Source organism: Martinezella paranaensis (assembly GCF_014200235.1).
Classification (GTDB): domain Bacteria; phylum Pseudomonadota; class Alphaproteobacteria; order Rhizobiales; family Rhizobiaceae; genus Rhizobium; species Rhizobium paranaense.
On the sequence record NZ_JACHBI010000011.1, the window covers coordinates 57,027 to 114,697 of the forward strand.

Annotated in this window: 46 protein-coding genes and 4 pseudogenes (2 of these 50 cut by a window edge); 18 read left to right on the plus strand and 32 right to left on the minus strand. The window is 58.8% G+C overall.

Annotation, left to right across the window (positions count from 1 at the left end):
• The 4 genes and pseudogenes from repA to GGD50_RS32830 form a co-directional block, all read left to right on the plus strand.
• On the plus strand, positions 1 to 221 hold the end of the coding sequence (gene repA / locus GGD50_RS23525) for a plasmid partitioning protein RepA (protein WP_028755142.1). Its footprint begins 1,000 nt before the window's first position; 221 of the gene's 1,221 nt are visible here — the last part of the coding sequence; its start codon lies off the left edge, out of view; its stop codon occupies positions 219 to 221.
• Between the two features lie 59 nt (positions 222 to 280).
• Entirely contained in the window at positions 281 to 1,255 is a 975-nt protein-coding gene (gene repB, locus GGD50_RS23530; protein WP_004119861.1) for a plasmid partitioning protein RepB, read from the plus strand.
• Positions 1,256 to 1,416: 161 nt separating this feature from the next.
• Positions 1,417 to 2,631, plus strand: coding sequence for a plasmid replication protein RepC (repC, locus tag GGD50_RS23535; RefSeq protein ID WP_004119862.1), 1,215 nt, complete (start codon positions 1,417 to 1,419; stop codon positions 2,629 to 2,631).
• A 114-nt stretch (positions 2,632 to 2,745) separates the two neighbouring features.
• Positions 2,746 to 3,331, plus strand: a pseudogene (locus GGD50_RS32830) (GNAT family N-acetyltransferase).
• Here the strand turns inward: GGD50_RS32830 and GGD50_RS23540 are convergent.
• From GGD50_RS23540 to GGD50_RS23550, 3 genes and pseudogenes are all read right to left on the minus strand, one after another.
• A complete protein-coding gene (locus GGD50_RS23540) occupies positions 3,280 to 3,483 on the minus strand; it encodes a cold-shock protein (RefSeq protein ID WP_004119863.1) in 204 nt (67 codons plus the stop codon). The pseudogene GGD50_RS32830 and the gene GGD50_RS23540 sit on opposite strands and share 52 nt — an antisense overlap.
• Positions 3,484 to 3,623: 140 nt before the next feature.
• Positions 3,624 to 4,076 (minus strand): annotated as a pseudogene (locus GGD50_RS23545) (Fic family protein); the annotation flags it as partial.
• Positions 4,077 to 4,361: 285 nt separating this feature from the next.
• Positions 4,362 to 5,234, minus strand: a complete 873-nt coding sequence (locus tag GGD50_RS23550) for a recombinase family protein (protein ID WP_246451469.1) — start codon at positions 5,232 to 5,234, stop codon at positions 4,362 to 4,364.
• Here GGD50_RS23550 and GGD50_RS32835 point away from each other — a divergent pair.
• From GGD50_RS32835 to GGD50_RS23580, 7 genes are all read left to right on the plus strand, one after another.
• Positions 5,145 to 5,378, plus strand: coding sequence for a hypothetical protein (locus GGD50_RS32835; RefSeq protein WP_246451475.1), 234 nt, complete (start codon positions 5,145 to 5,147; stop codon positions 5,376 to 5,378). The genes GGD50_RS23550 and GGD50_RS32835 overlap by 90 nt on opposite strands.
• Before the next feature lie 432 nt (positions 5,379 to 5,810).
• On the plus strand, positions 5,811 to 6,965 hold the full coding sequence (locus GGD50_RS23555) for an RHE_PE00001 family protein (RefSeq protein WP_004129902.1): 1,155 nt from the start codon (positions 5,811 to 5,813) through the stop codon (positions 6,963 to 6,965).
• 329 nt (positions 6,966 to 7,294) lie between these two features.
• Positions 7,295 to 9,232: an HAD hydrolase family protein gene (locus tag GGD50_RS23560; protein WP_004129899.1), complete on the plus strand. Its 1,938-nt coding sequence runs from the start codon at positions 7,295 to 7,297 to the stop codon at positions 9,230 to 9,232.
• Complete coding sequence (locus GGD50_RS23565; RefSeq protein ID WP_004129896.1) at positions 9,229 to 10,356, plus strand: phosphoribosyltransferase-like protein; 1,128 nt, start codon at positions 9,229 to 9,231, stop codon at positions 10,354 to 10,356. Before GGD50_RS23560 ends, GGD50_RS23565 begins: the two co-directional genes overlap by 4 nt.
• Entirely contained in the window at positions 10,298 to 12,277 is a 1,980-nt protein-coding gene (locus tag GGD50_RS23570; RefSeq protein ID WP_343070011.1) for an ORC-CDC6 family AAA ATPase, read from the plus strand. The genes GGD50_RS23565 and GGD50_RS23570 overlap by 59 nt, the downstream gene beginning before the upstream one ends.
• Positions 12,278 to 13,375: a hypothetical protein gene (locus GGD50_RS23575; protein ID WP_004129891.1), complete on the plus strand. Its 1,098-nt coding sequence runs from the start codon at positions 12,278 to 12,280 to the stop codon at positions 13,373 to 13,375.
• Between the two features lie 18 nt (positions 13,376 to 13,393).
• Entirely contained in the window at positions 13,394 to 14,470 is a 1,077-nt protein-coding gene (locus GGD50_RS23580) for a carbohydrate kinase family protein (protein WP_004129889.1), read from the plus strand.
• Positions 14,471 to 14,480: 10 nt separating this feature from the next.
• Here the strand turns inward: GGD50_RS23580 and GGD50_RS23585 are convergent, their stop codons facing one another.
• The 11 genes from GGD50_RS23585 to GGD50_RS32850 all read right to left on the minus strand — a co-directional run bounded on the left by GGD50_RS23585 (position 14,481) and on the right by GGD50_RS32850 (position 26,826).
• Entirely contained in the window at positions 14,481 to 14,720 is a 240-nt protein-coding gene (locus GGD50_RS23585) for a hypothetical protein (protein WP_004129887.1), read from the minus strand.
• Positions 14,710 to 16,323, minus strand: coding sequence for a patatin-like phospholipase family protein (locus GGD50_RS23590; protein WP_004129886.1), 1,614 nt, complete (start codon positions 16,321 to 16,323; stop codon positions 14,710 to 14,712). The genes GGD50_RS23585 and GGD50_RS23590 overlap by 11 nt, the downstream gene beginning before the upstream one ends.
• A 402-nt stretch (positions 16,324 to 16,725) precedes the next feature.
• Complete coding sequence (locus tag GGD50_RS23595) at positions 16,726 to 18,432, minus strand: UvrD-helicase domain-containing protein (RefSeq protein WP_004129884.1); 1,707 nt, start codon at positions 18,430 to 18,432, stop codon at positions 16,726 to 16,728.
• A gap of 5 nt (positions 18,433 to 18,437) precedes the next feature.
• Positions 18,438 to 20,216 (minus strand): ATP-dependent nuclease, encoded by a 1,779-nt coding sequence (locus GGD50_RS33370; protein WP_004129881.1) that lies wholly within the window; start codon positions 20,214 to 20,216, stop codon positions 18,438 to 18,440.
• A 163-nt stretch (positions 20,217 to 20,379) separates the two neighbouring features.
• Complete coding sequence (locus GGD50_RS23605) at positions 20,380 to 21,264, minus strand: hypothetical protein (RefSeq protein ID WP_004129878.1); 885 nt, start codon at positions 21,262 to 21,264, stop codon at positions 20,380 to 20,382.
• A gap of 297 nt (positions 21,265 to 21,561) precedes the next feature.
• Positions 21,562 to 22,170: a hypothetical protein gene (locus tag GGD50_RS23610; RefSeq protein ID WP_004129870.1), complete on the minus strand. Its 609-nt coding sequence runs from the start codon at positions 22,168 to 22,170 to the stop codon at positions 21,562 to 21,564.
• The gene (locus GGD50_RS23615) at positions 22,167 to 22,499 is read right to left on the minus strand and encodes a hypothetical protein (protein WP_004129867.1); all 333 of its coding nucleotides are present in this window, start codon (positions 22,497 to 22,499) and stop codon (positions 22,167 to 22,169) included. The genes GGD50_RS23610 and GGD50_RS23615 overlap by 4 nt, the downstream gene beginning before the upstream one ends.
• 345 nt (positions 22,500 to 22,844) lie before the next feature.
• Complete coding sequence (locus GGD50_RS23620) at positions 22,845 to 24,461, minus strand: amidohydrolase family protein (protein WP_240535562.1); 1,617 nt, start codon at positions 24,459 to 24,461, stop codon at positions 22,845 to 22,847.
• 179 nt (positions 24,462 to 24,640) lie between these two features.
• Complete coding sequence (locus GGD50_RS23625) at positions 24,641 to 25,807, minus strand: endonuclease/exonuclease/phosphatase family protein (RefSeq protein ID WP_240535561.1); 1,167 nt, start codon at positions 25,805 to 25,807, stop codon at positions 24,641 to 24,643.
• A 259-nt stretch (positions 25,808 to 26,066) separates the two neighbouring features.
• The gene (locus GGD50_RS23630; protein WP_343070013.1) at positions 26,067 to 26,426 is read right to left on the minus strand and encodes an SOS response-associated peptidase family protein; all 360 of its coding nucleotides are present in this window, start codon (positions 26,424 to 26,426) and stop codon (positions 26,067 to 26,069) included.
• Positions 26,427 to 26,523: 97 nt separating this feature from the next.
• Positions 26,524 to 26,826 carry a hypothetical protein gene (locus GGD50_RS32850; protein WP_246451478.1) on the minus strand — a complete coding sequence of 101 codons (303 nt, stop codon included), beginning with the start codon at positions 26,824 to 26,826 and terminating at the stop codon, positions 26,524 to 26,526.
• A gap of 122 nt (positions 26,827 to 26,948) precedes the next feature.
• Here GGD50_RS32850 and GGD50_RS23640 point away from each other — a divergent pair.
• Positions 26,949 to 27,257, plus strand: a pseudogene (locus GGD50_RS23640) (hypothetical protein); the annotation flags it as partial.
• Between the two features lie 312 nt (positions 27,258 to 27,569).
• Here the strand turns inward: GGD50_RS23640 and GGD50_RS23645 are convergent.
• Together GGD50_RS23645 and ligD are read right to left on the minus strand one after the other, a co-directional pair.
• Positions 27,570 to 28,343 carry an SOS response-associated peptidase gene (locus GGD50_RS23645; protein ID WP_004129855.1) on the minus strand — a complete coding sequence of 258 codons (774 nt, stop codon included), beginning with the start codon at positions 28,341 to 28,343 and terminating at the stop codon, positions 27,570 to 27,572.
• Positions 28,344 to 28,404: 61 nt separating this feature from the next.
• Positions 28,405 to 29,457: a non-homologous end-joining DNA ligase gene (gene ligD / locus GGD50_RS23650; RefSeq protein ID WP_004129850.1), complete on the minus strand. Its 1,053-nt coding sequence runs from the start codon at positions 29,455 to 29,457 to the stop codon at positions 28,405 to 28,407.
• On the opposite strand from ligD, the gene GGD50_RS23655 reads away from it, so the two are divergent.
• From GGD50_RS23655 to GGD50_RS23670, 4 genes are all read left to right on the plus strand, one after another.
• Positions 29,456 to 29,641 (plus strand): hypothetical protein, encoded by a 186-nt coding sequence (locus GGD50_RS23655; RefSeq protein WP_037155997.1) that lies wholly within the window; start codon positions 29,456 to 29,458, stop codon positions 29,639 to 29,641. The genes ligD and GGD50_RS23655 overlap by 2 nt on opposite strands.
• Before the next feature lie 92 nt (positions 29,642 to 29,733).
• Positions 29,734 to 30,486: an ImuA family protein gene (locus GGD50_RS23660; protein WP_004129847.1), complete on the plus strand. Its 753-nt coding sequence runs from the start codon at positions 29,734 to 29,736 to the stop codon at positions 30,484 to 30,486.
• Complete coding sequence (locus GGD50_RS23665) at positions 30,407 to 31,918, plus strand: Y-family DNA polymerase (protein WP_037155994.1); 1,512 nt, start codon at positions 30,407 to 30,409, stop codon at positions 31,916 to 31,918. Before GGD50_RS23660 ends, GGD50_RS23665 begins: the two co-directional genes overlap by 80 nt.
• Complete coding sequence (locus tag GGD50_RS23670; protein WP_183939826.1) at positions 31,915 to 35,172, plus strand: error-prone DNA polymerase; 3,258 nt, start codon at positions 31,915 to 31,917, stop codon at positions 35,170 to 35,172. The genes GGD50_RS23665 and GGD50_RS23670 overlap by 4 nt, the downstream gene beginning before the upstream one ends.
• A 187-nt stretch (positions 35,173 to 35,359) precedes the next feature.
• Here GGD50_RS23670 and GGD50_RS23675 read toward each other — a convergent pair whose 3' ends face one another.
• The 16 genes and pseudogenes from GGD50_RS23675 to GGD50_RS23755 form a co-directional block, all read right to left on the minus strand.
• Positions 35,360 to 36,382: a TRAP transporter substrate-binding protein gene (locus GGD50_RS23675; RefSeq protein ID WP_004129841.1), complete on the minus strand. Its 1,023-nt coding sequence runs from the start codon at positions 36,380 to 36,382 to the stop codon at positions 35,360 to 35,362.
• 49 nt (positions 36,383 to 36,431) lie between these two features.
• On the minus strand, positions 36,432 to 38,303 hold the full coding sequence (locus GGD50_RS23680) for a TRAP transporter large permease (RefSeq protein ID WP_004129840.1): 1,872 nt from the start codon (positions 38,301 to 38,303) through the stop codon (positions 36,432 to 36,434).
• Positions 38,304 to 39,078: 775 nt separating this feature from the next.
• Positions 39,079 to 40,920: a methyl-accepting chemotaxis protein gene (locus GGD50_RS23685; protein ID WP_240535560.1), complete on the minus strand. Its 1,842-nt coding sequence runs from the start codon at positions 40,918 to 40,920 to the stop codon at positions 39,079 to 39,081.
• A gap of 441 nt (positions 40,921 to 41,361) precedes the next feature.
• Positions 41,362 to 42,639 carry a DUF3422 domain-containing protein gene (locus GGD50_RS23690; protein WP_004129836.1) on the minus strand — a complete coding sequence of 426 codons (1,278 nt, stop codon included), beginning with the start codon at positions 42,637 to 42,639 and terminating at the stop codon, positions 41,362 to 41,364.
• Between the two features lie 164 nt (positions 42,640 to 42,803).
• Positions 42,804 to 43,637 (minus strand): annotated as a pseudogene (locus GGD50_RS23695) (NAD-dependent epimerase/dehydratase family protein).
• A 98-nt stretch (positions 43,638 to 43,735) separates the two neighbouring features.
• Positions 43,736 to 44,383 (minus strand): 3-oxo-tetronate 4-phosphate decarboxylase, encoded by a 648-nt coding sequence (gene otnC, locus GGD50_RS23705; RefSeq protein ID WP_004129830.1) that lies wholly within the window; start codon positions 44,381 to 44,383, stop codon positions 43,736 to 43,738.
• On the minus strand, positions 44,380 to 45,654 hold the full coding sequence (gene otnK, locus GGD50_RS23710) for a 3-oxo-tetronate kinase (protein WP_004129826.1): 1,275 nt from the start codon (positions 45,652 to 45,654) through the stop codon (positions 44,380 to 44,382). The genes otnC and otnK overlap by 4 nt, the downstream gene beginning before the upstream one ends.
• A 3-nt stretch (positions 45,655 to 45,657) precedes the next feature.
• Complete coding sequence (locus GGD50_RS23715) at positions 45,658 to 47,136, minus strand: aldehyde dehydrogenase (protein WP_028753517.1); 1,479 nt, start codon at positions 47,134 to 47,136, stop codon at positions 45,658 to 45,660.
• A 14-nt stretch (positions 47,137 to 47,150) separates the two neighbouring features.
• Positions 47,151 to 47,861 carry a haloacid dehalogenase type II gene (locus tag GGD50_RS23720; protein WP_004129810.1) on the minus strand — a complete coding sequence of 237 codons (711 nt, stop codon included), beginning with the start codon at positions 47,859 to 47,861 and terminating at the stop codon, positions 47,151 to 47,153.
• On the minus strand, positions 47,858 to 48,187 hold the full coding sequence (locus GGD50_RS23725; protein ID WP_004129808.1) for a putative quinol monooxygenase: 330 nt from the start codon (positions 48,185 to 48,187) through the stop codon (positions 47,858 to 47,860). The genes GGD50_RS23720 and GGD50_RS23725 overlap by 4 nt, the downstream gene beginning before the upstream one ends.
• The gene (locus GGD50_RS23730; protein WP_004129804.1) at positions 48,184 to 49,299 is read right to left on the minus strand and encodes an isocitrate/isopropylmalate dehydrogenase family protein; all 1,116 of its coding nucleotides are present in this window, start codon (positions 49,297 to 49,299) and stop codon (positions 48,184 to 48,186) included. The genes GGD50_RS23725 and GGD50_RS23730 overlap by 4 nt, the downstream gene beginning before the upstream one ends.
• Positions 49,300 to 49,311: 12 nt before the next feature.
• A complete protein-coding gene (locus tag GGD50_RS23735) occupies positions 49,312 to 50,022 on the minus strand; it encodes a GntR family transcriptional regulator (protein ID WP_004129802.1) in 711 nt (236 codons plus the stop codon).
• A 28-nt stretch (positions 50,023 to 50,050) separates the two neighbouring features.
• On the minus strand, positions 50,051 to 50,911 hold the full coding sequence (locus GGD50_RS23740) for an NAD-dependent epimerase/dehydratase family protein (protein ID WP_004129798.1): 861 nt from the start codon (positions 50,909 to 50,911) through the stop codon (positions 50,051 to 50,053).
• Positions 50,912 to 50,940: 29 nt separating this feature from the next.
• Positions 50,941 to 51,918, minus strand: a complete 978-nt coding sequence (locus GGD50_RS23745; RefSeq protein ID WP_004129795.1) for an ABC transporter permease — start codon at positions 51,916 to 51,918, stop codon at positions 50,941 to 50,943.
• On the minus strand, positions 51,908 to 53,491 hold the full coding sequence (locus GGD50_RS23750; RefSeq protein WP_183939830.1) for a sugar ABC transporter ATP-binding protein: 1,584 nt from the start codon (positions 53,489 to 53,491) through the stop codon (positions 51,908 to 51,910). Before GGD50_RS23750 ends, GGD50_RS23745 begins: the two co-directional genes overlap by 11 nt.
• A 54-nt stretch (positions 53,492 to 53,545) precedes the next feature.
• The gene (locus GGD50_RS23755) at positions 53,546 to 54,676 is read right to left on the minus strand and encodes a substrate-binding domain-containing protein (RefSeq protein WP_004129791.1); all 1,131 of its coding nucleotides are present in this window, start codon (positions 54,674 to 54,676) and stop codon (positions 53,546 to 53,548) included.
• Positions 54,677 to 55,119: 443 nt separating this feature from the next.
• Between GGD50_RS23755 and tkt the strand changes: the two genes are divergently transcribed.
• Complete coding sequence (tkt, locus tag GGD50_RS23760; RefSeq protein WP_004129789.1) at positions 55,120 to 57,129, plus strand: transketolase; 2,010 nt, start codon at positions 55,120 to 55,122, stop codon at positions 57,127 to 57,129.
• Positions 57,126 to 57,671, plus strand: partial view of a class 1 fructose-bisphosphatase gene (locus tag GGD50_RS23765; RefSeq protein WP_004129787.1) — the 5' portion only. The gene runs 477 nt beyond the window's last position; the window shows 546 of its 1,023 coding nt (coding positions 1-546); it begins with the start codon at positions 57,126 to 57,128; its stop codon lies beyond the right edge, outside the window. Before tkt ends, GGD50_RS23765 begins: the two co-directional genes overlap by 4 nt.

Genomic DNA, 57,671 nt, shown 5'->3' on the forward strand with positions numbered 1-57,671 from the left:
GCTTTATGTCCACGATGTTCAACGAGTTCATACTAAAGAACCAGATGGTGAAGTCGACGGCGGTTTCAGATGCCGGAATTACCAAGCAAACTCTGTACGAAGTCGATCGGGCATCCATGAATAGAGGCACGTATGACCGTGCGATGGAATCGTTGGATGCAGTGAATGCTGAAATTGCCGGCCTCGTTCACGAGTCATGGGGACGTCGATTTGTCAGCTGACAAAAACGAACGTTTTATGCGGAAAAACAAGCAGCTAACGGCTGCTCGGAGCAAATGAGATGGCACGGAAAAATCTGCTCGAGGGACTTGCTGACCTGCATGAAGATAGCGGCACGGCACCTGCATATCCAATGCGAGGCGCAGGCAAATCTCTCGTGCGTTCGCTGGACGAGCTGGCAAAGCAGGCTGACAAATATCTCGAAGGCGAGGCAATTATCGAACTTGATCCGGCACAAATTGAAGGCTCCTTCGTAAAGGATCGGATATCAGACGACGACGGCGAGTATCAAGATCTGCTAGAGGCAATTAGGGTACGTGGGCAGGATACGCCTATTCTCGTGCGGCCCCATACAAAGGTCGATGGTCTTTATCAGGTTGTCTTCGGCCACAGACGGGTAAGGGCAGCAAGGGACCTCGGCAGAAAAGTCCGGGCTATTGTCAAGGCAATCGACGACCGTTCCCATGTCATTGCTCAAGGGCAGGAAAATTCCGCGCGCGCGAATCTCTCTTTTATCGAAAGGGCGTTATTTGCCAAGCGCCTGGATGATCTTGGTTACGGCCGAGAGGTGATTTCCTTGGCATTGTCCGCGAATGCGGCTTCGGTCTCGAAGATGATGACGGTGGCAGAGCGCATCTCGGCTAACGTCATAGAAAAAATCGGGTCGGCTCCCGGTGTGGGCCGAGAGCGCTGGATAGAGCTTTCACTTCTAGTCGGAAAATTCGCCAATAGCGGCAAAGTGTCAGAAGTTTTGAGCACGGACGGCTTCGACGCATTGCCGTCCGATGAACGCTTTTCATCTCTGTACAAGGCGCTCAACAGAACAGCGCGGCCCGTGAGGAAGGCGGAGGTTTCGACTCAAAAGGCGAAGTGGCAGCCCCGGGACAAGGCAGTGCAGGCCGAAATCAAGAATACGGGCAAAGCTTTCTCGCTCTCGATGAAGGCGAAGAATGCTGGCCGTTTCGGAGAATATCTTTCCCGCAATTTGGATGCGCTCTACGAGCAATTCCTGAAGGAGGGAAGCAAAGGAGACTGAAGCCGCAAAAGAAAAAGGCCCCCAAACGACCAAGTCGTGGAAGCCCTTCTCGTATTCCCTAAGCAAGATTGAGAATCGCATTTCCACGAATCCCTGTCAAGAGTCGTAACCGTCGATTTGGCGGGCGGATCTCTTTTGCCTCAATTAAGGTGAGAGAAAAAATGCAGATTGGAAGTGTGACGACGCCCTTCGGGCGGCGGCCGATATCGCTTGCCCAGGTAAGAGGGCAAATGAAAACGGCTGAGATGCGGCCAGGTAAGACGGCCGACAAATGGAAGATCTTTCGCGATGCCTCGGAGGCGAGGGCAGTGCTCGGCATTCAGGACCGCGCCCTTGCCGTTCTTGATGCGCTCTTGACCTTCTATCCCGACAATGAGCTTTCGGAAGAGCGCGGCCTGGTGGTGTTCCCATCAAATGAACAGCTTTCCGTTCGAGCGCATGGTATTGCTGGCACGACATTGCGCCGCCACCTTGCTGCACTCGTCGATGCTGGACTGATCCAGCGCAAAGACAGTGCTAATGGCAAACGATACGCCCGAAAGGACAATGGCGGCCAGATCGAAGATGCGTTCGGCTTCAGCCTCGCGCCGCTGCTTGCTCGCGCCGAAGAGCTTGCGCAGCTCGCACAGCAGATAGCAGCCGAGCGCCGGCACTTCCGCAGCGCCAAGGAAGCACTGACGATCTGCCGTCGTGACGTTCGTAAGCTGCTGACGGCTGCGATAGAAGAGGGCGCTTCTGGCGATTGGGAAAAGCTGGAGGGCTACTACGTGCAGCTGCTCGCAGGCATCCCCCGCTCCCCAACCCTCAAAGATATTGAATCCGTCCTCGACGAAATGCGAATGTTGCGTGAAGAGATCATCAACCAACTGGAATTTCAGGAAGATTCTCAAAAAACAGATACCAATGATGTCCAAATTGGACGTCACATACAGAATTCAAAACCCGAATCCAGCAATGAATTTGAACCTCGCTCTGAAACAGAGCAGGGGGCGAAATCGAACCCAGACATTGGGCGAATGCGAGAGCCGATAAAGGCTTTTCCACTGGGAATGGTCTTGCAGGCCTGCCCTGAGATTTCGAATTACGGGCCGGGCGGGGCGGTCGGGAGTTGGCGCGATCTCATGTCAGCCGCGGTGGTCGTGCGATCGATGCTGGCCGTCAGTCCGAGTGCCTACCAGAATGCCTGTGAGGCACTCGGTGCCGAGAATGCTGCGGCCGTGATGGCCTGCATCCTCGAAAGGGCAGGGCACATCAACAATGCGGGCGGTTATTTGCGTGACCTCACCCGCAAGGCAGAACGCGGAGAGTTTTCACTTGGGCCGATGTTGATGGCGCTGATGCGAACGAATGGTTCGCCAGGCCGGAGAGCATCATGAGCTGCAAAAAGCTGATGCTGTTTGGAGACCGCAGCAAGGTGAGATCCTGGCTTGTGGTCTCCCGAGTATCGCCGATAAGCTATCAATCTAAAGTGGGGTCGCTGAAAACAGCATATTCGAAGGGCCGTAACCTCGGATGCAAAGAGCTGTGTAGCCTTCTGAACGAAATCATCCGGACATCCGCGCCGGCGGAACAACGGCGCTGGAGACGCTGCTTTCGGCCGCGGGGTTCGCGGAGTGGTTTATTGATCGCAAGTTACGATCGGCTGCTTGTCGGCTGTCAGTTGTTAAGCCTGTACGGCGATCCACCGTTTTGTCGACATCCCTACATTTGCACGCGCGAACCCAAAGATATCCAGCGTCGACAGCTCTTTTTACCGCAACTCGGACAACAGCCGAAGAACTCGTGTTCGAAATTCATCAATGCGACCGTACGTGCCGATAACATCATGAGTCTTGCTATTGCACCAAGATGGGGTTTGAGGGCTATGCTAGTCTCATAGACGTTCCGCTTCTGGATGTGACACCCTTCGACCGGGCCAAGAAGTTGGGCGCTGCGCCTTTGGCACAGGCCGAGATCTCGCAATTTAAGAGCAGGTGGCCCCGAGGCGCTTTTGAGCCCGTTGCCGCCGCTCCGGTCAATTGGCCTCAGAGCGGTCTGACGTTTTCCGCCTTTAACTTGCCGGTCTTCCGATCCTGACCGAGATCGTAGGAAACGGACTGTCCCTCTCTGAGATAATCGCCATATTGCAGGGCGGTGACATGCACGAAAACGTCGCCTCCTCCGCTTTCCGGCGTGATGAAACCAAAGCCTTTATCGGCGTTGAAGAACTTAACCTTGCCAGTTGGCATAACAATCCTCGTGTCTTCGCAGTTTAGGCAGCAAACTAACGACCAGCCACAGCAAGAATCAAGCCAGTCTGCTTCCGCCGAGTGATGTCGCGCTCTTTGGATAGAGTGGACGAAAGGCCGTGCCCCAGCCGTTGTTTCTATCACTCTGGCTCCGGCAGGTTTAAGGTGTAACGCGTATGTCGGCGTTCACCGCTGCGGTTCATTGCCCCCTTCTCCACCATATCATGAAGGTCTCGAGTCGCCGTTGCCCGGGAAGCCCCTGTGATCGAGATGTAATTTTCCGCGCTCAGGCCACCTTTGAAGCCTTCAATCCCTTCGCGGAACATGCGGGAGATCGCCTTGGCGATTGTTGAACTGGTCGCGGAACCGTTCATAGAACTTTGCCTTGCGGATATAAAACGCAACGCGCGTGAGAGTCGTCTGCTGCGCATCGAGAATGGTTTGCAAGAAGTAGAGTAGATGAGCCTTTCGATTATATCGAGCTTACGCTGATTTGTTTCGAGCTCTCCGTAATAAGCCTTGCGGCTCCTTTTGATCGTATATGCAAGCGAGATCAGGCTCGGTTGCCCGATGTTTTGCGCGAGCGACTTTTGAGGGCCGAACAAGCAGCCCAGCAGGTCGCCGCGCTGAAGAAAGATCGTGACGAGCCGGCATACCATCATGCGGGTTCGAGACGAGAAACCACCTCGGTCGTTGGCAGAAGGAACAATGATGACCGGCTACACCATTGAACCGGACGGGCGTCAGGTGGAGGAGGAAATCCACCTTGGCGGGGTTGGCCGAACAGGTCGTGGCAAGCACGGATTGGAAGGAGATCTCCGCCGGGAAAGGAAGCTCGCGGGGCAAAAAGCGCGGGCGCTCCCTTATGAATCAGCTAGTCAAGGACGAACTAACCCGAAGCGATGTGCCTCGTCCAACAGCGCCCTAACGGAAGAGGGCTGCCACCTCCTGCCACCACGCGCCGGCCGTTCCCCCATCTGATCCAGTTGCGCGGCAATGTCGCGCAGCGACAAACTGGGGTCGGCGATGGTGATCGCGGCGACCAACTTCATCAAATGATCTTCGGGCGCGCGGCGCGGTGAGCGGGCCAGCAGCTCTGGCTCTGCAAGCTTCTCACGAACCATCCGATGCACCGCGCGGCGTAATCGTTGGACCGTCCAGTGATGACCGCGACGGTTAAGGACGCGCACGACGTTGTCCCAACTATGCTGTGGCCTGAGCTGCCTCACGGTCGGCAGCCAGGTCTGTGCCGACGAAATCAGTTCGTCGAGATAAAGTTTCTCGCGTGCTTTCGACACCGCCTTGATCGCCTCCGGTCGGCGCTCGCGCAGACCGGGATTTCCGGGAAGCTTCCCTCTGGCTTTCGCAGCCTTGATGCCAGCTTTGGTTCGTTCGGCGATCAGGGCGCGCTCAAGCTGGGCGACGGCGCCGAGCACCTGCAAGGAAAACATTCCCTGCGGCGTGGACGTATCGATCGGATCGCGCAGCGAGCGGAAATGAACTCCGCGCTTTTCGAGGTCTTCAATCACGTGAAGCAGATGGCTGACTGATCGGGCCAAGCGATCGAGACGAACGACGACTAGCACGTCGCCAGAGGTGAGATCCTTCAGCACTTTGGTGAGCACCGGTCTTGTGCGGGATAACCCGGATCCGTGCTCCTGATGAATGCGATCGCAGCCGGCGGCGCGCAACTCATCGACCTGGGCATCGTTGAGCTGATCGTCAGTCGAAACCCGGGCGTATCCGATCAGCCGGGGCCGCGGAGAGGGGGAGCTGGCGATTGCAACCTGGGGCATTCGTTCTGGCTCTTTTTTGATGGCCTTTGTACAGATAATGAATGCATGAGAAAATGGGGATTTGCAAGCGTGTTTTATGACAAAAATGGGAGGCGATAGAGAGCGTTCTATGACGTGAGGCAGGCATCGACCCATCGCCGCCCGAGAACGCACGTCAGCGGGCATCTATGGCGAAAACGCAGGGAAATCGGCTATTTCGGAAGAGGTCGCTCCGGCTCCGGCTTTTTGATGAGGTTCTGACGCCGAGAGGCGGTCGGGGAGGGGAAGAGCTCGACCGGTTCAGCACGCGTTATTTCCGCTCAATCAGGCAGAATTTCCAGCGACCCAAAATGAAAAGCCCTCAAGGGGCCCGGATTTGCGGCTTTTCCGCCAATTCTCACGGACAAATACGCTATCTCTTGCCGCCAAAAACCATCACCTATCGATACGCAGTACTTATCGGAAGTGACAAGTTGCCTCGGCAACAACATCCAGTGACGGACACTAAATCTAAGATAGCGACCGTTTAGTAAATCATTTACCATATTTTCAATGCGTTACGATTTCGCCAAATTGCCCCTCCAGACCCTATCGCGGCCGGTTTCGGACGCCGCATCGTCACTGTCACGTCTCGACGAGCGCATCGCCCGATCGACGGTCGGCTCCGGCTTCCTCGATCGCGCCCACTTTTCCGATGCCTGCGCCTCGCTGTGGCTCGACGGCGAGCTCGTCCATCTCGAGGACCTGGTGCTGCACGACGCCGGCCACGACATCCGCACGCCGACCCACGAGCTGACAATCGCCCGCGACGTGCTTCGCAGCCGCCGGCGACTCGCGGCGCAGCCACCCGGCTGGGCGCTGCGCCCGGATGGTCTGCGCGCCTTGCGCGGGCAGGGGTGGCTTGCACCATCACACGACGACGACGGAGCAGTTGATGGGATCGCCCAAAACACCGTGCCGTTGGCCGCACCCGCTGCAGACGCGATCGGCGGAGGGGAGGGGGACGATCCGGATAAGGATCCCAACGATCCCCTGGCGGAACACCTGGCCGAAATCGACGCCGTGATCGCCCGCTCGGAAGCAGCGCTAACCGAAGCCAAATTGCCCGGGCCGCGCACTACGCGGGACAAAGATCCGCTGGTCTACGATCTCGATTGGGACGAGGACGCACGGCTCGACGAATGGCGCGTCGTCCTGGGCGAAACCGAAGGCCTGCCGCCGGTGTTGCGCGCCGCGCTGTTGCTCGACGCCTGGAACGACCTGCAGGTCCTGCAACACGCGCCCTGGCTCGGCCGGCTGCTGGCTGCCGAAACGCTGCGCCATGCCGGCCTCACGACCGGCGCCCACCTCGCCGCGATCAATCTCGGCCTCAAATCCATTCCCGTCGAACGGCGTCGGCATCGCGCGCGCGACACCCGCCTGCTGGCGGTCGTTAACGGCATCATTACGGCCGCGGAGCTCGGTCTCAAGGAGCATGACCGGCTGGCGCTCGCAAAACATATGATGGAGCGGCGCCTGGTCGGCCGGCGCTCTTCCTCCAATCTGCCGGGTCTGATCGAGCTCGTCATGGCGCGGCCGCTGGTCTCGGCCGGCATGGTCGCCGAGACGCTGAAGGTGACGCCGCGAGCGGCGCTCAGGATCGTCGAGGAGCTTGGGCTCAGGGAGATGACGGGGAGGGGGAGGTTTCGGGCGTGGGGGATAATGTAAGGGTCTTTTCTTTGTGCGCCGCAGCCGCGGATCGGAGATCATCACAATCAAGTCGCATCAAACGTCAATACAACTCATGCTTTACAGGAGATCACAAAACCATACGAAAATACATACACATAAGCGAGCGAACAAAAATCGGGACCTCTTAGTGAGGGCGCTTCTTATAGTTGTTGATGACGTCGCGGTAACGACTTGGGCCCGTTGAATCTCCCGCTGTTTTCGAAGAGATTCAAGCCACAGGGAAAGACTCGACATCACAATCTGCTGTCGGAGCCAAGAGCGGTCGAATCGACAGGAGCGAGGCGATCAGCCTGTACGAGGAGATCATGGCAAAACCGTACGCGAAGGAAATCGACAGCCTAGAAGCAACATTTGCTTGGGCGAAAAGCAAGGATATTGACGATCTGCGGGCGGCGATCCGCACTGCAGGCCTTTTCCCCCTCCAGGCGATCGGTTCCGGTGGTTCACTCACCGCCGCGCATGCGCTTGTTACCCTCCATCAGACATTTACCGGTCGTCTTGCCTCGGTGTCGACACCGCTTGAAGTTTCCGCAGACCCACTCGTCGGCGTGTCCCATTGGCTATTGAGTGCGGGTGGCGGAAACGTGGACATCATCGCAGCCGCAAAAACACTCGTGACACGCGAGCCGCGCCAGCTCGCGATAATGTGCGGGAGAGAAGACAGTCCGCTTGCCGATCTGTGCCGCCGCCATCCCTATGTGGACCTTTTGATCGCACCGCCGCCGGCCGGCAAAGACGGATTTTTGGCGACCAATTCGTTGCTAGGCTTCATCTCGCTTCTCGCTCGGGCCTACGCCTTCGAGCACGATGGCGATCGAGAGTGGCATGCAGCGGTCGCGATCGTCGATCAGCTGCTTTCTGCGCAAAGTGATGCGGTCGCGTCCTGGCGAGCAAAAACCGGCAGCCTTTGGTCGCGCGGCACGACGCTGGTAGTTCATGGCCCGATGACGAAGGTTGGCGCGATCGACCTAGAATCGAAATTCACCGAAGCGGCTCTTGGGAATCTTCAACTCGCAGATTATCGAAACTTCGCGCATGGCCGCCATCATTGGCTCGCCAAGCGAGGAGACATCAGCGGAGTGCTGGCCCTGGTTTCAGATCATGACCGTGCACTGGCGGAAAAAACGCTGGACCTGATCCCTGGGGACATACCGAAAGCCGTTGTCGACCTTCCCGGTACGCCTGTCGCTACCATGATCTCTTCACTCATCGCAGCCCTGAGGATCACCGAGTGGGCAGGCCTGGCGGTGGGAATCGATCCAGGACGGCCAGGCGTGCCGGATTTCGGGCGCAAGCTCTACAATCTGCCCCTGCCGCGGTCCGGGAAGACCAAGCTTGCCCTTTCGATTGGCTCTCGCGACGAGGCCGCGATATCCCGAAAGGCAGGCAAGACTGCCGCCAGTATGGACGGAGAAGAACTTGCTGGCTGGAAGGGCGCTCTGACGGCTTATCGTAAGCAGCTTGTGAACAAGCGATTTTCCGCCGTCGTATTCGACTATGATGGCACGCTTGTTGATACGCGGCATCGTTTTCAGCTGCCACGTCAGGACATCGTCGCTGAGCTGATCCGGATCCTGAGAGCCGGTGGTCGCGTCGCGATTGCCACCGGGCGCGGTTCGTCCGTTAGGAAAGATCTGCAAAAGGTGTTGCCGGAACGATACTGGGACGACATCCTCGTCGGTTATTACAATGGAGCAGAAATTGCGCCATTGAGCGACGCGGCCGTCCCTGATGGAATGGCGGCGTGCTGCCTCGAACTCGCGTCTCTGGCGATTGCGCTACAGCGCCATCCAGAGCTCGCCAAATTCGCCGAACAGACCGACCGGCAGTTTCAGATCACGCTTCAGGCGAAGACTGACGTGGGCGAGGGGAGGCTATGGGACATTGCCCATCAGGTCATCCTGGCGACCGAAAGCGAGGGCGTGAAGGTGACGCGCTCAAGTCATTCCGTGGACATCGTTGCGGCCTCGGTTTCGAAACTCAATGTCGTCGAGAGACTGAGGGGGCAATTGGGGCCGACTCCGATCCTTGCGATCGGGGATCGCGGCCGGTGGCCGGGCAATGACTTCGAGCTTCTGCGTGGCGAAGATTCGCTCAGCGTCGACGAAACGAGTGTTGATGCTGCAAGCTGCTGGAACCTCGCCGAAGCTGGGCAACGCGGCGTGGAGGCGACACTGGATTATATCAGGCATCTCGAGGTCGTGGACGGGCATCTCGGCTTTGTGAAGGATGCGCTGACGTGAACGAAGGACTTGGGCTGCGGATATTGAGCGAGATCATGGCCTGGGACGACGACCAGGCCAGGCGCGAGTTCAGCTGGTTGCGTCTGATGTCGAAGCTGAAATACGACGGCTATCGCGATTTTCAAGCGGGTATGCGGTTTATTGAAAGCCTTGGTACTTGGCTGCAGCAGTTTGATCCCAGCGAGCGCCCCACGGCCTACGCGTTCGTGCGTCAATCCCTGATCTATGTGGGTCAGGCAGAGATGAACCGCCTCGTGGAGCAGTTCTATCCGTCCGTCGTGCGTGAGCGCATCATCAGCATGGTCGCGGCGGAAAAGGGAATTCCGCGCTACCGGGTCTGGGCCGACAGCGATGCGAGAGATGCAGCCGATCGCTTGCGGCGGCAGACGCTCTTCATGGGATTGAGTGACGGCGCCAGGATTGATGGCATCAGGCATAGTAATGTCGGCATCCTCACCAACGAGCAGTTTGTACTGGCGACCCAGCTCGACGAAGACAAATGGCAAGATCTGATCGACGATCTTCGCAAGGACCTCAAGGATCCGGACGCACAGTTCAGGCTGGTTTACTTGATCGACGATTTCGTCGGGACCGGGACGTCGTTCCATCGTTGGAACGAGAAGAAGCAGAAGTGGTCCGGAAAGCTTTCGCGCTTCAAGGAATCGCTTGAGAATGTCGTCGGTGCGCTTTCGGCCAAGGTGTTGTCCCCCGATTGGGAACTCTGCGTGCACCACTATATCGCGACGCATGCGGGCGCTGGCGAGATGGTCAGGCGGGTTGGCGACGCTAAGGACGCTTTGAAAACGGAGGGATGGACGGAGACGATCAATTTCTCGTTTGGGGCGGTTCTGCCGCAGGATCTTCCAGTAGACAAAAGCCCCGCGCCATTCGAGGGCTTCATCGCGCTCACCCAGAAATATTACGACCCGAAGATCCAGACCGAGCATACGGATGTCGGAGGGGTCGAGCACCTGGGACTCGGCTATGGCGGATGTGCCTTGCCACTGGTTCTCGAACACAATACGCCCAACAATTCCGTCGCCATACTCTGGGCAGAGACCGAGGGTGGCGAAGCAACGCCGGCAATGCGTCCGCTCTTCAGACGAAGGCAGAGGCATTCATAGGATCATCATGGTCAATCCCTTCGAGAAACGCGCAACCGAATATCTACGCGACGATGAGGCCTTCCTCGCTGTCGTTACCCCTGAGCCCTTGGCGACCTTCTTCCAGAAACACGCTGAGGAGGGAAAGCTCTATGATCGACTGACAACGATTATTGGGACGCCCGGGAGCGGAAAGACGACCCTTGCGCGGCTCTTTCAATATTCGACATTGCGCACGCTTTTGCGAAATCGCGGCCAGGATATCTATGACGATCTCATCGACACGTTGACGGCCTGTCGGGCGATCACGACCGGGATGCCGTCGGTCATCGGTGCCCGCCTGCCGCTTGAGGGTGAGTACCGCGAATTCTGGGAGTTTCCATATCCCGATGAGCTCAAGAGCGGACTGATGACGGCTCTCCTCCAGGCCCGGACGGTGTTGGCCTGGATCAGGGACGTGCAGTTGGCGGGGGCATCGATCGACGACCTCGAAATCGTGCCGAGACCCGACGCCGATGCGGCGCTCACCGCCATTGGCGGGACAGGTGCGCGGGGGGTGCTGGAGCGGGCGCGGGAAATCGAGCTTGCGATCTACAATATCTCGGCCGCGCTGGTTCCACCTGAGATTGACGAGATCGACAGGGAAGTTGCCGCGGCGGCCTACCGCCCGTTCGATGTCATCGAGACGTTCCTCCTCAAGGAGCACAACCAGTCATCGGTCCTGAAGCCGCTGGTGATCTTCGACGACGCCCACAGCCTGCATCCGGCGCAGTTCCAATCCCTTCAACGTTGGCTCAGCCGGCGCGAGTTGCGAGTCTCGCGCTGGGTGCTGACGCGCCTTGATGCCCTGACGCCGGCAGACGTGCTGGTTGAAGAAAACGAGATCGCGCACGCTGATGAGCCAGGCCTTAAAAAGTCTCGCGAGACAACCACGATATGGATGCAAAGCGGAGGAGATCGACTCAATCAGCGCCGAGCCTTTCGCAAGATGGCCAAAGGGATGGCCAATCGGTACCTCGCGCAGATGGAAATTTTCCACCGTCGCCGGCTCAACGATCTTGGAAATCTGCTTGCGACCTATATCGAGCCGATTTCGCAATCGAAGCGGGAAAGGCTTGCAAGCCACGTCGATAGTCTGCAATGGCGCTTCAAGATCACCGCGGAGCGAAGGACCGGTCTTGAACAGGACATCGCCAACTATCTGAAGGACACAGCCGAAGACTGCGAAGAGATCCGACTTTCCATGCTCGGCGTCCTTTTCCAGCGTTACGCCAAACGCGTGCCGCAGCAGGGACTTTTCGACGATGCCGGGCAGGACGTCGAACCGTCACGCCCGCTCATCGCGGACGACAAGGTCTTCGAAGGCGCGAAAATCCATCTACTTCACAAGCAAGATCGGCCCTATTTCTATGGTATCGATCCGTTATGTGACGCGGGCTCCGAAAACGCCGAACAATTCCTTCAGCTCGCCTCTCGGTTGGTTGCGCAATCCGAGACGCAGCTGATCCGTTCGAAGTCGCCAACCTTAAGCGCGAGCTCGCAGCATTCGCTCTTGCGAAATCGGGCTGCCGAAATGATCCGGGAGTGGGATTTTCCGCACCATCAGCAGGTCAAGAAGCTAGCGGATGGGATTGCGGCGGCTTGCGTCAAGAAGAGCCTTGAGGGTAACGCGTCGCTTGGAGGCGGCGCCAACGCCTTCGGCATACCGCAGGAAGAGTTCTACGAAATTCCTCGCAACCAGCCGGAGCTGGCGCGCATCCTGCAATTCGGCGTGGCATATAACGCCTTCGTCCTCGTTCCCAACCACGGCACCAAGAAGCGTCTCTGGGTTCTCGTTGAGCTGGGCGGTGTGCTTTTGCTTCACAACAGACTGACGCTCAAGCGCGGTGGTTTCCTTGAAAAGCGGACCAACGACCTGGTGCGCATCCTAAACGAGGCTTAAATGGCGCGCGACTGGCGGTGGGACCCCTGTATTTCTCATAGCGGCGACGCTGTTTCCGGATTCATTGACGATTATTTTGCTGATACGAAGCGCAAGGTCATCGTGATCGCCGGGGCAGGCTTCGATCCCCGCGCCTGCGTGATATCGCGAAAGCTGGCCGCCGGCGGGGCGCCGCTACGCGGTCTGTTCCTCCAGGAAAACCGTCCGGATCCCTCGCCCGAACTCGTATCGCGGGCTGCGAAGAATATTGCCGACTTGCAGACGATCGTGCCAAATCACGCGCTTGTTCCTGTCGATATCTTCGGCAGCGACCTCGCCGTGATTGGCGGTCGAAACGTGGCGCGAGCTCTTGCTGGCCAAAATTTTGACGGCATCACGGATGTCGTCGTCGATGTGAGCGCCCTATCGGTCGGAACCAGTTTTCCGATCATCCGGCTCCTCGTCGAGTATAGCGAGCGGGGCAAGGGGCCACAGAACCTCCATTTGCTCGTCGCGCACAATCCCGCTCTCGACGGCGCGATCAAGACGATCGCCAGCGATTCCCCCGGCTATGTTCATGGCTTTGTCGGCGGCCTTACGCTCAACAAGTTCGCCGGGGCGGCCAAGCTTTGGCTGCCGCAGCTGGCGACGGGGAAGCGCGCCGCTCTGGACCGCCTCTATGATTTCGTCTCGCCGCACGACACCTGCCCGATTCTGCCATTCCCATCCATGGACCCGCGGATCGGGGACCGCTTGGCGGAAGAATTCATGGTCGAACTCGACAGCGCCTGGTCGGTCGATACTCGTGACATCGTCTACGCCGATGAGCGAGACCCTCTCGATCTCTACCGGACGATCTTGCGCCTCGACGACCTCAGAAAACCAGTCTTTTCTGAGGTCGGCGGCTCTCGTTTGGTGCTCTCGCCGCTCGGCAGCAAGGTGATGGCACTTGGGGCGCTGATGGCTGCACTCGAGCGGAATTTACCAGTCGCTTACCTTGAGGCTCTAGGATATGATTTAGAGGCATCAGTCTCGGACGCCCCAGATTCACCGCATCTGGTTCATATTTGGCTGGAGGGAGAGGTCTATCCTCAGCCAAGGCCGCAGTTACATACATGATGAAAGGACGAAGGTGTTATGCCGATCGTCGTCGACAGACCCAAAATTTTCGGCACCGGGCTAGTGGCCCTTGATCTTGTCATCGGCCTCGATCCGAACACGCCGGTACAATCCTGGGCGGGCGGCACCTGCGGCAACGTCATGGCCATCATGTCTTATCTGGGCTGGGACGCCTACCCGATTGCCAGGATGAACGGTGATCCTGCGTCCGAACGCGTGCGTACTGACCTTTCATCGTGGGGCGTGCATCTCGATTTTGTCAACTGCGCGCCGACCGGCCACACGCCGATTATCATCCAGCAGATCCGGCGCGGACGTGATGGGACCCCGACGCATCGCTTTCTCTGGAGCTGCCCGCATTGTGGCCAGCGGCTGCCCAGCTACAGGCCGGTCACCCAGGCTTCGGTCGAAGCCATCGTTCCACACCTTCAAAATTCGTCCGTTTTTTTCCTCGACCGTTTATCGCGCGCCGCCCTGACACTTGCCGAGAGCGCAGTCTCGGCGGGCGCAGTCGTCGTCTTCGAGCCATCCGGAAAAACGGACGACAAGCTTTTCGCGGAAGCGCTGGGTTTGGCGCATGTGGTCAAATACTCGGATCAGCGCCTCGCCGACGCGGGACAGGCCATGTCTGAGGGGACAGCGACGCGTGTCGAAATTCAGACGGTAGGAGCCGACGGCCTTCGATATCGCCACCGGCTCGACGACAAGGTGTCGCCATGGATAGTTGTGCCCGCCTTTCCAGTTGCAAACCTCGTCGATAGTTGCGGATCAGGGGACTGGTGCACCGGTGGCTTCCTGATGAAAGCCGCTGGTAGCGGGCTGAGCGGTTTGATGAGCATTGGCGAAGCCGGGCTAAACGAGGCGCTGCGATTTGGCCAAGCCCTTGCCGCCTGGAATTGCGGTTTCGAGGGCGCGAGGGGAGGCATGTATCTCGTTTCGCGACCGGATTTTGATCGGCAGATACGCTCCATTCGCGAGGGACGTCCAACGCTGGCGGCGATCGACCGGACAATCAAGGTTGGTGCGTCGGTTGCTTGTCCAGCATGCCCGGACCAACCGGATAAGCTGCCTCCTGCTGCCCGGTCCGCGGCCTAAGACCCTTTCGTTATTTCAGGAATAAGCCTGTTTTGGCATTGCGGCTACGCACGACAGGCCGCGGGTCAGATTCGACGCTCGCTTCGAATTCGCGAATCTTTTTGGCAAGTTCCGATGCTTTGCGTGCATGATCTGTCGGCTCTGACGCCAGATATTCCGAATACTTGGTTTTGACGGCCGTGCGGACGGCAGCACTGGAGCCGCTTCTGGAACCGGTTTTGGCTGTTCGCGAAAGCATTTTAACGGCCATTGAGCAATTCCCTTTCCACTGTTCTCAGAAACTGGAACTCCTTCAATATAAGAGCTTCCAGCGTATCCAGCAACTCCTGCTGGACATCCTGGTCGAAGTCGAGCTCGACGTCGCTGTCGAGCGTCACAACGACTTTCGTCCGGGCATCGATCTCCAGAGGAACGCAGAGGACCCAGCTAAGATCCCGCCATATCAGTTTTCGCAACCAACGATCCTGCGGAGCCGAAAGACTTCGGTTCCAGACCTCTTCATCACTCTTCGATACGTAAAGTGTCTCATTCTGCCTCCAAGCGTCTCCGATCAATGAGCGTTCGAGAGGTAGACAAATCCTCTCGTCGGACAGGTCGGCATATCCGGAACTGAATTCAAGCCGGACGGTGCGATTCCGTGGCCCGATCGGGATTGCGATGGCGATGCGCGTTGTAAATTGCCGATCGGGGGACGCGGCTGCGGCAAATGCGGCTTCGATAAATTCGTGGCACTTCAATGAGACCGCGTCGCACGTATCGTTGATGCTTCGCGGCAATTCGATCATGCGGGCAATGAGACTTCCATCGCAGAAGGTCTCAGTCTTCTGAACAATCTCCACGGCGCGCGTTCGACCGATGTCGAAGTCGAGAAGGCCGAGATCGACGACCAGACGCTCCGAAGTTAGGCGATCGACACCGCGTTTGTTGAGAATTCCCGACCCGAAGATCATTGTTCTGATGGCGGATCCGATCGTCCATGCTAATTGGGGCGGCCTTTTCACGCCGCCGACACTGATCTCGATGGCCGCCGTTAGGGCATCGCGATCGGTAGAACGCTCGTCGTCGAATGTCCAGGCCGGGAGATTGGAAACGAGCCCTCCGTCCATAAACCAGTTTCCGTCGATCCGTCGTGGCTTGAAGACTCCTGGGATGGCGATTGATGCACAGACCGCATCCGAGACGGCCACGTCTGGGCTAGTTTCGGCGGAGAATACCGTCAGCTCTTGCCTAGTGATGTTTGCGGCCACGATCTTCAAGGGTAGACGGCCCGCCTCCGCGAGGTCCTTGAACGTCACAGGTCTGCCGCGGCGCGAGCCATGATGTTTGACCGACAGCAACTGGTCGAGGCCGGTCTTGACGTTATCGAGAGATACGACGCCTCTCATAAAAAAGATTGCTGCTCCCGTCGCTATTAACAGTGTTGCGAGGAGAAGAGCCAGTGCCGGTTGCGGAAACAGCCAGAGACCGATGACGGCGATCGCGAGGACGGTGAAGCCAACCACCTTCAGCATCCAAATTCGAGCGAGCAGAAACCGGATTAATCTCAGCCTGAACCACGCATCATCGCCAAAAAGCTTGGCAGGCGTTTTCGCGGGCTGCTTAATCTGACCTGCATCAAGATTGTCAGGATCCAGGTCAAGTCGATCGAGAATATTCGCACCCGTCTTATCGGAAAAAATCTCCTCGGCGTCGTAGCCGGCGCAGGCGAGCGCCGCAAGAATCGCGCCGGCAGACGTGCCCGCTAGTCCCGAAATCTCGATACTGTGCTTAGACAATGAACGATAGGCGCCGACATGGCCAAGGCCTCGCGCGCCTGCACCTTCAAAAACGCAATATACCCGCTGCTTTTCCAACCGAAAATCCCACCCAACACGACGAGGCCATCAGCGTCGGCAGCTACAGTGCTAGCCGACAAATCTGCTCCTACACCAGCTCATCATCGATGTCCCGTTGGCAGCGTCCGTATTCATCAGATCTTGCACGGACGACCGGATGAAAAGTTTGCCCGCGGTGGTCAAGGCAGCTGATGACAGCAAGGTGGCGGGCAACGTTTATTCGATGATTTTCCCGGGCTCGGGCATTGTAAGGCCGAGCGCCTCGAAGGAGGCTATGGCTGCTACGCGGTCGCAGGTCACGTCATGAACAAGATAATGGCCGTCAAATAGCTCCACATTTTTTATCAGAGCCGGTGAAGCGGCGTTACCAGAATTGCGGACCGAAGTGATGCTTGCGGCGTCGTGTTGGTCACGGTTTTTTTAAGGAAGGAGCTGGCATGGCTGGATTTCGGGCGTCATGATCGTCAGCGCGCGCCGAGCCCGGGTGGCGGCGACATGGAGGTTGAAGCGGGCAGACCGTTCGCCATCGGCGCCGGGTCTCTGAACGTAGCGTGAGAACAGGCCTTCGAAGACGATGACCTCGTCGAATTCCTTTCCTTTTGCCTTGTGAATGGTCATCACAGTGACACCCTGCTCGGGACGGGTGGTCGCCGCGAATTGGTCCTCAACGACGGCGGCCGCCAGCAAGGCGCGAGCGTTGTTGTAGCTGCCATGAGTGCGCCATGCCTCCGCGAGCTTCGATTCAATCCGCGCGCCGCGTGTTAGAAGCCGCAAATGGCGGGCTTCCTTCGCGAGCGCCTTGAATTCATCCCGGTCGTTCGCGTCGAGCTGCGCGCGCACCGCGCGCCAATCTGACCAAGGATCCCCCGTCAGTTGGATCGCTTCAATGTTCGCCAGGAGGCTTCGAACGCCCGGACCGATACCGCGCGCGCCGAGCCCGTTGAAACCCCGAGCACGGACGGCCCGGGCAATGTCTTTGTACCGGCCTGCCTTTCGGATTGCCGTCGCGGAAGCCTCTTCTGAGCGGCCTAGTTCGAATGCAGCCAAGCCCTCCAGTATGGCGGCGGCATGGTCTTGATCGCTTGGACGCGGCTCCATTAGGAGAGCAATCAGGTCTGCAGCAAGCATGGGGCCTTCGGCCGCGACCAGAATGTCGACCGGATAGGCAGGAAGGCCGTGGGCTGCCTCGGCCATGTAATGGAAGACGCTTGCCGCCAGGGCGTTCGCTGGCACGAGGACTGCGAGGGACCAATCGGGATTCCGGCGCAGCCGCGCGACGGTTCTGAGGATTTCCTGTTTGAGCGGGCGGAGGCTTCGGCCGCGATATCGCGAGACGGAAACGCCTGCATAGGCTGCAGCCGTATATTCACCGGCAATAATGTCATTGGCAAATTGTGCGATCGCCGTGCCGGGACTGCGATTGTTTTCGCTGGCAAAATCAAAGGGCGTTGGGTTAAACGCGGCGATGAATTCATCGAACCGGCGCGGGTGCGCGCCCTTGAAGTCATATATCCTCTGCTTTGGATCGCCCAGCGCGATAAGGCGACTATGCTGCCCGAGCTGGCTGATCATCTGCCATTCTTCGGTATTCGTGTCCTGAAACTCGTCGACGATGATCAGCGGATAGGCCCTGGCATAGGCCCTCGCGAGCATCGGGGCTGCTCGGAAGAGCTCGGTCAATAAGGTCGGAAAAAGATCGAAGGCGATCAAGCCTTCCGTGTCGAACAGCTCTCGTTGCCGGGCCGATCGAGCGTCCCCATCGAGACCTGCAAGATGCGCCCGGGCCTGCGCGGGCAAAAGCAGAGTCACCCCTTGTTTGGCGCAGATGAGGTAGCCGTGGCTCTTCAATATCGTCCAGGCGAAGCCGTGATAGGTGTTGATCTCGATGCGAGACATCAGTGCACGAGGCAGCGTGGCGGTCGCCTGTTCAGCGACGCGCGCCACAGTCGCCCGTGCGAAACTGAGGAACAGCGCCTTACCCAGCGGGCCCAGCCGCGCTGCATCGAGATCGGCACACGCCTTTGCAAGCGCGATGGTGGTCTTGCCTGACCCGGCGCCGCCCCGAACAAGGATATTGCCGTCTGTGCGGAGCAGACGTTGTCTGTGTTCGCATAGGACCAACGCCATTGCGATCACTCGAAGATATTGGGTTGTGCTGGCGGCGGTGGTGGTGGCGCGGCCAAGTTCTTGAGGGCGCTGATGATGCCCAACATGGTCTGCGGAAAATGCCCAACTTGGCATTGTTCCAGGAAAACGGTGAGATAATCGTCGCCCTTCTTATGCTTGAACAAAGCCACAAAGGCAGGGCGGTAAGTCTCGTCTGGCGAGCCTTGCGGCGGCACGAGATTATTCAGAGCCTGCGGCCATTCTCCTACGTCGACGAAGAAGCGCACGAACCAGGCTTGCATCGCAACCGACACCTCGGCGGCAAGCAGGTGTTCGAAGCCGGCATAGGGCTGTTCGAAAGTAGAGTCACAGGAGGCGACGATCGCCTGTCGCTCGGCGTCGGCCTGTTGATCGAAAATCGTGGCGACGGTTTTTCCGAGGCTGCGAAAGAACGTGGCGAACGAAGCGACCGCTGTCTGTCCGCCGGCGTCGAATGGAACCCATCCGAGTGAATCGAGCCGCTGGTAGTGTGCTGGCGCAAGTTCTGCGGCTCGACGGGCGACCGCGCTGTAGGCAACGAGTTCGGTCTTGCCTTCGACGACGATGACGCGACGGGCAAGAAGAGCCTCGCAAAAGCGTGTACGAAAACCATCGCGGAATGTCTTCAGCTTCAGGTTTTGGGGAAGCTCGATATTCGATCCGGTGAGGACACCCGCTGCGCTGCGGGTCATCACCATCATCTGTTCCGGCTGGAACTGCTCGATCACATAGGGGGAGTGTGAGGTGAAGAGGGCTTGGGCTGCGATGCCTCTGACCTTGTCGACGACGCGCTTCTGCACGTGGGGTGGAAGTGAGAGTTCGGGCTCCTCCATCGCAAAGATGACGCGACCGTTGCGACGCTCGGCGATCAGCCCCAGCATGGCGAGCACCAGCGCGTTGATCGTCCCTGAGCCTTGATGCTGGAAGGGAGCGGCATAACCGGGAACACCGGTCGCGAGGAAGGATTTCAGGACGCGCCGCAGATCCTCGCGCGTCAATTCCGAGACGCGAAGATGAGGCGCATCGGCCCATTCGCCCGGGACGATGTCGCGCATAGCGTCGCGAATGGCGGTCAGAATGCGGCCGAACTCAGGGTCGTTGGCGCCGACGACATCGAGGTCGCGGAGCTGCCGCAGCAGCCCTTCCCACATGCGGGTACGCACTTCGTAGGTCTTGAGAATGATGTCCAGGAGCGAGCCACGTTCCATCGAGAGCGCTCGGTTCCCGGTTCGCAGTGCGCGAAGGTGAAGAAAGCCGAATTCGCGTTTGTCGCTGGAACGGCACTCATTGATGGATGTGCCGTCCTCATGCCGTGGCACGGCGAACCATGTCTTGGCGGTGAAGTCATCGTTCTCCGGGTCGTAGGCCCCTTCGAAGCGGATGCGGACCGCGGGCTCGATGCCGGGCTGGCCAAGATTTACTCCCTGACCGGCCCCGAGGAGCGAGCGGTCGGCCTGCCGCCAGAATTCGAGATTGTTGCGGAACTTCGTGCAGTGCTGCTCATCCAAGGCTGCAATGACAACTTCAACCTTGATGTGTTTTTGTAGAGCGCCCTCCACGGGCAAATAATCGCCGCCGTAAAAGTCGTGCTCGTCGATGGCTTGCGTCCGGGCCAATCGGTCTGCGCCGATGGCGAGTTCTATCGCCTCGAATACTGTTGATTTCCCGGTATTGTTGTCGCCGAGCAGGACGGATGTTCCAGAAAAATGGACCTCGGCCTGCTTAATTCCCCGAAAATTCTCGATTTGAACCCGAGCGATGCGCACAATACCCCCCGAAAGCCCCGCCTAGTTGTGATTCTATCAATAGCATTCCGCACCGAGCTTGTCCGACGTGACTAAGTAATCAATGCGGCATTTGCACTCTATGAGAGTGTAATTTTGATCACGGCGAAAGGTTTTGCTAGACGGAGAAAGTCACGATCTAACCCTAGAGTACGAAAGTCTGCCGCGGCCCAGGCCAATCGTCGTTCTCCATTTGAAGGGCGAGATCCGCGCTGGCGATGCGCCGCAAGCTCGATGCCGCGATGAACTGTACACCCAAAGCGAGCTTGACGACCTGCAGCCGCTTCAAGCCTGCAGGCTTGTATCGGCTTTCGACATAGGGCGGCAGCGCGGCAACAACGGCTTGGACACGCGCGTCGTCGCGATGTGGCCGCGTGCCCGCCATGCGGAGGGCAAGCAGCGACAGATTGTGCCCGTCCTTTCCTCTCCTGAAGGACTGAGGGTCAACACCGTCCCAGACGAGAGCCGCTTTCATCGAGAGTTCCGCGACCATGCAAATCGGCTGAATGACAGAGTCATGGCTGAACGTCGTCGGCATCGTGTTCGCCACGTCTTCGATGTTCGATCGCGCCATGCGCCAGAGCGTGATCGCCGCCGGAGCGCCGTGCTCAACTTCATTCAAGCCCATGGTGAGATCATGGAGGTCAGCGACCGCGAGAGCCATCTCACCGGCGATTGTCCGGTCCTGCCGGCACCAATTCCGCCATTCCTCCGCGCTGCTGAAACCGGACAATTCCCAAGGCTGAAGCAATCGTTCGCCGAACACAACTGGGAAAGTGAGCTTTCGAACCTGGTCGACGGATGCAGCGAACCCGATGCCAGCGCCCGGCCAACTCGTGGTGACTTCGGGCATCATGGCGGTGTAAGCGTCCATGATCCGTTTGACGTCAGGGTTTTCGCCAACACCCATGACAAAATTGGAGCCGAGCAGTTCCATTGCGGCACGAAAGGGCCGCTGATGGACGTGGACGCCTTCTTCAGCGTATTTCAGATCCAGCCGGCGAAGCTCGTCTAACGTCCATGCGGTCATGCGCTGCTTTCCTTATGTGCGATTTTCAGGTTTTCCGTATCGGCGGAAGTCCGTTTTTGCGGGTACGAACATCGAGAGATTGCGCTTGGCGCCGAGCCCGTAGAAGTCCGTTCATTCGTTGGACAGATCCCCGAATAGACCTATCATCAAATCGCCGTCGTAGAGCGAGAAAGGGTTTTCGACATAGTGGTCCCGATGGCGAGGCAGGGTGCGCCCATCATTCAGGGACCTGTCGGACAGATGCCAGCGGATGTGTATTGGCCACCAACAATCCGTTCACGCCGCCCGCCCGCCCGCCTAGGGAAGCCGCTTAATGAGGAGTTTGTCCCACACGTTTCGGAGCGGCTCCCTCAGCAGGTCGATGATGACGGAGTGATCCGCGAGGCTTAGCTCCGCGCCGTAGTCGACGATCCCCAGCCCAAATAGCCGCTGGTTCATGTAAATAGACGTCACACGCTCCGCATCGACTGGCAGTGATGGGTTCAGACTGGAAATGTACGGCACCCGGATTAGGTGGCTCATCTCGTTGAAAACGGTATTCAGCCGGGGGAGCACTAGCTTCATCTCATCTGCTTGAAAATCGTAATCGACACGACCGCGGTGTACGGAATCCCACGGCGTGACAACGATCATCTCGAGCTGACCGAAGTGCTCGGTCATCACCTTCCAATCGAAGCTGCTCAAAGAACCACCGTTAGGGTGATTATGCAGAAGCTTTAACTTCTCGCCATTCAGTAGCCGCGCCTTGATCTCGTCGGCCAAGTCTCCGCCTTCTTTCAGGTGGCTCGCATGATGAAGCACCTTTTCCCCGGCTTCATCCAGATAAATATGCTCTTCCGACGACAGCATTGGACCGATGTGATCAAGGATCGCCCGCTCAAGCGGCGTCAGCGTACTGAATGTCATGCGGTATCCTTGGCGCGCTCGATCGTGGCTTCGTACCGCCCATCTGGTAGCTTTTTGTAAAAAATCTTGCCGCCGCGCTTGTAGACCAGCACTTGGATCTGCCCCCACGTATCGATCTTCGTCAGGATTTCGTTTGCCACAACCGGATCATGAATGATGCTCGATGGCGGCAGCTCGAAGCCGGTCTCAAGGTTCGGGGCAACTCCGGGGAATGTTTCGGTCCTTGCGTCCACGGGGATATCAGACGCGTCGATGGTGATCGTGTAGACACCGCCGTTATCGATGACGCTTCTAATGACGTTGAACTCTTCTTCTAAAAACTTGGCCATTTTCCCTCGTATACGCCTCGCACTCTCGAATCTTTCCGGTATTTCGTGGACAGTCATAGCAGATTGCAATCATATCACGAGAAACGCGCGCATGAGTTTCGATTCGGACAGGAGGGTCTTCGTCAAAACTGCTCGAGGAGCCGTTGCATAATGCCGCCGGCAATCTAACCATGGCGAGAGCTGAATTCACACAACTCGGAATTATGTGAGATAGGAATAGCTTGCATAACTGCTGTTGAAGCCCTGCAATCTCCAATTCAATCAACTTGTTAACTGACCTTGTGCAATGGGACTGACGGTTCGAGTCCTTTCACGGCGCTCACGACCGAGCCGGTCGCTGCTTATTCACCGACCAAAGAGACGGGCGACCAGGCGCGAGCTTGCAAAGGGAAGGCGACCCTCATCCAGTCCATTTGTTCGATAGTAGGCGAGAAGCCGCTCGCGCCCCAGGCTTCCCCGTTCCAAGGGAAGGAAACGAAGCGCGTTGCGACGGAAAATCTTGTCGCAAGTATCGTCCGAAAGACCGCAGTCGGTGCGCAGAAAGGCGTTCACGCTTTCGATATAGTGACTATAGCCTGCCTCCTTCCCGAGCATGATCCAGTCGCTTCCGTAAACGATGTGATCGCAACCACTATCGAATTTTTCCAGCCATTTGTTGAAGGACTTCGCAAGGAAGTCTCGTTCTTTCGAGCCGGCCGAAAGCACCTCGGAAAAATAGCTGATGTCGGCGACCACGTTCCGGCCCGGGTTTTCCTTGATGAATTCACCGAGCCGCCATTCCCAACTGCCATCCGGCAAAAGCATTCCTTCCCGTCCAGCCGACCGTGCGCTGAAACGACCGAAATGCGCGATACAAACCCGTAGCTTGGGGAACTCCTTGAACACGGGGATCCAGTAGGCGGGATCGCCCCGCTTTGCATAATCTGGACCGGAACCGTTCGACGAATAGCCATGAGCCAATATTGGGGCATCGACATCGACACAGAGCTTGTAGAGGTCTCGAAGCGCAGCATCGAGTTCCTCGCTGGGGTCAAATCCCAGGCTCTTCACTGTTCGCTCCGGATATGGCGGCTGGTTGCCCGTGGGACGAAAGCCCATCGGCGGGTAGAGCTTGATGCCGACGAAGCCATGTTTCATCAGAGCCGAATAGGCAGTCGCAAGCGAGCTTATACTGCTTTTCCCTTTCCGGAATGCCACTTCCCGGAGCGGATCAAACCCCATGTAGCCGTGGACGACGGGACCGGATTTCGCTTTCGCCATGCGCTGCGAAATCCGATCCATCACCACCATCTGCCGGGGTAAGGGCGAAAAGTCTACATCTTCATAGAGCCACTCATCATAATCGACGAGCGCCGGCGTCAACAGCACCGGATTGAAGTCCTGTGCCTTGCTGTCGGCAACCAGGCGATCAACAAGGACGTACCGGTAAAGGCGAAACAGACTGAACCAATTGAGATAGCGCCCCACAGGATCTTGCCTCAGGAAAGCGCGCTGGCTGGCTCCGCGGGCTTCTCCGATCGTGAGCGGTTCGTTGGCGCGCAGAGTCTTGATCGGGTCACCGAGCATATAATTGAGGAACTTTTCCTCGGAGATAGATGATCGTGTCGCCAGATCGCCCGGGGCTGTCATCGTAACGATCCGCCGCCTCTTCCGATCGAGTTCCAGGAGATGCTGGCTTGTGTCTTCGACCGCCGCCGCGCGCGCTTTGTCGACCGTCAGAGAAGCGGCTTTTCCGTTCCGTCCGGTGTCGAGGAACGCGATTTCCTCATCCGCCGTCGGTGCGCTTCCCGTGCCGAGCAGCTTCAGAAGAAGTGCGATGAATTCGTCGGTCACGTCAGGATCACGCACTGCGAGAATGCGGGCGACCGACTGCTTGGGAAAATCTTCGAAGACGACTTGTCGCAGGAAGCGGGTGGTCGGGAGATCCGACGCATTGAAAACGTGGCAATGAGCGTCGACCAACGGGACGCCTTCGCCCGGTACCGACGGGCTCGGTCGTCCGCAACCCGTAGTCAATGCGACAGCAGACAAAGATGCCTGCGTTAGAAAAGCTCGACGTAGCATAATCATCCCCCAACTCGGCCCCGATGCAATGCAGACATGAAATCCCGCCAAGCGTTCTGATCGTCACAGACGAGGGTTCAAAAATTCAGCCGGGCGATCATCGGGCAGTGATCCGAAATCGCCAATACCTGGTCTTTCCCGTTCGGGGTGCCTGCTTTGTTGCCACCAAGGTTTCCGATGCTCAAATGTTCGGCCGGGCCGTCGCTTTTGATTCCGGGCCCGACGAGGATGTGATCAAGGCCTACCGGATTGCGGCACCCGAGATAATTGTCCGAGGCGAGAAGCTGTGTTTCCGGCGGGGTCAGGTCGCGGATTTCGGCCTGGGTGCAAAGTGCCTGCCCAGCATCGCTGATCTGGCAGTGCTCGTCGAGAATCTTGAGATCGGCGGCCGCTGGCTGCCCATCGGCCACTTCTTCTATGAGAGACCGGGACAACACCCCCGCCGACCGCGGCGACGAGGTCCCGCTGGCGTCGGTCCTGGCCGGCCGCTGGTCGCGCAGTTCATGCCAGAAGTTGCGGTTGAAATCGCCGAGGAGGACCATCCTGGCGCCGTCGGCTGCCGCGTTCTCGACCCAACGTTCGAGCGGATCAATCTGTTGCTGCAGGATCGTGCAATCCTTGTCCGATCCCTCCAGGTTTCCGCCGTCGAATGGCGACACGCAGCTCGACTTGAGGTGGACATCCATGATCCGAAACAGTTTCCCATCGATCCTGAGGGTGAGCGCAAGGCCTGGGCGTGGCCGCTTGTCGTCGGGATTGGTGGGAAGGCTAAGCGCGTCCTCAATGGTACAGGACACCTTTTCGCCCAGCGCTTTCTTCCATGCGATGACCAGGCGCTGCACCTTGTAGCCGGTCACCGGACAGAAATCGTAATCGCTACCACCGTTCGGAAGCACTTCCCGGACTGACTGCTCGCCACTGACTTCCTGAAAGGCGATAATGTCGGCTGGTATGGAACGAGCGATGAAGTTGGCGATTTGCTCCTGCCGCTTGCGGTAGGCCTCGAGATTGACGCGAACGGTTCCGCCAGCGGAGTAAACATTGCAGACGGGCAGGCGGCTGACGTCCCATCCCTCAATCTTGAACGCGTCGACGTCCCATCCCGGTTTGAACCCCGCCTCTTGCGATGCTTTGAACTTGCCGGTGGCGGGATCTTCGACATAGTTCTTCGAACATTCGCCGATCCACTGCCGCACTGTTTCCATGTCCATGTGCCAGCCGAGGTTCCAGGTGGCGATCGTCACCTGGCTTGCCAGGGCGTCGACCGATCCGAACAAAACTATTAGGCATGCTGCCAGATACCGGATCATCGACGCCCCCTTCGCCTCAAAGTTGATCGAGAGGAGTGAATTACAATTTGCTAATCTGCGCAAGAGTTCGGGTACCGCGCCGGCAGCTATTTTTAAACATTCTCACGATCGGCAGCCGATTAGGGTGGCGCTGGAGTTATTCCGGTTCAGCCGACCCGCTGCACAAAAAGGGTGCCCACCGGGAGCGGCTTGATCAACGACTTTCCGGAAACAGCGGGGTCAAGCCAATCTGCCCGGGAGCCGCGTTCCAGGATGACGATCTGCCGATCGTGGTAAGGGGCGAGTCCGGCCCCGGCGCCATCGTCAGCATGGTGAAAGCCTTTCCGACCTCCGGCGTGTCGCGCCAGATGCCGGCAATGCAGAAGATCAGCTCGTCCTTCTTCGTGAACAGCCACTTGTCCTTGCGCTTCTTTTTCGGATCCTCCGGACCCGTGAACTCGTAAAAGCCATCGGCAACGATTAGGCAGCGATTGGAAGCGAACTCCCGACCTTCCGACGGGAAATTATACACCGGCCGCTTGTTCGGTCCGGGCCAGCTCCAGCGCCGCTGCATGAGCTCGGCCTCATCGCGGGCTCCGTCGATCGTCCTGACGATCGGGCCGATATCGGTAATCTTGATGTCCTCGCGCGCTTCGAGGTTCGGCGCGCCTTCACAGCAGATGCTGCAGGTTCCAATGGACCGGCAGAACCAGACAGCGGTCCGGCTCGATCTCGTCGATGGAAACTCTGATCTGCACGGCGTTTGCGGCTTTGAACATTGCCCGAATGAATAAGGTTGGCGGAATATCGTCAAGAAGGCTGCCCGATTGTGGCACTGTATTTGAATTGGATCGTCCCTTGATGGCGATCTCTGCCGGCTTGCGCAGCCTTCGAGGCGTACTATCTCTGGTGTAACCCCGAACTGGAGCGTCGTCATGGATCGAAGCGCGGCCGATACCCTGTCGGAATTCCACATTGAGATTCTTCCGCCGGACCGCGAAGAGAAGTGCGCGGCGGATGCAACGACCTGTCCGTGTTGTCGATGGTTACGTCCGGCGTCGAGCATGGATGACGATGGTTGCGGGATCTGCGACGAATGCCTGGCACCATGACCGCTGGCGGCAAAACACCTCCACCTGTTCTGGCGACGTTTGAAGACGCGCTTGCGAAATTTCCGGACGGCTGTGTCGGCGGATATTTTGGTGGCCGGCCATGGGGCGTGACCGTCAAGCGGTCGGAGGATGGCAAACGGATCTGGCTCTATGGCGAGGAGCTTAGCGGAACAGATATCGTCAGCTTCAACCTCTATCGATTGGCTGAACCGGGTTCGATACTGAAACCGTGCGAAATGTCCTCCGACAAGGTAATCGAATTCGTTCTCGGTTTCGAGCCCAGCACGGGAAAGCTGCGTCTCGAAAATAATGGCCGAAAAATAAGCAGAGGATCTATGTTGCGTTGCAACAGGCGCATGGCTGTACTGCAATCTGAGCGCTGGCGGTCGGAGCAGCCTCTGGTATTCTCAGATCATCGAAGCGATGCACCTCCTCCCGCAGAGCTTCGTGTTTCAGGTGACCCATTCCTCCTCCCAAAGGGCGCCTGACGGAACAGCGGCACTCCTCCTCCCAGCCGTTGTTCAATTCTTTCGAAAAGCCTGCCGCACCTCCTCCCGCGGCAGGCTTTTTCGTTTTCCGATACAATCAAGCTCTGAGTTCAGACGTCAAAGCAGACTGCCCTGTTCCACCGGCTCTCCGGATGTCGAGACGATCGTGGAGCCATAGACTTCGCGCGACGAAATGATCAGCGCGTCATCCGGTAACGGGCGGGCGAGATCCTTGGCCTCATCCCAAGGCGCCCGCATCCAGGTGTCGGTCTCTTCCTTCGTCAGTAGCAGGACCGGCATGGCCTTCTCATGGATCGGCTTCACCAGGCTGTTGGGATCCGTGGTCAAAAACCCATAGAGGTCGTCGGTTGTCAGGCCGTCCCTGACTTTTCGGACACTCTGCCACTGCGGCACATGGATGCCAGCGAAAAACATCAGCGACTTTTGCTCGTCGCGGGCGAACCAGGCATTTGGCACCTTGCCACCTTCTTCCTGGCTGGCTGGATCCGGTTCCGCGAAGCTGGTGACCGGGACGAGACATCTGTTTTCGACGCCGAACCATCGCTTCCAATGCGGAAAACTGAGCTTGCGCACGTTGGTCGTACCGCGGTCGGGCTCCATGCGGATCAGCGCTTCGAGATCGAATGGCTTACCCTTGGCCGCAAGTTTCTCGGCCTTGGCTTTGGCCGTCTTCTCGAGCGCGAAGCGCGGGGAGGGCAGTCCCCAGCGCGCATGGACCAGTTGTTTCTTCCCGTCCGCGGTATTGCGGACGATCGGCCCCATCTGATCGGGGTTCATCTGGTATGCCGGCATCAGGTTGATCAGGCTTTCGGCATCCTGGGCCCACTTCGCGACCCAGTCCCTGTCTTCCATGCGATAAAGGTTGCACATGCTAGATATCTACTCCACCGAGCACGAATGGGCGACAATCTAGCGTATAAGGCTGATTTCGCTAGTCGAGCCGGAAGACGTCGGCATTGTCCTGCCGTTCTCGCAAACCCTTGTAAGACGGATGGCGAAGTTTCCCATCCCACGTCCAGGCGCGGAACTCGATCTCGGCGATCAGGGTCGGTTCGACCCAGACAATATCGGAACTTCCGGAATAGGGCAGGGGCGGCTGCTTTCGCTTCCAGCGTAGCTTGTCCAGCATCTTTCGCAACCGGATGGTTTCCGTTTCCTTGAAGCCTGTGCCGACACTTCCAACGTGGACGAGATCGGCTCCGCGATAGGCAGCAAGCACCAACGAGCCAAAGCCGGCAGGGGACGCCGAAGACATCTCATAGCCGACGATGAAGAGAGCCTCGCTCTGGACGCACTTGATCTTCACCCAATCCCCGGTCCGGCCGGAGCGATAGGGCCGGTCGAGGTGCTTGCCGACGATGCCTTCCAGGCCGAGGCGGCAGACATGCTCAAGGAGGACGGCTGGTTCGGCGTCGAGTGTTTCCGATAGCCGAATGCCACCGTCTTTGCCGGTCAACAGGTCATCAAGGAGATGTCGGCGCGACCGGTATTCAACACCCCGCAGATCGTGTCCATCGAAATAGATGAGATCGAAAGCGTAGAAGATCGCATCAGAAGCTCGGTTACCCGCTTGTTTGCCAGACGCGCCGAGCGATTGCTGCAGCAGCCCAAAATCCGGCCGCCCCTCTGCGTCGAGCACAACGGCCTCGCCATCGATGATCATCGTCGCCGGCCCGAGCGCGCGGGCCGCTTCTAGGATCGCCGGAAACCGGTGCGTCCAGTCATGGCCGCCGCGGGTGAGGATCCGGATACCCTGCGGCTCGATATGAACGGCGAGGCGATAGCCATCCCATTTCACCTCCCAGCTCCACTTGTCTCCCTTTGGAGGATGGCTCTTCAATTGCGCCAGCGCGGGCTCGACGCGGTCGGGCATCGGATCGAAAAGCAGCTGCGGCTGGGCCGGATTTCGCTTCACGCGCGGCTTTGAGCGGATCGGAGCCTCGGTGTCACGAACGAGCGGTTTTGATCTCGGAGGCTTCGTCATGGCGGCAGTTCAGCAGAAGAACCTTAAAGACACTGTGACGATACGCCATTTGTCCCCGCAATCCACACCGAAGAGGCGCGGGCGCTCCGAAAAAAACTCAGCCGGCGCTACCGGCCTGATTCTCATGGATATTCTTCTAATTCCTCATGTTCAGGATAATATTCCCATCCTTCCGGTTGCTTGACTCTTCAGTTCGGTGGGAACAGAAACAGAACATCAGCATTTTGCTCGACATGATGTCGGCCGCCAACACGACCTTGAAGGGAGCCGTGAACGATGACTGCTGCCCGCGAAAGGGTGATTTCCGATTTGCGCGAGCGCATCGCCTCGCTGGAGGGCGTGTCAGCCAGAAAGGCTGGCTGTCTTTCCTTCGGCGTGCCGGAAATCGATGCGGTCCTGCCAGGCGGTGGCCTTGCCTATGGCGCCCTGCATGAGTTTGCCGGCGGCGGGCAAGGCACGGTGGATGGTGCCGCGGCAGCGCTTTGCGCAGCTGGCATCGCGGCGCGCACCAAAGGTCCTGTGGTCTGGTGCCTGACGCGGCCGGACCTGTTTTTTCCCGCACTCGCTGAGGTCGGGCTGCATGCGGACCGGGTGATCTTCGTGGAGTCCGACAAGGAAGAGGATGTGCTCGCCAATATGGAGGAGGGGCTGTCCTTCGGCGGCCTCGGCGCCGTGGTCGGTGAACTCGTCCGCCTGCCGATGGTCGGCTCGCGCCGGCTGCAGCTGGCGGCCGAGAAAACAGGGACGATGGCGCTCGCCGTCCGACGCTGGCGCAGGCAGACGGAGGCGAATGATTTTGGCCAACCGACGGCGTCGACCACGCGGTGGCGGGTCAGCGTCATGCCGTCGGAGGAGCTGCCAGTGCCGGGTGTCGGAAGGCCCCAATGGTTGCTGGAACTGATGCGCGTAAAAGCGGGTGAATGTGCTGAATTTCTCGTAAGGGCGTGCGATGACAAGGGTTGTCTCGATCTATCTCCCGGATCTGCCGACGGATCGCATTCGTCGCGCCGATCCGTCCATTCCGCCTGAACAGCCAATCGCCGTGATTGCCAGGAGCGGCTCGAAGCGCTGGGTGTCGGCCGCCGACGCGGCCGCCAGACTAGCCGGCGTTCATGTCGGCATGCCGGCGGCGAAAGCGCAGGCGTTGTTCCGCGGCCTGATGCTGGTCGATGCGGATCCTGAAACGGATGCCGCAGCACTCGAGCGGATCACGCTCTGGGCTCTGACGCTCTATTCCCCGATCGTCGCGGTCGATGGGATCGATGGCATTGTCATGGATACCGAGGGTGCCGATCACCTGCAGGGTGGCGAACTGCCGATGGTGACGAAGATCGCCAATCAGTTTCTGGCCAGAAAGCTCACGCCCCGTGTCGCTGTCGCCGACACCTGGGGAGCAGCTCATGCCTGCGCGCGCGCCATCAGTCGGGATACGGTTATCGTGCCCCTCGGTGAGACCGTGCGCGCCGTCGAGAAACTGCCGATATCGCTGTTGCGCCTTCCCGGGAAGGTCGTCAGCGACCTTCGTACGCTCGGCTTCCAGACGATCGGCGAATTGGCCCACACGCCGCGCGCGCCGCTGACGCTTCGTTTCGGCCCGGAGATCGGCCGGCGGCTCGACCAGATATTCGGCCGTATCCCGGAACCGATCGATCCGATCCGCACCGCCGAACTGATCGAGGTCAGCCGTGCTTTTGCCGAACCGATCGGTGCTGCCGAGACGATCGACAAATATGTCGGCCGGCTGGTCGTGCAACTGATCGAGGAACTGCAAAAGCGCGGCCTTGGCGTTCGCCGAGCGGATCTGATCGTCGAGAAGGTCGACGGAACGCGGCAGGCGATCCGCGCCGGCACGGTGAAGCCGGTGCGCGATGTCGCCTGGCTGACGAAGCTGTTTCGTGACCGGACGGAAAAGATCGAGCCCGGCTTTGGGATCGAAAAACTGACCTTGGTCGCCGTCATGGCGGAGCCGCTGGAGGAGCGCCAGAAATCCTCATCGCTGGTCGAGGACGAGGTCATGGACGTGACGCCGCTGATCGATATCTACGGCAACCGTGGCCAGCGTGTTTATCGGGTGGCGCCGGTTGCCTCCGACGTGCCCGAGCGCTCCGTCCAGCGGATCAGTGCCGCGGCTGGTCCGATCGAAGTCACCTGGGTCAGCCATTGGCGCCGGCCGGTCCGCCTGCTGGCGCGCCCGGAGCTGATCGAGGCCATCGCGTTGCTGCCGGACCGTCCGCCGGTCTCCATCACTTGGCGTGGCAAGCGCCGGAAGGTCAAGCGGGCCGATGGGCCCGAGCGGATTTTTGGCGAGTGGTGGCAGCGCGACGCGGAGATGGAAGCGGTGCGCGACTATTTCGTCATCGAGGACGAAGCTGGCGAGCGTCTTTGGGTTTTTCGCTCCGGTGATGGCATCGATCCTGAAACCGGTAGCCACCGCTGGTTCATGCACGGGATCTTCGCATGAGCTACGCCGAGCTGCAGGTCACCACCCATTTTTCCTTCCTGCGCGGTGCAAGCTCCGCGCAGGAACTGTTCGAGACCGCCAAGGCCCTCGGTATCGAGGCCCTCGGCGTCGTCGATCGCAATTCGCTGGCCGGGATTGTGCGGGCGCTCGAGGCGTCGCGCGCCACCGGTTTGCGCCTCGTCGTGGGTTGCCGGCTCGATCTCACTGATGGCATGTCCGTGCTGGTCTACCCGACGGATCGCCCTGCCTACTCCAGGCTCACACGGTTGATTACGCTCGGCAAGTCGCGCGGCGGCAAAAACAACTGCATCCTGCACTGGGACGACGTCATCGCATATTCCGAAGGCATGATCGGCATCCTGATGCCGGATCTGCCGGATGACACCTGTGCGCTCCAGCTGCGCAAGATGGCCGAGGTTTTCGGCGATCGCGCCTATGTGTCGCTTTGTCTGCGGCGTCGGCAGAACGACCAGATGCGGCTGCATGAAATTTCCAATCTTGCGGCACGGTTCAAGGTGAAGACTGTGGTCACAAACGACGTTCTCTTCCATGAACCAGGCCGCCGGCAGTTGCAGGACATCGTCACCTGCATTCGCACCCGCACGACGATCGACGATGTAGGCTTCGAGCGCGAGCGCCATGCCGATCGATACCTGAAGCCACCGGAAGAAATGGAGCGCCTATTTCCCCGCTACAGCGAGGCGCTCGCGCGGACAATGGAGATTGTCCGTCGGTGCAAGTTCTCGCTTGAGGAGCTCACCTATCAATATCCGGAGGAGGCGATCGTGCCAGGCAAGGACGCCCAGGCCTCGCTCGAGCACTATGTCTGGGAATGCGTGCCAAACCGCTATCCCGAAGGTCTGCCACCTGACGTTCTGAAAACAGTGCGGCACGAGCTCGATCTGATCCGCACCATGAAATACGCCCCGTATTTTCTCACCGTCTTCTCGATCGTGCGCTATGCGCGCTCCCAAGGCATAATCTGCCAGGGCAGGGGTTCTGCGGCCAATAGTGCCGTCTGCTACATTCTCGGCATCACCAGTATCGATCCCTCAACCAACGATCTTCTGTTCGAGCGCTTTGTCAGCCAGGAGCGCGACGAGCCGCCGGATATCGATGTCGATTTCGAACACGAGCGGCGCGAGGAGGTCATTCAATGGATCTACCAGACCTACAGCCGAGAAAAAGCAGCACTCTGTGCGACCGTCACCCGCTACCGCGCCCGCGGCGCGATCCGCGATGTCGGCAAGGCGCTCGGCTTGTCAGAGGACGTGATAAAGGCGCTGTCGTCGGGCATGTGGTCCTGGTCGGAAGAGATCTGCGACCGCAATGTCCGGGAGCTCAATCTCAATCCGGATGATCGCCGTCTGGTGCTGACCCTGAAACTGGCGCAGCAGTTGATGGGCGCGCCGCGTCACCTCGGTCAGCATCCCGGTGGTTTCGTGCTCACTCATGATCGGCTCGATGATCTGGTGCCGATCGAGCCGGCGACGATGAAGGACCGGCAGATCATCGAATGGGACAAGGACGATGTTGAAGCGCTGAAGTTCATGAAGGTCGATGTGCTGGCGCTCGGCATGCTGACGTGTATGGCGAAAGCGTTCGATCTGATCCGCGAGCATAAGGAGGATGATCTCGATCTGGCGAAAATCCCGCAGGAGGATCCAGCCACTTATGCGATGATACGCAGAGCAGACACGCTCGGCACCTTTCAGATCGAAAGCCGCGCGCAGATGGCAATGCTCCCGCGTCTAAAACCCCGTACCTTTTACGATCTCGTCGTGCAGGTCGCGATCGTCCGGCCCGGACCGATCCAAGGCGACATGGTGCATCCCTATCTGCGGAGGCGTGAGGGGAAGGAACCTGTCGAATATCCGACGCCGGAACTTGAGGCGGTGCTTGGCAAGACGCTTGGCGTGCCATTGTTCCAGGAGAGCGCTATGCGGGTGGCGATGGTCTGCGCCGGTTTTACCGGCGGCGAGGCCGACCAGCTCCGCAAATCGATGGCGACCTTCAAGTTCACCGGTGGCGTTTCGCGGTTCAAGGACAAGCTGGTGTCGGGAATGGTGAGGAATGGCTACACGCCGGAATTTGCCGAAAAAACATTCTCCCAGCTCGAAGGATTCGGCAGCTATGGATTCCCGGAATCCCATGCGGCGTCGTTCGCGCTCATCGCCTATGCCTCCAACTACGTGAAATGCCACTACCCGGACGTCTTCTGTGCGGCGTTGCTGAACTCGCAGCCGATGGGTTTTTATGCGCCGGCGCAGATCGTCGGCGACGCAAGGGCGCACGGCGTCGAGGTGCGGCCGGTCTGCATCAACCGTTCCCGGTGGGATTGCACGCTGGAGCGTATCGGCAGTTCGGGCCGGCACGCCGTCCGTCTTGGATTCCGGCAGGTGAAGGGATTGGCTGTCGCTGATGCCGCGCGGATCGTCGCGGCGCGCATGAACAGCGCCTTTGCCTCCGTTGACGATATGTGGCGCCGATCTGGCGTTCCGTCGGAGGCGCTTGTCCAGCTTGCAAAGGCCGATGCCTTCTTGCCAACGCTGAAACTTGAGCGCCGCGATGCGCTCTGGGCGATCAAGGCGCTGCGCGACGAACCGCTGCCCTTGTTTGCGGCCGCGGCCGAACGGGAAATGGCTGCGATCGCAGAGCAGCAGGAGCCGGAGGTCGCGCTTCGACAGATGACGGACGGCCATAACGTCATTGAGGACTATAGCCATACCGGCCTGACACTACGGCAGCATCCGATCGCCTTCCTGCGCAAGGATCTCGCGGCGCGCAACATCATCACATGTGCCGAGGCCATGAATTCGAGGGACGGGCGATGGGTCTATACCGCTGGCCTCGTCCTGGTGCGGCAGAAGCCGGGATCGGCCAAGGGTGTCATGTTCATCACCATCGAGGACGAGACTGGGCCCGCGAACCTCGTTGTCTGGCCGACACTCTTTGAAAAACGCCGGCGGATCGTTCTCGGATCTTCGATGATGGCGATCAATGGTCGGATTCAGAGGGAAGGGGAGGTCGTCCATCTTGTTGCCCAGCAGCTGTTCGACCTGTCTGGCGACCTGGTGGGCCTTGCAGATCGTGATCAAGAGTTCAAACTGCCGACGGGGCGGGGTGATGAGTTTGCCCATGGTGGTGGTCCAGATCCACGGGATAAGCCGAAGCCGGTGGTAACCCCGCGCGACATGTTCGTGCCTGACCTTCATATCGATACGCTGAAGGTGAAGAGCAGGAATTTTCATTGATATTCAGTTTGGAAAGCGAGTCGCTGGTTCACACCCTTTCAAGGCGCCCGAGTATGATCCGCCGGCGCCACCCGCTGCACGCGATTGCCACAAAGTCACGAAAAAAGCCGGGTCTCGTGATGTTCTCACGAGACCCGGAAGTCGGCCGGACAGCCGGCCTCTGGGAGAACATATACCTTCTAGGGGCCTACGTGAGTTTCCCTACCGTCTTCTCGAGAATTGCCCACAATTCCTCGCCATATTTTTCGCGCCAGCCGGTGTAGAAGCCGCCGTCGCGAAGTTTCTGCCTGAACGCCTCAGTGTCGGGCTGATTGAATACAAGGCCCTGTTTGGCCAGGACGTCTTTGAGGGACTCCGACAACTTGGCCATATCTTGGCGCTCATCAAGCGCGGCTAGGTTGATGTTGCGGCTCACGACCTCCTGCACATCCGCCGGCAGGCTTGCCCAGTTGCGCTTGTTGGCAACGCAGAAAAACGCGTCCCACATGTGCCGGGTTAATGCGCAGTATTTTTGGACCTCGACAATATTTGCGGTCTTGATGTTCGCCAGCGAATTTTCCTGTCCATCGACGACCTTCGTCTGAAGTGCAGAATAGAGTTCGTTGAAATTAATGGACGCCGGAGCTGCCCCAAACGTCTGGAACATGGAGGTCCACAGCGCTCCGACTGGAACGCGGATTTTCATACCGGCGAGATCTGCGGGCGAGTTGACTGGGTGCGTGCTGGTGGTGATGTGCCGGAACCCGTTGTCCCACATCTTTTCCATCGGGAGGAGATTCACCTTTTCGATGAGCTTTTGCAGAGCGGCACCGAGTTCACCATCCATCGTCTTCCAAACCGTATCATAGTCCGGGAAAATGAAGCCGAGACCGTAGATCGAGGCCGCCGGGACCATCGTGGACAGTACATTGATACCAGAGTTCAGGAACAGATCGATGCCGCCTGCTCTCACCTGCGACAGCATATCAGTGTCGCTACCAAGCTGGTTGTTCGGGTAGACCTGCAGTTCCACCCGCCCGTTTGTCTCGTGTTGGATGCGTGCTGCCGCCTCCCTTGCGCGCGTGGTGATCGGATGGGTCTCGGCCAGATTGAACGCGAACTTCAGGGAATACTCGGCTGCGGCCGCTCGCTTCATCGAAAACCCGAGCGCCGTGGCGCTGAGACCAAGCGTCGTCGTCACTGTGAATGCGCGTCTTGTCAGATTTACCATTTCGTTCTCCTCCAAATAAGCTCTGTAATTTTGGTTGGTCGAGGTCGGGCTACAGGAAGCCGATCGAGAGCCACGGAACCGCAGCAACCACAGCAAGACCAATGGCCATGGCGACGATGTAGCCGACGATCGGTTTCATGCCGGCGTCGGGGCTGACTCGGCTGATTGCACAGGCAGCGTAGTAGCCAACACCGAAGGGTGGAGCGAAGAGGCCGATACCCATCGCCAACACGACAACCATGGCGTAATGCACCTGATGGATGCCCAACTGCTGAGCAACCGGGAACAGCAACGGTGCGAACAGTACGATTGCGGGTATCCCCTCGAGCACACTGCCGAGGATGATGAATATGACGATCGAGACGATCATGAACGTTACCGCACCGCCCGGGAGCGTTGAAAGGTTTTGAGCCAGCGCTGTCGAGAAGCCTGATTGCGTCAGGCCCCAAGCCATCGCCGTGGCCGCGCCGATAATCAGAAGGATAGACCCGGACAGGCTCGCCGTCTCGACAAGCATTGGCTTGAGCCGGCGCCAGTCGAACTGACGATAGAACACCAGACCCGCGACAACCGAGTATGCAATGCCGATCGTCGAAACTTCTGTCGCCGTGGCGACACCTTCGATGACGGCTGAACGGATAACGAACGGAAGCGCAAGGGCAGGCAGTGCAGCGAGGAGCAGCTTGCCGATCTGCCGTCGACTTGCCCTCTTGACGTGACTCGGGTCATCGTTGCGGCAGCGCCAGCGCACCAAGAAGCAAAGGGTTACCGCCAGAATAAGGCCGGGGAGAAGACCGCCGGTGAACAGCGCGGCGATCGATACCCCGGTTGCGGATCCCACTGTAATCAAGACGATGCTAGGCGGGATTGTCTCAGTCTGGGCGCCCGTCGCCGAGAGAAGTGCGACAAGATCGCCTTCGTCTGCGCCGCGCTCCTTCATCTCCGGAAACAACACGGGCGCGACGGCGGCCATGTCGGCGGCCTTCGATCCGGATATCCCAGATACAAGATACATCGCAGCCACCAGCACGTAGTGAAGCCCGCCGCGCACATGGCCAAGTAGGCTGGCGAGGAACGCAACCATAGCCCGCGCCATACCCGTCATCTGGATAAGTTGGCCGAGAAACACAAACAGAGGGATCGCAAGAAGGATCAGATGGCTGACACCTTCGTCGATCCTGCCGACAATTATTAGAGGCGGCGTTCTGGTGGTCAATATAAGGTAGCCGAATGTAGCGATCGCGAATGAAAAGGCGATCGGCACGCCGCCGAAAACACACGCCGCAACGCCGCCGACGAAGAAGATGAGAAGATTGAGGTTTCCAAGACCGACGAAGACCGGCTTCAGCGCCCAAAACAGGCAGAAGACCGCTGCAACGGCAGCAATCGCACCGAGCGCTAGACGGAGATTCGAGCTCTGCAGAAGCCGCAACACCGCGAAAACAAGCATCAAAGCGAAGCTCGTCGGCAACGCCGAGGCGCGCCATGAGTTCTGAATATCCATCGCGGGCGTCCAGACGTAGGACTCTTCGGTGGCATATTCCAGAGATGCGGGCAGGATCAGCACGAGGAAGGCAAGTGCCGCCGCGACCGAAACCAGTTCAACGAAGCGGCGTGTATCGCCCTTCAATGCGGTGACCACCGCCGTCATGCGCATGTGTTCCTGCCGCTGAAAAGCGACGGCCGAACCAAGCATGGCAAGCCAGAGAAACAAGATTGACGCCAGTTCGTCCGACCAAACCAGCGGGACGTGGAATACGTAACGAGCGACGACGGCCGAAAACAGCAGAAGAATTTCGCAAAGCACCAGAAGTGCTACCGGTATCTCCAGGCATTTTACCAAGGCATGTTCAATCTTGCGTGCCATTGCTGCCAAGCTCGACGTCCTTGCAACATCTTCGATGACTCCGTGAACAGTCATAGTGGCCTCCCCATTCGGTAAGGCCTGATCGTTTGCGTGCGGGTGCAACGCAGTCGGGTATTTCTCAAAACCTGTCCTCCCACGCTCGCGCGGGCGCACTGCTCCTGCCCGAAAAGCCGGTCAAGGTTCCGGAGTGTTCTCTAAAGTGCGTTCCCACGAATTCCGCGCACTGTGCTCCTCTGCGCGTAGGTATAAGGTATGATGTCATACCCAATATGGCAAGCACTTTTTCTGCCGTTTGGTGGAGTCTTGAAGGGCAACGAGTACGGCCTCTGTCGAGGCATCGATCGGTCACTGGATTGATCGCAGAGAATTGCCCTCGACCACATCGAGGTTCCACTGCCTTGTGTGCACAAATGTTAGGAGATCTTGGAGCCGACGAGTCCTGTTTGGCGACCAGGGCAAGCCGCATCCTATCATCGCGCCGTCGCAACTCGACTCCCGAAAACGGCAACCGAACGCTTGTGCCGGCTCGATGTCCCTATTCCGTCCCTAGTCGTTCGAGAGCGGCGAACCTGGCGCGTCTTAAGTGGAGAACGTGCCTTGCCGGCTTAAAACGCCGGGCCGCCTTATTGACCTTCCGGTTAATAAAAAGGCGCCTCAAAAATTCCGGCCGCTTACCGCAGGTCAGCGGCCCTCTGAGTTTCCAGCGCCGCCAATCTCCCCTCCGTAGATTGCTGCGTCGTCGGGTTCCGGTCCTCGGCAGATGCTAGTCCCTCTGGGGGAGGGAGATCACACCGGGCATAAAATGAAAGTCCTGCTTTGCATCGGCTTGCTATGCCACGACTAGATAAAGCGTTGGCTCCTCTGCGCGGTTCGTCTTTGCCGGCCCATCGGCAATTTGGAACCTGGATAGCATCTCGAAAAGCGATGCGGTCTCCTTCGCGAGATTGTTCACGGCAGCAGTCGACTCTTCCACCATAGCTGTGTTCTGCTGTGTCGCTGATTCGATCTTACCGACTGAGAAATTGATTTCCTTGAGCCCGTCGGCTTGAACGCGAGAAACCTGAGCAATGGCGTCGACGTTCTGATTGACGCTCTGCACCTGAACAACGATTTGGCCCAAAGCGTTGCCGGCCTGTTGCACACGCTGGACCCCATCATTGATATGCAGGTTGGATATTTTGATCAGAGACTTGATTTCTTTCGCCGCCGCCGCAGACCTTTGCGCCAGGTCTCTGACCTCCTGCGCTACTACCGCGAACCCTCGGCCAGTCTCCCCGGCCCGAGCCGCCTCAATGCCTGCGTTCAAAGCCAAAAGGTTTGTCTGAGATGCGATTTCATCGATGACACCGATAATATTGCCTATTTCGACCGAAGAAGACCGAATGTTTGTCATGGCCTCAATAGTCTCGCGCATTATGGTGCCTGACCTCTCGGCATGTTCCTTGGTCTCGCCGACGAGGATCCCTGCTGCGTGAGCTTTATGGCTTGCGTCCACCACCTGCCTTGTCATGTCTGCGAGGACAGAAGCCGTTTGCTCGACGACTATAGCTTGCTGCTCCGTTCTCACCGCGAGTTCGTTCGAGGAAGCACGGATTTCTTCAGCCCCCGCAGCAATCGCCTGCGCATTGTCGTTTACTTCGGACATTGCATCGCGAAGCTGGCTAATCGCTGAATTGAAGTCCAATCTGAGCGGCTCAAGAGCTCCCGTGAAAGGCCGATCAAGCTGAATGTGAAGGTTGCCTTTCGATAACTGCCTCAGTGCATCGGCAACTTGTTCGACGGCGGAACTGGTCTGTTCGGCAGCCCGCTGGCGCTCCTCTCCTTCGTTCTCCAAACGCCGCCGCTCGGCATCCTGTCGATGATGCTCGGCGACCGCATCGCGCTCCGCTTTTTCTGAAAGATGATTCTTAAGGCCGGATATCTGCCGCGCGAGCTGACCGATTTCATCCTTCCGTCGCTCGAGTATTTGGTCAATTTCCATGTCGCCGGCGATCATTTGCAGGACTGACTGCTGTAGTTTCGCCAGAGGCACGATGATGGAGCGGATAGTGAGCGATGCCGCGGTTACTCCGAACAAGGCAGCTATGCCGAGCGCAGCTAGCGTCAGAAATTTAAATTCATCAGAAGCTGCTTTAACTTTGCCACCAACGCCTTGGTTTAGAGCTTGCTCGTAATCGATCAACTTGTTCAGAGCACCAATCCATGCCGTCAACTTGGGTCTCAGTTCATTTAAGAGCAGCGGCTTTGCCTCGTCTCTTTTTCCGTCGAGCGTCAACTTGGTGACGTCGGCAATCAAAGGCTCGGCGTCATTCTGAAAAGCCGTCAGACCCTCAGCGAGGCGACGCTCTGCGGGGGTGCTGGCGACGTCGGAATTAACGGCCTTTTGCAACTCCGCGAAGTTGGAAGCGTAGGATGCCTGTAGCTTTCTCATCATCACGATTGTCGTGGCTTGATCCGTATTCGAGTCAGTCAAAACGATGTCGCGCAATGCTACCGCTCGATCGCGGACCGAGCCCAGCATATCGATGCCATTCCGAAATTTTTGGCTATTACTGCCATTTATGAGGCTGAGCTTCCCGTTGATCTCGTCGACCTGGCTGATTGACGAAAGAGACAGAACTCCCATTGCGCACAACAGCAACCCGAATGCGATAGACAAACGTATCGCCACGCCAAATTTCCGAATCCTCCACATTATTTCCCCTCCGCCCGAGCAAACCTTTTGAACTCCGTATGAGGTATAACCTTATACGTAATACCTTAACCGAAATTGAAGGGCGCAAAGGCCAATGGAGGATACGATCGAAAGAACCCTCAGCCGGCTGGCGAGCGGATCAAGGCTCTGGCCGACTACGGCTATTGCGTAGGCCGATCAACCGGATCAAAGCTCCCATCGGAATTTTCGGCAAAGCTAAAAGTGCGTCGTCTCTGGCATTATTGATTGTCGCCGACGTCGTGGTGGCGAGAATGCCTGCCAAATCTTAGATTCAAAACGCAGTCCCCGAGCGAGCCATTACCTGAAGAAGAGATGACCGCCTCCGCTGAACCGCCTCGTGGAGATACTCAAGAGCTGCTTGATTGATCGAGTTTGTTGAGGCGAGGTTGCGCGCCGCTAGCTCTCTGCTTTCAGCGCATGCTTGACGCGCAGAATAGTGATCACAACAGATCCCACAACGACCGGAACAGCGACGAGCATGATCATTGGATCGAAATGGAACCCAGCGTGGTCTGCCGTTTCATACACGAACTTCAGCAAGCTCAACAAATAGTAGCTTATTGCAATGATCGAAAAGCCTTCGACCGCGCGCTGGATCTTGACCTGCGTCGCGGCGCGATCAGCCATGGCCTGGATCTGTGTCGCGTTCTGGAATTCGATCTCGACCTGAATTCGGGTTTGCAACAAGTCGAGCAAGTGCATCGCGGCCCTCGATAGTTGCTCAAGCCTCAAGGCGGTCGCTTCACAGGTACGCACCGCTGGCTTGAACCGCCGCTCCACGAAGGTACCGAAGCGTTGAAAGCCGACGACGTGCGTTTCCCGTAAAAGCGCGATCCTCTCCTCAACGATCTTGGCGTAGGCTGCGGTTGCGCCGAACCTGTTTCTGGTCTCGGCGGTGGCCGAAATGACATGGGATGAGAGAGCGGTAATCTCCTCGAGCAATTGCTTGTGCTGATGTGCGGGCGTACGAAGATTGCGATTGGTCAGTTGAACCAACTCCGTGTCATATCCGCCGAGAAGCGGGGCGAGACGACGCGCTTCCGGCAATCCGAGAAGCGCCATGGATCTGTAGGTTTCGATCTCGAAGATCCGGCGTACCATGCGCCCCAGGCGGTGTGCGTTCAGGTCCTTGTTGAACAGGATAATTCTACTTGAATTGTCCCCTCGAACACGAAAATCGGAGCAAACCTGCGCCGCGCCCCCACCGATCAATGAGGCGGCGGTATCACCGAAGCCGAAGGTTTCCAGCACCGGTCCCAGCTTGTCAGGAGGGTTCCCGAGGACAAGGATGCTGACGTGACAAACGAGCAGCGGTGAGTTCAATCCTGCGAGCTCGGCAAAATCACTTTCAAGGAGGTCAGATTCCGGCCAGCCCCCTGGCTCGCTGTCAAGTTTCCGGACGCGCGTAACCGTCACGAATTCAGTGTGCCTTTCGACTCTAACCGAAATCGTGCCATCAGCTTCGAGACTGTCGTGGAACTCCTTGATCACACCGTCTATGGGCATGAAAGCAACGTGCTCAACAATTGCCGGACCGGTGAAATAGATCGACGGTCGAGCGTGAAGCTCGGAGTTGAAGTCTGCCGTCTGCTGTTTGAAAGCAGTTGGACGAGAGATCTGTACACAAGGAGACGTCGTTGCCGACGCTGCTTCTTCCGCACCCTTCGAAATCACGTCTGTGTTCCCCATTTTCAGAAGTGCAAACACCGGCGAACCTTATGAAGCGAATGCAAGCAACTTGGAAGCCCGCCCGGATATGATAAATCTGCTGATCCGCGTTCGACCTTCTTTTGAAAGGTCACAGCAGCCTAAGAAGCTAGGAGACCCCCGCTGGTATGTCACGCCAGCTGTACTTCGGGCGATATCATAGAACGTCTCGGGGCCACTAGGCTTGAGACAAGACTGCCATGTTCAGCACGTTGTCCTTGTAGCGGTACATTGGGATAATAAGCAGCCCTAAGGGCACGTGTGGGCCGCGCCAACACGGTATCATCTGCTGCTATCACGAAGTGATGGAAACCATTGAGGCTTGCGTTGAGCGCAAGCGAAATGGCCTGGGCACAGTCCCGTCTGTCAACATAGGACCACAGGTTCCATTTCTGAACGCCGGGATTATCTTCGCAAGCTTTCATTGCATCATATTGGTGGGGCTCTTTTACCCAAGAAAACCGCGGGCCGATCATTTTGAGCGCGGGATCCCAGCGGCAGAATTCGGCTGCGACGGATTCGTCTACAAGTTTGGAAAGCGCGTAGCTACTCTCAGGCTTCGAGGTCAGCTTGTCATCGACCGGAAAATAGGCAGGTGGATCGTCAAACGGGACGCCCAGCAAGGTCTCACTGCTCGCAGAAACAATGTTCTTTATGCCCGCGATCCTTGCAGATTGGAAAACATTGTAGCTGATGGCGGTATTGGTGTGAAATATGTGCGTGCTCGCAGCGACTTTCGCGCCTACTATCGCAGCAAGATGGACGATGCCCTAAATCCCGGATTCGATATCGGCGACCGCATCAAGGACCTGGCCATAGTCCCGCATATCGACGCGGGCGAACGGGCACCTCATGTCGGATGACGGCACCTCGTCGATTCCGATGACCTCGTGCCCCTCTTCGAGAAGGCGTTCAATCGCCGCGCGCCCGATTCGTCCGCTGCTTCCAGTGACCAGAAGTTTCATGGCATTTCCCCTTTACGGGCCGCACAATGGCACGAACGAGAGTGCAGGTTACGGCACCCAGACCCGCTGGGTTCCTCCTGGTTCGTAACGCGCTCCTGTCACCTCGAGAGATTGATCAAGGTGGCCCTTTCCTCGGCGGTGAGCGGCCGGACCTCGTGGTTCTGCAAGAGCAAGAAGAGCTTCGCCGTTTCCTCCAACTCCTCAGTCGCGTACTGGGCGTCCTTTAGGGACTTGCCCGCGACGACAGGTCCATGGTTTGCCATCAACACCGCATGATGGTTCGCGGCGGCGGCTCCCACCGCCGCCGCCAGCGCTTCGTCTCCGGGAGGAAAATACGGCACGAGCGGCAGGAAACCGATACGCATGACATAGTAGGCGGTCAGGGGCGGCAGAACGTCGCGCTCGTTGACCTGCTTCAACAAGCTGACGGCAACCGAATAGGTTGAATGCAGGTGGACGACGGCTCGGCGATTGTCCTTACCGCAATACATGCACTTGTGGAGGAACGCCTCCTTGGTGGGCTTGTCACCTCCGACATGCACGCCTTCCGCCGAAAAGCAGGACAGCCGTGCTGGATCGAGCACGCCCAACGAAGCGTTGGTGGGCGTCATCAAAATTCGACCGTCCGACAGACGGACGCTGATGTTGCCGGTCGATCCTGCGGTCAGCCCGCGGTCGAAGAGCGAGCGACCGACCTCGACTATCTCGTCGCGGACCTTCGTCTCTTCAGATATGGAGCCTATCATCGTAGCCGGTCCCAAGCGTTCATGAAGAAGTCCCGTTCGCCGAAGTTGCCGGACTTCAACGCGAGCGACAGAGATCGCCCCTGGCTCTTTGCGTGTACCCACGGCACTCCGGGGGCGATTTCGTTGCCAATCGAGAGCTGGTCGACGCCGAGCGACTTCACCACCGCTCCCGACGTCTCGCCGCCGGCGACGATGAGATCGCTCACACCCTTCTCGACGAGCCTTCGCGCGATTGAGGAGAGGGCGGCCTCGACCATCTCGCCGGACTGCGCGGCGCCCAACTTGCGTTGGTTTTCCTTCACCTCGTCGGGCAGAGCCGTCGCATAGATGAGAACAGGCTTGCGGCCCAGACGGGACGAGGCCCACTCGACGGCCTCGCCGACGACATCGCCGCCGTCCGCCAGCTTTGAGAGGTCGACGCGGAAACCCTCGTGGTCTGCGAGCATCGCCTCTACCTGTCCGTTGGTTGCGACCGAGCAGCTACCGGAGACGACGGCTCTGTAGCCTTCTTCCAAGTCAGTCGTAACGGCAGCGTCGCGGCTGTTCCCGCCGGCAAGAAGAACACGAGCCAGCCCATATGCCAGGCCCGACGCACCGGTGAACAGCACGAGATCCTTGAATGCCTGGGCAATCTCGACAAGGTCCTCGTCAGCCAGGGCGTCGATGACGACAATACGCGTGCCGTCGCCGTGAATGGGGGCGGCCCATTCGGCGATGGCGGACGCCCCTTGCTTCACCGTCTCGTAATAGCATCCGGTGATTTCGGCCCGCGACTGCGGCCCGAGCACCCGCAGCAGGTTCGCGTCTGTCATCGGCGTCAACGGATGATTGCGCATGCCGGACTCGTCCAGCGGCACGTCGCCGACGAACAGGTTGCCCTTGTAAACCGTCCGGCCGTTGGCAGGGAAGGCGGGGCAGGCGATCGTTATGGATTGGCCAAGCTCCGCAAGCATCGCGTCGGCGACCGGGCCGATGTTGCCCTTCGCCGTGGAATCGAACGTCGAGCAGTACTTGAAGTAGTACTTCTGCGCGCCACAGCCACGCAGCCATCGCAGCGCGGCCAAGGACTCCTCGACCGCCATTTGCGGAGGTGTCGTTCGAGTCTTGAGGGCGACAACGATTACGTCGGCGTCAATGTCCCTGTCGTCTTCAGGAACGCCGATCAGCACCGTCGTTTTGAGGCCGGCGCGCGCGAAGATGTTCGCGACGTCGGTCGCTCCCGTGAAATCGTCGGCGACGCAGCCGACCAGCAACTTTCCGGCGGCCACCATGAATCACCTCATGATGAAGGGGTTGGCGACGTCTTCAGCGGTGGAGATCATCACGCTCTTCGTCTGCATGTAGTTCTGGATCGAGGCGATGCCATTCTCGCGACCGATGCCGGAGTGCTTGTAGCCTCCCAGCGGCGACATATAGCTGATGACGCGGTAAGTGTTGACCCAGATGGTGCCAGCCTGGATAGCGGCCGAAACCTTCAGGATACGACGCATGTCCTGGGTCCAGAAGCCCGCGGCCAGCCCGTAATTGGTGTCATTGGCAATATGCACGGCTTCCTCATCGCTGTCGAAGGGGATGACCGCCAGAACCGGGCCGAAGACCTCCTCCTGCGCGATGCGCATGTCGTTTCGGACCCCGGAGAAAATCGTAGGTTCGACGAACCAGCCCCTGGAGAGCTCGGCATTGTCCGGCCGCCCCCCACCGAGAACGCATTCGGCGCCTTCGCCTTTTGCGATGTTGATATAGCCGAGGATCTTCTCGAGTTGCGGCGGCGTCGTCACGGGGCCAACCTGCGTCGACGTCAAGAGCGGATCGCCCATTCTCGCCGTTTTTGCGAGGTTGACGATCTTCTCGAGAAACTGGTCGTGGATCTTTCGCTGCACGAGCAATCGTGAGCCCGCAATACATGTCTGTCCGGTGGCAGCGAAGATGCCGGAGATCACCCCGTTGACGGCATTGTCGATCTCCGCATCGTCGAAGACGATGTGCGGGCTCTTGCCGCCGAGTTCAAGCGTAACCTTCTTGAAGTTGCGCGCTGCAAGCTCGCCGATCTTGCGCCCGGTGCCTTCACTTCCCGTGAAAGCGATCTTGGCGACGTACTTGTGGGTCGTCAGCGTCTCGCCGACATCTGCGCCGAACCCTGTAACGACGTTGAAGACGCCCGCGGGAAAGCCAGCCTGCTCGACGAGCTTTGCGAACTCAAGGGTCGAAGCAGACGTGAACTCCGAGGGCTTTGCCACGAATGTGTTCCCTGCGGCGAGTGCCGGTGCCAGCTTGTAGGCGAGCAGCAGGAGAGGGGAGTTCCACGGCGTAATCCCGACGCAGACGCCGAGCGGCTCATTACGAGTGAAGTTGAAGGTGTCCGCCTTATCGATCGGGATGACCGCTCCTTCGATCTTGTCCGCCAGCCCGCCGAAGTAGTAGTACCACTGCGGGATGTATTTGAGCTGAAACAGCATCTCGTTGATGAGCTTGCCGTTGTCCGTAACCTCGATCGTCGCGAGATGCTCCGCATTCTCGGCGATCAGATCGCCAAGACGCCGAAGAAGGTGTCCGCGGGCGCTCGCGGTGAGCTTCGGCCACGGACCACTCGTGAAGGCGCGGTGCGCAGCCTCGACTGCTCGTTCCGCATCTTCCCTGCCGCCCTTCGGAATAGCGGCCCAGGTCTGCCCGTTGAAAGGGTTCTTCGTCTCGAACGTATCTCCGTTGGCAGCGTCTTCCCACTTGCCGTCGATGAACATCTTGTATGTCTGCATTGTCTTTCTCTCTTCTAGCATCCGAGTTGTCGGGCGAGGTCTTCGAGATCGTCGGCGACGTAATCCCAGCGCTGCTCGGCTGTGAGGTCGGTCGTCTGGCCCTCGCCGTATTCGGTGGGTCGTGCGATGAATGCGGTTTTAAGGCCAAGGCTGCGCGCGGCGGCAAGATCGTAGTTGTGGGCAGCGCACATCATGACGGCCCCGGGCTCCAGATAAAGGAGTTTGCAGACCCCGAGGTAGGTCTCAGGATCGGGCTTGTAGTGCTGGAAAAGCTCGCAGGAGAACACGTTGTCCCACGGCAAGTCGGCATGCTTTGCCATATTGACGAGAATCGCGACATTGGCGTTGGACAGAGGGCCGATGATAAACTTCGACTTCAGCCGGTGTAGCCCGCGCGATGTGTCGGGCCAGCCGTCCAGGCGATGCCAGACCTTGTTGACGTGCATCATCCGGTCGTGGTCTAGTTCGGCCAGCCCCATCTCTGCGAACACTGCCTTCAAGGCATCGAAGTGAAGTTCGTCCAGGTTCGTCCACGGCAACTCGCCGCTGCGCACCCGCGCTTTCTGGGGATTGTAATGGTCTCGCCAGCGGTCGACGAGACCGGTCCAGTCGATCTGCAGGCCCTCCGCCGCGCCCCAGGCGGTGAGATCGCGGATGATCGAACCCCGCCAGTCGACGACAGTGCCGAACGTGTCGAAGACAATCGCCTTGACGCTGCTGGTCATCTCGCGCCCTCCTTCTTGTGGGACGAAATGCGCTCGAACGTTTCCACTCGCTTTTCGGCCACCCAATCTCGAACCATCGCATCAAAGCTCGTGAAGTGCGGCGTCTTCAGGTGGAAGTCGAAATCGGCTCTTGAGCCATAGACTTCATAGATGTAGATTCGCTCGGGCCGCTCAGGATCGCGGCAGACATCGAACACTTCGCAGTTCGGTTCGTCGCGCAGCGACGTCGCCGCATTCTCGATTATCGCCGCATCGAAATTATCGGCGAACTGGTTTCGAACGACGAACTCTACGACCACGACAAAGCCTGTGGATGCCGAACTCATGCGACCTCCTTGCGGACGGCACCCAGAGCGCCGATCACGCTGCGCGTCATCTCCGCGCAATTGGCGCTTCCGCCATACTCCATTGGAACCGCGATCTTGGTCGACAAGGTGTGCTCGACCGCGGCCTCGATCAGCCCGGCGGCGTCAGCAAGCCGCTGATCCCCGTGCTTCACCGCCAGCCAGTCGAGCATCATCGCTCCCGACAGGAACATTGCGCCCGGATTGGCGACGCCCTTGCCCGCGATATCGGGAGCGGTCCCGTGTGCCGGCTGGAAGAGGCCGTGCGTATCGCCGATGTCCGCCGAAGGGGCCATACCCATGCCGCCGATCAGACCGGCCGCAAGGTCGGAAAGGATGTCGCCAAACATGTTCTCGGTCACCAGCACGTCAAGCGTCCAAGGCTTCTTCACCATGTTGAGCGCCAGCGCGTCGACATAGGCATAGTCCTTCTGCAACTCGGGGTGCTTGGCGGCGATCTCATCGAAAACCTTCCGGAAGAAAGCCATCGAACTGAAGACATTCGCCTTGTCGACGCAGGTCACCGTGCCGGCCTTGCCGCGACGTTTGCGCTGGGCGGCCAGCTGGAAAGCGAATTCGGTAACGCGCTCGGTGCCGGCCCGCGTGATCTGCATCGTGTCGTAGGCCTCTTGGTCGTTTAGCACTTCGCCACGGCCACGCGCATAAAACAGTCCTTCTGTCTGCTCGCGGACCAACACGAAGTCGATTCCTTCGGCGCGAGGATCGGACAGCACTTTCGGAAGGCCGGGAAACCACCGGATCGGACGGACACCTGCAAACAGGCCGAACTCCATGCGCAGGTCGAGCTGCGGAATGATTTCCGTCCCGTCCGGGAAGCGGATGTCGGGCCAGCCCATCGCGCCGAAGAGGATTGCGTCGGATGTCCGGCAGCCCTCGAGCGCGGCGGCGGGCAGGGCCTCGCCGGTCTCCGCGTAGTGCTGGGCACCGGCCTGATGCGTCTCGAACACGAGCGGTGGCGCGCCCGCCTGGCTGACGGCGGCGTCGATCAATTCCAGGCAGGCAGGCATGACTTCCCTGCCGATCCCGTCGCCGGGAAGGACTGCGATCTTGAGAGTGTTGTACAACGATGACATTTGAAACCTGTCCTAGAGGTGGTTGAGGCCGAGGCGCTCGAGAAGGTCGAGCAGTTCCTTGCCTGCCCGCTCGCGGTGCGCCTTGTGAATGTTTCTTGCTTTTTCGCGGTCGCCTTCGCGGATTGCTTGCACGAGTTCTGCATGTTCGCGGGTTGAGTTAACCGGCTTGGGACGCATCTTCAGCGTCACCATCCTGACGCGATGTGCGCGGTCGATGAAATTGAGGACGACCGACTTGAGCATCTGGTTGCCGCCAAGGTCGAGCAGTTGCTCATGAAATCTTGCGTCCGCCTGCGCCCAGCGCTCCAAATTATCTTGTGAAAGCGCATGGTCCATGTCGGCCGTCGCCTTTTCGAGACCCCGGAGTTGATCCTCGGAAAGCTGGCGGCTGGCGGCAAGCTCTGCAGCCGTACTCTCGAGCGACGTCAGGATTTCGTAAATTTCCTTCATGTCAGAAATAGAAATCGGCAGAACCCGCATTCCGTGCCTCGGGATCACCGAGACAAGTCCGTCCTGCTGGAGGCGCATGAGCGCCTCCCTTACGGGCGTCCGGCTCATCCCCAACTGGGACGCGACTTCCTGTTCGGTCGCCTGGTAACCGGGCGCCCACTTGTTATCCAGGATGAGCTGGCGCAACCGAAGGTGGGCTGTCGCGGTCATTGTTTTCGCGAAGGCGTCCTCTTTGATCTCTGAGACCGGTGCTGTCTGTTTCCTGGTCGGCATTTTCTTTCCCTTCAAGCTGGCTGATTTCTCAGGAGCCTACATATTTTCGCCAGCTATGTTCAGGCTGGTATCCGAGAACGCTCTTTGCTTTGTCGATCGACAGCAAGGTTTCGTTGTTCCCGATCTGCTTCTTGAACGGGACCCCCGGATACCACCTCCTGACGAGTTCCTCGTTGGAGGTGGTCATGACCCCATCGTCGTTTGCGATGATGAACACCTCGGCACCTTTGCCGCTCCACTCGAGCGAGCGACGGATCGCCTGTGCCCCGTCGCGGGCGTCGATATAGGTCCAAAGGTTGAAGCGTCTGCTGCCCGGGTTCTGCTCGAAGGCCGGGAAGTCCGCATACTCGCTCTCGTCCATAACGTTGGAGAAGCGTAGGCAAACGATCTTGAGCTCGCTGTCCCAGCGGCAATACTGCTTTGCCATCTCCTCGCCGAGATGCTTCGAGAGGGAATAGGAGGTTTCCGGGCGCGACTGATAATTCTCGTCCGCCGGCAGATAGTCAGGCTTGATCTCGTAAGGAATGCCGAGCAGGGTCTCGCTCGACGCCCACACGATGTTCTTGATGCCGAGCAAGCGGCATGACTCGAAAACATTGAACGTCGAAATGGTGTTGACCCGGAAAACATCCGCAGGAGCAACGCGCCCCGGCATCGGCACAGCGGCCAGATGGACGACGGCTTCAGTGTTGCGATTGTGGTCCCAATCAAAGCCACTGATCGCCTCGATCGTGGCGCGCATATCCTCGAAATCGACCCTGACGAAGGGGCAGAGGTTTTCTGGCGGAGCGATCGTATCCGCGTTGATGACGTCGTGGCCGCTCTCAACCAGATGCTTGATCGTGGCTCTACCCAGTTTGCCGCTGCCGCCTGTGACTAAAACTCTCATATCGTAATACCTCCGTAGAACCTTCCAGGTTAGCGGCTTCGGCCGACCGCCACAGCCAGGATGATGAGCATTCCGCGCGCGATGAGCTGCTGGCTGTAGTCGAGGCCGCCAAGAATAAGACCGTTGTTGATGACACCGATGAGCAGGGCACCGACGATGGAACCGATCACGGTGCCGCGTCCGCCGAATAGGCTGGTACCGCCGAGAACCACGGCTGCAATGACAGACAGCTCATCGCCTTCGCCAAGCTGGAAGCGTCCAGACTGCAGGCGTCCAGCATAGAGCATGCCAGCGATCGCAGCGGCCATCCCCGTCAGTAGCAGCACCTGGAACTTGATTTTCCGGACATCGACGCCGCTGTAGCGAGCTGCGACCGAGTTTCCGCCTGCCGACATGACCTTGCGGCCGAACGGTGTCTTTCGGAGCGCGATATGGGCGATCGTGCCCAGAACGGCGACCCAGACAACGAGGACAGGAACAGGGCCGATGTTACCGGAACCAAAGACGAAAATGAACGTATCGTTGATAATTGGAACAGGCGAAGTGCCGCTTACCCACATTCCGACCCCTCGCGCGATCCCCATCATGCCGAGTGTCACCAAGAACGACGGGATGTTGAGATAGGCAGTCAGGCCGCCGTTTACGGCGCCTACCAGCAGCCCGAGGGTCAAGCCCGCGAGAATGCCGGGGAATAGACCGTACTTGCTCAGCACCAGGCCAGCGACCACCGACGACAGTCCGGCTATGGCTCCGACCGAGAGGTCGATCTCGCCCGCCGAGAGTACGAACGACATTGCCATGGAAACGATGGCGACGATCGCAGTCTGCCGCAGGATGTTGAGCAGGTTGTTTGAAGATAGGAATCCGCGATCCTGCAGCAGGATCGCGAAGACGATGAAGATGACGACGAAGCCGATGTAGACGACGTAGTCGCGCCAGTTGCTGTGCCACGGCCGCATGTGGGTTGCATCCGTCTCTGTGTTCAATGTCTTGGCTTCAGTGGACATTTTGGGTTGCCTTCTGAATCGCGACCTGCAGACCGAGTTCGGTGCGGATCAGCGGAGATTGAGTTTCGTCGCCGGCAATCGTGGCCCAGCTTTCGATTTCGTCGCGCTCGATTTCGCGCGCGAGACGTCCGTTGTTCATGACCAGGATGCGGTCACTTGTTGCCAGAAGCTCGGCTGGTTCCGACGAGATGACGATGACGGACTTTCCGGAGGAGGCGACGCTCCGAATGAGTTCAACGATCTCGGCCTTTGAACCGATGTCTACGCCTGCTGTTGGTTCGTCGAGAATGACAACCGAAGGATCAATCGCTAGCCATTTGGCAATAACGATCTTCTGCTGGTTGCCGCCGGAAAGGTTCCTGACCTTATTGTCAGCGGACGGCGTCTTGATCCTCAGTTGCTTGATGAGATCGGAGGTCAGTGTTCCCTCGCGTCGACGGTCGATGAAGGGACCGCGGACGAGCTGACCGATCTGCGGCAGTCCAAGATTGTCGCCCACGCTGTGCTCGACAACCAGACCTTCCTCGTGGCGGCTCTCCGGAACAAGCACAATGCCAGCCTTGATCGCATCCGAAGGTGACTTGAACTCAACGGCAGTGTCGCCGAGTTCTACGGTTCCCGCAGTTTTCTTATCGACGCCGAAAAGAAGGCGGGCAAGCTCGCTCCGGCCAGCGCCCATGAGGCCTGCTATTCCCACAATCTCGCCCCTGTGAACGTCGAAGCTGACATCGCTGGGTTTTCCCGAAGGGCCCGAAAGGCCACGTACGCTCAGCACGGGTTTGCCGCTGCGATCAATGGCGCGCGCCTGGTATTGGAAACCGGTGACACGCTTGCCGACCATGTGCTGCACGATCGAGTCGAGCGTGAATTCGGATGTCTTCCCGGAGGTCACGTTCTGACCGTCACGCAGAATTGTAATCTCGTCGGCGATCGTCATGATCTCGGTCATGCGATGGGAAACGTAGATCACGGCTGTTCCCGCCGCAGTGAGCTTCTTCAACATGCCGAACAGAGTGTCGGCTTCCTGTGCGCTCAGCGACGAGGTTGGTTCGTCAAGGATAAGGATCCTGGCGTCCTGGTGGATGGCCTTGGCGATCTCGGTCAGCTGGGCCTGGCCGGGGCTGAGTTCAAAAACAGGCGTCCTCGGATCAACCCTGAGGTTGAGTTGGCCGATGATCTCGGCTGCCTGTGCGATTTCCCTGCGCTCGTCGACCAAGATCGACAGGCGGCGGGGCTCCCGGTTGAGGAAAATGTTCTGGGCGACCGTGAGGGTGGGGATCAGGCTGAGGTCCTGGAAGATCATCTCAATGCCGAGCCTGCGGGAATTCTCCGGAGAGCTTGACGACATGTGTTCGCCAAAAACCTCGATGGATCCCTCCGTGGGTGTGACCACGCCCTGCAGGATCTTCAACAGCGTAGACTTGCCGGCGCCATTTTCGCCGACCAGCGCATGGATTGTCCCGGGTTGGATCGTCAGGCTGACACCGCGCAATGCGTGCACGCCGCCAAACGATTTCCTCACGTCGCGCATCCTGACGGCGGCGAGGGTTTCGGTGACTGCTTGAGTGTTCATGGTCGTTGTCCGCCGCTGGGGACGGGGAGCGGCCGGAGCCGCTCCCGCGCACCGTTAGTTCATTGCGTCGGTGAGAATCTTCGGTGCCTGGTCGCCGTTCGACTGCGGCCACGCCTCGATCAGGTTATCGCGGGTCACCGCAAGGGCCGGGAGCACGACGTAGGGAGGTGCGTCCTTTCCGAGTAGGGCGTATCCGGCAAGGATGCCCTCGGCATAACCGGCGCCGTACGGACGCTGGGATCCGGTTCCCTTGACGTAACCCTTCTTAGCCATGTCGATCGAGATGTTGACGCCAAGGTCGCAAGTGGTGATGACGAGGCTCTTGGACGCGCCCGCTGCGCGCGCCGCTGACAGGACGCCTTCTGTTGGAACGTCCCACACGGCCCAGATGCCATTGAGGTTGGGGTGGGCCGTCAGCATTGCGGAGGCGACGCGCTCGGATTCGCTTGAGAAATCAGGGCCTCCGACACCGGTCTCCTGGACGATCTTGATATCCGGATAATCCTTGATCGCTTCCTTGAAGCCGACCACGCGTTCTTTGGTGGCAAAAAGGTCGGACGCATGCGGGATGAGACCGATTTCGCCCTTGCCGTCGAGCGCCTTGGCCATGAGCAGTGCGGCGACCTTTCCCATCCCGCGGTTGTCGGAAGAGACGAGGCTCACATAGTCTTTGCCAGCCTTCATCCCGGCGCCGGTCTGGTCAAGGAAGATGATCTTAATGCCAGCGGCAGCAGCTTTCTTGTATGCTGCGGCCGTGGCTGACTGCTCGGCGGGAACGGTGATCATGACGTCAGGTTTGAGCGCCATGACGCTTTCGATGTCTGAAACTTGCTGCTCCGCGCGATATCCAGCATCAGTCGTCGCAACGATTTCGACGCCGAGCTCTTCCAGGGCCTTCTTTTGCCCGGCCATCTGGGCCTTGGCCCAGTCAGACGCCGTGTAGTGCATCACAATGGCCGCTTTGGCATGCTTCGCCTTGATCTTTTCGATCTCCTCGGCGGATAGCTTCAGGTCGCTCGCGAGGGTCGCTTTTTCGCCGTTGGGCCCGCTTGCCGGGTGACTTTCAATATCCTTGATCTGTTTATCGACATCGATCGCGAAGGCGCTCGGCGCATAGGCAGCGCTGCCGCCGAGGGCAGTGGCAAGGGCGATCATCTGTAGGGACTTGCGCATCGTCATAGGCATTTCGGTTCCTCCCTTTAAGGCCTATTGAGTTCCTCGAATTCAATAACGTATACGTTAATGCATTTGTAAAAGCTGTCAACTGAAGAAATGTCGGAAACATCGGCGAGCCGAATTGAGCATCCCGCATTTGGGATGGTTTCAACCACCGTGAGTGCCCAACGCGGTAGTCATCACGGTGGTCGCCTTGTCCGTTTGCCACCAAACGGATCGAGGCAGACCGCCCCCATGAAATCGACCCGGAACGATCCTTACGGCTCCCGATCGACGCGGTAGTCAAATAAAAGCTATTGCGCAAATGGAGAGGTATAAGGTATGAGGTATGATGTCGATGGGCAGACTTTTTGCAGCTGAATGTGATATTGTTATGTTTGTCGTATAGGATACGTTATTTTGTGTTTCGATATTGTGATATCCAGAAAAGTGCGCCACATTAGTCGCGGTTTATGAGGGAGGAAGAATTGACAGCAGCAGTTTCGATCCGCGATCTCGCGAACGCTATCCGTGTCCTGTCGATCGACGCGGTTGAGGCCGCAAAGTCCGGGCACCCCGGAATGCCCATGGGCATGGCTGATGCGGCGGCGGTGCTGTTCGGCCGGCACCTCAAGTTCGATTCAAGCGAACCTGGCTGGCCGGACCGCGATCGTTTCGTCCTGTCGAACGGCCATGGCTCGATGCTGCTCTACAGCCTTCTGCACCTCACCGGGTACGAAGACATGACGATTGAGCAGGTTCGCAACTTCCGCCAATGGGGCTCCAAAACGCCAGGTCATCCCGAATACGGGCACACCGCTGGCGTCGAGACGACCACCGGGCCGCTCGGACAGGGGATCGCGTCGGCTGTCGGAATGGCTATCGCGGAGCGGCGCCTATCAACCGAATTTGGCGCAGCGCTTGTCGATCACCGGACCTACGTTTTCTGTGGAGATGGGTGTCTCATGGAAGGTGTTGGTCAGGAAGCTGCTTCGCTGGCCGGCCACCTGCAGCTCGGCAAGTTGATCGTCCTTTACGACGACAACTCCATCACCATCGACGGCTCGACCGCAATCGCGTTTTCGGAAGATGTGCTCGCGAGGTTCGACGCCTACGGATGGCACACGCAGCGCGTTGACGGTCATGATCCGGATGCGATCGACGCGGCGATCTCGCAGGCGAAGACGGAAGGATCCAGACCATCCCTCATAGCCCTGAAAACCATCATCGGATACGGCTCTCCGTCAAGGGCAGGAACAAGCTCCGTACATGGTGCACCGCTCGGCGCCAGCGAAGCCGCCGCGACGAAGGCAGTCTATGGCTGGACGGCGGACACTTTCGAGATTCCTGCTCCAATCCTCAAAACTTGGCGCGAAGTCGGCGCGAAGGGCGCCAAGGCGCGCAAGGACTGGCAAGCGCGGCTCGAAGCAGCGGGCGCAGATGTCAGAAGTGAGTTTGAACGCCGCACCGCCGGCTCATTGCCAGCGCGATATGAGGAAGCGGTCAACGCCGCCAAGGCAAAGCTGCTCGACAAGCCGCAATCAGTGGCAACGCGTAAGGCAAGCCAGATCGCACTGGAAGCGCTGACGGAGCTGCTTCCGGAAATGATCGGCGGGTCCGCTGACCTCACCCACTCAAACTTGACCCGGGTTCCGGCCGTCGACAGCGATTTCACCGCCGCTGCAAGCGGGCGGTATGTCAGCTATGGCGTTAGAGAGTTTGCCATGGCCGCCGCGATGAACGGTATGGCGGCTCACGGCGGCGTCATACCCTATGGTGGCACGTTCCTCGTCTTCTCGGATTATTGCCGCAATGCCATTCGTGTGGCGGCTCTGATGGGCGTCCGCTCTATCTTCGTGATGACGCATGACTCGATCGGTCTTGGCGAAGACGGTCCGACGCACCAGCCGGTCGAGCATCTTGCCAGCCTCAGGGCAATGCCGAACTTGCATGTATTCCGGCCGGCCGACACCATCGAGACGCTGGAATGCTGGGATCTTGCAATAACCAGCAAGAACACGCCGTCGGTTTTGGCGCTCTCGCGGCAGAATGTCCCGCAACTGCGCGCCCAGCGTGACGGCATCAATCGCTGCGCACGGGGAGCCTATGTGCTGCGGGAAGCGAGCAGCGAACGTGCCGTCACAATCATCGCCACTGGAACGGAAGTCGCGCTTGCGATCCAGGCTGCCGACGAGCTTGAGGCGAGAAACGTTCCCGCCGCTGTCGTCTCGATGCCGAGCTGGGATCTCTTCGAACAGCAGCCCAAGGATTACCGCAGCTCGGTCCTCGGCAACGCGCCGCGCATTGCCGTGGAAGCGCTCTCGAAGTTCGGCTGGACTAGGTATGTCGACAGCGAAGACGACGTGATTGGGATGTCCGGCTTCGGAGCGTCTGCGCCGGCCGAGACGCTGTACGAGCAATTTGGGATCACGGGTGACGCAATCGTCACGCGCGCCCTAGCAAGGATAAGGGGCAAGCAATGAGCGCGCCGGCGACACCCGGAAATGACGAAGCGGGCGTCCAGTATGGTTCTGTCGATGAGTACCTCTCGACCTGGGCTGCTGAGGATTTGTCCCGTCAGGGGGTGGCGGCTCTAATCCACGGTGTGTTGGATGGCGCCTGTCTTTTATCCGCACGCATCGCAGCCGGTTCCCTGGAGGGCGATCTGGCCCACCTTGTCGGATCAAATACCGACGGTGATGCGCAAAAGGCAATCGACATCGCGTCGCACGAGTTGTTCGTCGAAATACTCGCACGCGCAGGCGCTGCCAGGGTCCTGTCCGAGGAGGCCGACGCGCCAGTTATGCTCAATGGCCAGCATTTTGCGGTCGCAATCGATCCGATCGACGGTTCAGGCAATGTCGGGCTGGGCACGCCCGTCGGCACGATCTTCTCGATCATGCCTTTCTGCGAAGCTGAAGATCCCTTTTTAACCCCTGGAAAGCGCCAGGCCGCGGCCGGTTATGTCTCATTCGGCAACACGGTCGATTTGGGCTTTTCGGTCGGTGAGGGTGTGCTGCTGGCG

What these genes read in the sequence shown, in the direction of transcription:
- repB (WP_004119861.1), top strand. Translation starts at nt 281, where the DNA reads ATGGCACGGAAAAATCTGCTCGAGGGACTTGCTGACCTGCATGAAGAT.
- repC (WP_004119862.1), top strand. Translation starts at nt 1,417, where the DNA reads ATGCAGATTGGAAGTGTGACGACGCCCTTCGGGCGGCGGCCGATATCG.
- GGD50_RS23540 (WP_004119863.1), bottom strand. Translation starts at nt 3,483, where the DNA reads ATGCCAACTGGCAAGGTTAAGTTCTTCAACGCCGATAAAGGCTTTGGT.
- GGD50_RS32835 (WP_246451475.1), top strand. Translation starts at nt 5,145, where the DNA reads ATGAATGCGATCGCAGCCGGCGGCGCGCAACTCATCGACCTGGGCATC.
- GGD50_RS23555 (WP_004129902.1), top strand. Translation starts at nt 5,811, where the DNA reads ATGCGTTACGATTTCGCCAAATTGCCCCTCCAGACCCTATCGCGGCCG.
- GGD50_RS23560 (WP_004129899.1), top strand. Translation starts at nt 7,295, where the DNA reads ATGGCAAAACCGTACGCGAAGGAAATCGACAGCCTAGAAGCAACATTT.
- GGD50_RS23575 (WP_004129891.1), top strand. Translation starts at nt 12,278, where the DNA reads ATGGCGCGCGACTGGCGGTGGGACCCCTGTATTTCTCATAGCGGCGAC.
- GGD50_RS23580 (WP_004129889.1), top strand. Translation starts at nt 13,394, where the DNA reads ATGCCGATCGTCGTCGACAGACCCAAAATTTTCGGCACCGGGCTAGTG.
- GGD50_RS23585 (WP_004129887.1), bottom strand. Translation starts at nt 14,720, where the DNA reads ATGGCCGTTAAAATGCTTTCGCGAACAGCCAAAACCGGTTCCAGAAGC.
- GGD50_RS23595 (WP_004129884.1), bottom strand. Translation starts at nt 18,432, where the DNA reads ATGGCGTTGGTCCTATGCGAACACAGACAACGTCTGCTCCGCACAGAC.
- GGD50_RS23605 (WP_004129878.1), bottom strand. Translation starts at nt 21,264, where the DNA reads ATGACCGCATGGACGTTAGACGAGCTTCGCCGGCTGGATCTGAAATAC.
- GGD50_RS23610 (WP_004129870.1), bottom strand. Translation starts at nt 22,170, where the DNA reads ATGACATTCAGTACGCTGACGCCGCTTGAGCGGGCGATCCTTGATCAC.
- GGD50_RS23615 (WP_004129867.1), bottom strand. Translation starts at nt 22,499, where the DNA reads ATGGCCAAGTTTTTAGAAGAAGAGTTCAACGTCATTAGAAGCGTCATC.
- GGD50_RS23630 (WP_343070013.1), bottom strand. Translation starts at nt 26,426, where the DNA reads ATGCAGCGGCGCTGGAGCTGGCCCGGACCGAACAAGCGGCCGGTGTAT.
- GGD50_RS23645 (WP_004129855.1), bottom strand. Translation starts at nt 28,343, where the DNA reads ATGTGCAACCTTTATCGCATGGAAGACAGGGACTGGGTCGCGAAGTGG.
- GGD50_RS23655 (WP_037155997.1), top strand. Translation starts at nt 29,456, where the DNA reads ATGGCGGCAGTTCAGCAGAAGAACCTTAAAGACACTGTGACGATACGC.
- ligD (WP_004129850.1), bottom strand. Translation starts at nt 29,457, where the DNA reads ATGACGAAGCCTCCGAGATCAAAACCGCTCGTTCGTGACACCGAGGCT.
- GGD50_RS23660 (WP_004129847.1), top strand. Translation starts at nt 29,734, where the DNA reads ATGACTGCTGCCCGCGAAAGGGTGATTTCCGATTTGCGCGAGCGCATC.
- GGD50_RS23665 (WP_037155994.1), top strand. Translation starts at nt 30,407, where the DNA reads ATGACAAGGGTTGTCTCGATCTATCTCCCGGATCTGCCGACGGATCGC.
- GGD50_RS23670 (WP_183939826.1), top strand. Translation starts at nt 31,915, where the DNA reads ATGAGCTACGCCGAGCTGCAGGTCACCACCCATTTTTCCTTCCTGCGC.
- GGD50_RS23675 (WP_004129841.1), bottom strand. Translation starts at nt 36,382, where the DNA reads ATGGTAAATCTGACAAGACGCGCATTCACAGTGACGACGACGCTTGGT.
- GGD50_RS23680 (WP_004129840.1), bottom strand. Translation starts at nt 38,303, where the DNA reads ATGACTGTTCACGGAGTCATCGAAGATGTTGCAAGGACGTCGAGCTTG.
- otnC (WP_004129830.1), bottom strand. Translation starts at nt 44,383, where the DNA reads ATGATAGGCTCCATATCTGAAGAGACGAAGGTCCGCGACGAGATAGTC.
- otnK (WP_004129826.1), bottom strand. Translation starts at nt 45,654, where the DNA reads ATGGTGGCCGCCGGAAAGTTGCTGGTCGGCTGCGTCGCCGACGATTTC.
- GGD50_RS23715 (WP_028753517.1), bottom strand. Translation starts at nt 47,136, where the DNA reads ATGCAGACATACAAGATGTTCATCGACGGCAAGTGGGAAGACGCTGCC.
- GGD50_RS23720 (WP_004129810.1), bottom strand. Translation starts at nt 47,861, where the DNA reads ATGACCAGCAGCGTCAAGGCGATTGTCTTCGACACGTTCGGCACTGTC.
- GGD50_RS23725 (WP_004129808.1), bottom strand. Translation starts at nt 48,187, where the DNA reads ATGAGTTCGGCATCCACAGGCTTTGTCGTGGTCGTAGAGTTCGTCGTT.
- GGD50_RS23730 (WP_004129804.1), bottom strand. Translation starts at nt 49,299, where the DNA reads ATGTCATCGTTGTACAACACTCTCAAGATCGCAGTCCTTCCCGGCGAC.
- GGD50_RS23735 (WP_004129802.1), bottom strand. Translation starts at nt 50,022, where the DNA reads ATGCCGACCAGGAAACAGACAGCACCGGTCTCAGAGATCAAAGAGGAC.
- GGD50_RS23740 (WP_004129798.1), bottom strand. Translation starts at nt 50,911, where the DNA reads ATGAGAGTTTTAGTCACAGGCGGCAGCGGCAAACTGGGTAGAGCCACG.
- GGD50_RS23745 (WP_004129795.1), bottom strand. Translation starts at nt 51,918, where the DNA reads ATGTCCACTGAAGCCAAGACATTGAACACAGAGACGGATGCAACCCAC.
- GGD50_RS23750 (WP_183939830.1), bottom strand. Translation starts at nt 53,491, where the DNA reads ATGAACACTCAAGCAGTCACCGAAACCCTCGCCGCCGTCAGGATGCGC.
- GGD50_RS23755 (WP_004129791.1), bottom strand. Translation starts at nt 54,676, where the DNA reads ATGCCTATGACGATGCGCAAGTCCCTACAGATGATCGCCCTTGCCACT.
- tkt (WP_004129789.1), top strand. Translation starts at nt 55,120, where the DNA reads ATGAGGGAGGAAGAATTGACAGCAGCAGTTTCGATCCGCGATCTCGCG.